This is a genomic window from Sphingomonas sp. Leaf10, from assembly GCF_001421245.1.
Classification (GTDB): domain Bacteria; phylum Pseudomonadota; class Alphaproteobacteria; order Sphingomonadales; family Sphingomonadaceae; genus Sphingomonas.
Genome location: NZ_LMKE01000006.1, coordinates 87,748 through 142,253, shown reverse-complemented (window position 1 = coordinate 142,253; position 54,506 = coordinate 87,748). Strand labels below are relative to the sequence as shown.

General features: G+C 66.2%; 63 protein-coding genes (1 of these 63 running past the window's edge). 35 read left to right on the top strand and 28 right to left on the bottom strand.

The features are described 5' to 3' along the window. From sufC to ASE59_RS07150, 6 genes are all read left to right on the top strand, one after another. On the top strand, positions 1-352 hold the 3' portion of the coding sequence (gene sufC / locus ASE59_RS07175; protein WP_056454335.1) for a Fe-S cluster assembly ATPase SufC. The gene continues 392 nt to the left of window position 1, outside the view; the window shows 352 of its 744 coding nt (coding positions 393-744); its start codon lies off the left edge, out of view; the stop codon is at positions 350-352. 142 nt (positions 353-494) lie between these two features. Beyond that, complete coding sequence (locus ASE59_RS07170; protein WP_056454332.1) at positions 495-1,571, top strand: SufB/SufD family protein; 1,077 nt, start codon at positions 495-497, stop codon at positions 1,569-1,571. Continuing rightward, complete coding sequence (locus ASE59_RS07165; RefSeq protein ID WP_056454329.1) at positions 1,550-2,773, top strand: cysteine desulfurase; 1,224 nt, start codon at positions 1,550-1,552, stop codon at positions 2,771-2,773. Before ASE59_RS07170 ends, ASE59_RS07165 begins: the two co-directional genes overlap by 22 nt. Further along, positions 2,770-3,234, top strand: coding sequence for an SUF system Fe-S cluster assembly protein (locus tag ASE59_RS07160; RefSeq protein ID WP_056454327.1), 465 nt, complete (start codon positions 2,770-2,772; stop codon positions 3,232-3,234). Before ASE59_RS07165 ends, ASE59_RS07160 begins: the two co-directional genes overlap by 4 nt. After that, positions 3,234-3,581, top strand: coding sequence for a HesB/IscA family protein (locus ASE59_RS07155; RefSeq protein WP_056454324.1), 348 nt, complete (start codon positions 3,234-3,236; stop codon positions 3,579-3,581). The genes ASE59_RS07160 and ASE59_RS07155 overlap by 1 nt, the downstream gene beginning before the upstream one ends. A gap of 21 nt (positions 3,582-3,602) precedes the next feature. Then, entirely contained in the window at positions 3,603-5,633 is a 2,031-nt protein-coding gene (locus ASE59_RS07150; protein WP_056454321.1) for a TonB-dependent receptor plug domain-containing protein, read from the top strand. A 3-nt stretch (positions 5,634-5,636) separates the two neighbouring features. Here the strand turns inward: ASE59_RS07150 and ASE59_RS07145 are convergent, their stop codons facing one another. The 9 genes from ASE59_RS07145 to ASE59_RS07105 form a co-directional block, all read right to left on the bottom strand. Next, a complete protein-coding gene (locus ASE59_RS07145) occupies positions 5,637-5,966 on the bottom strand; it encodes a hypothetical protein (RefSeq protein WP_056454318.1) in 330 nt (109 codons plus the stop codon). Positions 5,967-6,018: 52 nt separating this feature from the next. Continuing rightward, positions 6,019-6,228: a hypothetical protein gene (locus ASE59_RS07140; protein ID WP_056454315.1), complete on the bottom strand. Its 210-nt coding sequence runs from the start codon at positions 6,226-6,228 to the stop codon at positions 6,019-6,021. Between the two features lie 65 nt (positions 6,229-6,293). Continuing rightward, complete coding sequence (locus ASE59_RS07135) at positions 6,294-6,506, bottom strand: cold-shock protein (protein ID WP_056454312.1); 213 nt, start codon at positions 6,504-6,506, stop codon at positions 6,294-6,296. Positions 6,507-6,690: 184 nt separating this feature from the next. After that, the gene (locus ASE59_RS07130) at positions 6,691-7,107 is read right to left on the bottom strand and encodes a hypothetical protein (protein WP_056454308.1); all 417 of its coding nucleotides are present in this window, start codon (positions 7,105-7,107) and stop codon (positions 6,691-6,693) included. 86 nt (positions 7,108-7,193) lie between these two features. Then, positions 7,194-7,340 carry a hypothetical protein gene (locus tag ASE59_RS20200; protein ID WP_200913178.1) on the bottom strand — a complete coding sequence of 49 codons (147 nt, stop codon included), beginning with the start codon at positions 7,338-7,340 and terminating at the stop codon, positions 7,194-7,196. 31 nt (positions 7,341-7,371) lie between these two features. Then, entirely contained in the window at positions 7,372-7,878 is a 507-nt protein-coding gene (locus ASE59_RS07120; protein WP_235515687.1) for a hypothetical protein, read from the bottom strand. 35 nt (positions 7,879-7,913) lie between these two features. Further along, complete coding sequence (uvrA, locus tag ASE59_RS07115; protein ID WP_056454299.1) at positions 7,914-10,877, bottom strand: excinuclease ABC subunit UvrA; 2,964 nt, start codon at positions 10,875-10,877, stop codon at positions 7,914-7,916. Between the two features lie 22 nt (positions 10,878-10,899). Continuing rightward, the gene (locus tag ASE59_RS07110) at positions 10,900-11,226 is read right to left on the bottom strand and encodes a GCN5-related N-acetyltransferase (RefSeq protein WP_235515674.1); all 327 of its coding nucleotides are present in this window, start codon (positions 11,224-11,226) and stop codon (positions 10,900-10,902) included. A gap of 11 nt (positions 11,227-11,237) precedes the next feature. Next, complete coding sequence (locus ASE59_RS07105; protein WP_056454293.1) at positions 11,238-12,044, bottom strand: DUF1206 domain-containing protein; 807 nt, start codon at positions 12,042-12,044, stop codon at positions 11,238-11,240. A 127-nt stretch (positions 12,045-12,171) separates the two neighbouring features. Between ASE59_RS07105 and ASE59_RS07100 the strand changes: the two genes are divergently transcribed. After that, positions 12,172-12,984, top strand: coding sequence for an energy transducer TonB (locus tag ASE59_RS07100; protein ID WP_156359940.1), 813 nt, complete (start codon positions 12,172-12,174; stop codon positions 12,982-12,984). A 3-nt stretch (positions 12,985-12,987) separates the two neighbouring features. Here ASE59_RS07100 and ASE59_RS07095 read toward each other — a convergent pair whose 3' ends face one another. The 3 genes from ASE59_RS07095 to ASE59_RS07085 all read right to left on the bottom strand — a co-directional run bounded on the left by ASE59_RS07095 (position 12,988) and on the right by ASE59_RS07085 (position 14,757). Next, positions 12,988-13,446, bottom strand: coding sequence for a hypothetical protein (locus ASE59_RS07095; RefSeq protein WP_056454288.1), 459 nt, complete (start codon positions 13,444-13,446; stop codon positions 12,988-12,990). A 57-nt stretch (positions 13,447-13,503) separates the two neighbouring features. Next, positions 13,504-14,217, bottom strand: coding sequence for a hypothetical protein (locus tag ASE59_RS07090; RefSeq protein ID WP_056454285.1), 714 nt, complete (start codon positions 14,215-14,217; stop codon positions 13,504-13,506). Positions 14,218-14,322: 105 nt separating this feature from the next. Next, on the bottom strand, positions 14,323-14,757 hold the full coding sequence (locus ASE59_RS07085) for a copper chaperone PCu(A)C (RefSeq protein ID WP_156359939.1): 435 nt from the start codon (positions 14,755-14,757) through the stop codon (positions 14,323-14,325). A gap of 155 nt (positions 14,758-14,912) precedes the next feature. On the opposite strand from ASE59_RS07085, the gene dnaK reads away from it, so the two are divergent. From dnaK to ASE59_RS07070, 3 genes are all read left to right on the top strand, one after another. After that, the gene (dnaK, locus tag ASE59_RS07080) at positions 14,913-16,823 is read left to right on the top strand and encodes a molecular chaperone DnaK (RefSeq protein ID WP_056454283.1); all 1,911 of its coding nucleotides are present in this window, start codon (positions 14,913-14,915) and stop codon (positions 16,821-16,823) included. A 113-nt stretch (positions 16,824-16,936) separates the two neighbouring features. Next, positions 16,937-18,061, top strand: a complete 1,125-nt coding sequence (gene dnaJ, locus ASE59_RS07075) for a molecular chaperone DnaJ (RefSeq protein ID WP_056454280.1) — start codon at positions 16,937-16,939, stop codon at positions 18,059-18,061. A gap of 142 nt (positions 18,062-18,203) precedes the next feature. Beyond that, positions 18,204-18,689: a GNAT family N-acetyltransferase gene (locus tag ASE59_RS07070; RefSeq protein WP_056454277.1), complete on the top strand. Its 486-nt coding sequence runs from the start codon at positions 18,204-18,206 to the stop codon at positions 18,687-18,689. A gap of 18 nt (positions 18,690-18,707) precedes the next feature. On the opposite strand, the gene ASE59_RS07065 is transcribed toward ASE59_RS07070, so the two are convergent. Then, the gene (locus ASE59_RS07065; protein ID WP_235515673.1) at positions 18,708-20,075 is read right to left on the bottom strand and encodes a methyl-accepting chemotaxis protein; all 1,368 of its coding nucleotides are present in this window, start codon (positions 20,073-20,075) and stop codon (positions 18,708-18,710) included. A gap of 45 nt (positions 20,076-20,120) precedes the next feature. Beyond that, a complete protein-coding gene (gene purB, locus ASE59_RS07060; RefSeq protein ID WP_056454274.1) occupies positions 20,121-21,431 on the bottom strand; it encodes an adenylosuccinate lyase in 1,311 nt (436 codons plus the stop codon). 211 nt (positions 21,432-21,642) lie between these two features. On the opposite strand from purB, the gene ASE59_RS07055 reads away from it, so the two are divergent. Next, a complete protein-coding gene (locus ASE59_RS07055; protein WP_235515672.1) occupies positions 21,643-22,119 on the top strand; it encodes an EF-hand domain-containing protein in 477 nt (158 codons plus the stop codon). A gap of 332 nt (positions 22,120-22,451) precedes the next feature. Here ASE59_RS07055 and ASE59_RS07050 read toward each other — a convergent pair whose 3' ends face one another. From ASE59_RS07050 to ASE59_RS07035, 4 genes are all read right to left on the bottom strand, one after another. Continuing rightward, positions 22,452-23,000 (bottom strand): sugar O-acetyltransferase, encoded by a 549-nt coding sequence (locus ASE59_RS07050; protein ID WP_056454269.1) that lies wholly within the window; start codon positions 22,998-23,000, stop codon positions 22,452-22,454. Next, entirely contained in the window at positions 22,997-23,683 is a 687-nt protein-coding gene (radC, locus tag ASE59_RS07045) for a RadC family protein (RefSeq protein ID WP_056454267.1), read from the bottom strand. The genes ASE59_RS07050 and radC overlap by 4 nt, the downstream gene beginning before the upstream one ends. A gap of 89 nt (positions 23,684-23,772) precedes the next feature. Beyond that, positions 23,773-24,534, bottom strand: coding sequence for a type I methionyl aminopeptidase (gene map, locus ASE59_RS07040; protein WP_056454265.1), 762 nt, complete (start codon positions 24,532-24,534; stop codon positions 23,773-23,775). A gap of 1 nt (position 24,535) precedes the next feature. Continuing rightward, positions 24,536-24,742, bottom strand: coding sequence for a ParD-like family protein (locus ASE59_RS07035; RefSeq protein WP_056454260.1), 207 nt, complete (start codon positions 24,740-24,742; stop codon positions 24,536-24,538). Between the two features lie 180 nt (positions 24,743-24,922). Between ASE59_RS07035 and ASE59_RS07030 the strand changes: the two genes are divergently transcribed. From ASE59_RS07030 to ASE59_RS07020, 3 genes are read left to right on the top strand one after another with little or no spacing between them, the layout of a single operon-like run. Beyond that, the gene (locus tag ASE59_RS07030) at positions 24,923-28,093 is read left to right on the top strand and encodes a YdbH domain-containing protein (RefSeq protein WP_235515671.1); all 3,171 of its coding nucleotides are present in this window, start codon (positions 24,923-24,925) and stop codon (positions 28,091-28,093) included. Between the two features lie 14 nt (positions 28,094-28,107). Further along, positions 28,108-28,284 carry a YnbE family lipoprotein gene (locus ASE59_RS07025; protein ID WP_414899162.1) on the top strand — a complete coding sequence of 59 codons (177 nt, stop codon included), beginning with the start codon at positions 28,108-28,110 and terminating at the stop codon, positions 28,282-28,284. 2 nt (positions 28,285-28,286) lie between these two features. Beyond that, a complete protein-coding gene (locus tag ASE59_RS07020) occupies positions 28,287-28,670 on the top strand; it encodes a YdbL family protein (protein WP_056454254.1) in 384 nt (127 codons plus the stop codon). 134 nt (positions 28,671-28,804) lie between these two features. On the opposite strand, the gene ASE59_RS20880 is transcribed toward ASE59_RS07020, so the two are convergent. After that, entirely contained in the window at positions 28,805-28,933 is a 129-nt protein-coding gene (locus tag ASE59_RS20880; RefSeq protein WP_268795262.1) for a hypothetical protein, read from the bottom strand. A gap of 200 nt (positions 28,934-29,133) precedes the next feature. On the opposite strand from ASE59_RS20880, the gene ASE59_RS07015 reads away from it, so the two are divergent. The 13 genes from ASE59_RS07015 to ASE59_RS06955 all read left to right on the top strand — a co-directional run bounded on the left by ASE59_RS07015 (position 29,134) and on the right by ASE59_RS06955 (position 40,084). After that, the gene (locus ASE59_RS07015) at positions 29,134-29,454 is read left to right on the top strand and encodes an AtpZ/AtpI family protein (RefSeq protein ID WP_056454251.1); all 321 of its coding nucleotides are present in this window, start codon (positions 29,134-29,136) and stop codon (positions 29,452-29,454) included. Positions 29,455-29,491: 37 nt separating this feature from the next. Next, entirely contained in the window at positions 29,492-30,277 is a 786-nt protein-coding gene (locus ASE59_RS07010; protein ID WP_056454248.1) for a F0F1 ATP synthase subunit A, read from the top strand. 40 nt (positions 30,278-30,317) lie between these two features. After that, positions 30,318-30,545 carry a F0F1 ATP synthase subunit C gene (locus tag ASE59_RS07005; RefSeq protein WP_055998526.1) on the top strand — a complete coding sequence of 76 codons (228 nt, stop codon included), beginning with the start codon at positions 30,318-30,320 and terminating at the stop codon, positions 30,543-30,545. A 109-nt stretch (positions 30,546-30,654) separates the two neighbouring features. After that, the gene (locus ASE59_RS07000; RefSeq protein ID WP_056454245.1) at positions 30,655-31,146 is read left to right on the top strand and encodes an ATPase; all 492 of its coding nucleotides are present in this window, start codon (positions 30,655-30,657) and stop codon (positions 31,144-31,146) included. Continuing rightward, the gene (locus ASE59_RS06995; protein ID WP_056454242.1) at positions 31,139-31,771 is read left to right on the top strand and encodes a hypothetical protein; all 633 of its coding nucleotides are present in this window, start codon (positions 31,139-31,141) and stop codon (positions 31,769-31,771) included. The genes ASE59_RS07000 and ASE59_RS06995 overlap by 8 nt, the downstream gene beginning before the upstream one ends. Positions 31,772-31,898: 127 nt before the next feature. Next, positions 31,899-32,219, top strand: a complete 321-nt coding sequence (locus ASE59_RS06990) for a DMT family transporter (protein ID WP_056454238.1) — start codon at positions 31,899-31,901, stop codon at positions 32,217-32,219. 304 nt (positions 32,220-32,523) lie between these two features. Next, positions 32,524-33,396: a DUF4349 domain-containing protein gene (locus tag ASE59_RS06985; RefSeq protein ID WP_056454236.1), complete on the top strand. Its 873-nt coding sequence runs from the start codon at positions 32,524-32,526 to the stop codon at positions 33,394-33,396. A gap of 693 nt (positions 33,397-34,089) precedes the next feature. Beyond that, positions 34,090-35,031 (top strand): alpha/beta hydrolase, encoded by a 942-nt coding sequence (locus tag ASE59_RS06980; protein ID WP_235515670.1) that lies wholly within the window; start codon positions 34,090-34,092, stop codon positions 35,029-35,031. Positions 35,032-35,510: 479 nt separating this feature from the next. After that, positions 35,511-35,807 carry a hypothetical protein gene (locus ASE59_RS06975; RefSeq protein ID WP_056454825.1) on the top strand — a complete coding sequence of 99 codons (297 nt, stop codon included), beginning with the start codon at positions 35,511-35,513 and terminating at the stop codon, positions 35,805-35,807. Between the two features lies 1 nt (position 35,808). Next, entirely contained in the window at positions 35,809-36,798 is a 990-nt protein-coding gene (locus ASE59_RS06970) for an oxidoreductase (protein WP_056454230.1), read from the top strand. A gap of 51 nt (positions 36,799-36,849) precedes the next feature. Then, complete coding sequence (locus tag ASE59_RS06965; RefSeq protein ID WP_056454226.1) at positions 36,850-37,929, top strand: GGDEF domain-containing protein; 1,080 nt, start codon at positions 36,850-36,852, stop codon at positions 37,927-37,929. Between the two features lie 39 nt (positions 37,930-37,968). Continuing rightward, on the top strand, positions 37,969-39,900 hold the full coding sequence (gene uvrC, locus ASE59_RS06960) for an excinuclease ABC subunit UvrC (protein ID WP_056454223.1): 1,932 nt from the start codon (positions 37,969-37,971) through the stop codon (positions 39,898-39,900). Then, a complete protein-coding gene (locus tag ASE59_RS06955) occupies positions 39,878-40,084 on the top strand; it encodes a type II toxin-antitoxin system CcdA family antitoxin (RefSeq protein WP_056454221.1) in 207 nt (68 codons plus the stop codon). Before uvrC ends, ASE59_RS06955 begins: the two co-directional genes overlap by 23 nt. Positions 40,085-40,087: 3 nt before the next feature. Here ASE59_RS06955 and ASE59_RS19600 read toward each other — a convergent pair whose 3' ends face one another. Beyond that, positions 40,088-40,261 (bottom strand): hypothetical protein, encoded by a 174-nt coding sequence (locus tag ASE59_RS19600; protein ID WP_156359938.1) that lies wholly within the window; start codon positions 40,259-40,261, stop codon positions 40,088-40,090. Positions 40,262-40,495: 234 nt separating this feature from the next. Here ASE59_RS19600 and ASE59_RS06950 point away from each other — a divergent pair, with 234 nt between their 5' ends. From ASE59_RS06950 to ASE59_RS06925, 6 genes are all read left to right on the top strand, one after another. Continuing rightward, positions 40,496-41,449: a polysaccharide deacetylase family protein gene (locus ASE59_RS06950; RefSeq protein ID WP_056454822.1), complete on the top strand. Its 954-nt coding sequence runs from the start codon at positions 40,496-40,498 to the stop codon at positions 41,447-41,449. Next, entirely contained in the window at positions 41,446-42,357 is a 912-nt protein-coding gene (locus ASE59_RS06945) for a GNAT family N-acetyltransferase (protein ID WP_082458154.1), read from the top strand. The genes ASE59_RS06950 and ASE59_RS06945 overlap by 4 nt, the downstream gene beginning before the upstream one ends. A gap of 161 nt (positions 42,358-42,518) precedes the next feature. Next, complete coding sequence (locus tag ASE59_RS06940; protein ID WP_056454215.1) at positions 42,519-43,052, top strand: hypothetical protein; 534 nt, start codon at positions 42,519-42,521, stop codon at positions 43,050-43,052. Between the two features lie 43 nt (positions 43,053-43,095). Further along, positions 43,096-43,827, top strand: coding sequence for a DNA repair protein RecO (recO, locus tag ASE59_RS06935; RefSeq protein ID WP_056454212.1), 732 nt, complete (start codon positions 43,096-43,098; stop codon positions 43,825-43,827). A 72-nt stretch (positions 43,828-43,899) separates the two neighbouring features. After that, positions 43,900-44,940 carry a 3-isopropylmalate dehydrogenase gene (gene leuB / locus ASE59_RS06930; RefSeq protein WP_056454210.1) on the top strand — a complete coding sequence of 347 codons (1,041 nt, stop codon included), beginning with the start codon at positions 43,900-43,902 and terminating at the stop codon, positions 44,938-44,940. A 127-nt stretch (positions 44,941-45,067) separates the two neighbouring features. Further along, entirely contained in the window at positions 45,068-46,174 is a 1,107-nt protein-coding gene (locus ASE59_RS06925; RefSeq protein ID WP_056454207.1) for a glycosyltransferase family 2 protein, read from the top strand. A 188-nt stretch (positions 46,175-46,362) separates the two neighbouring features. On the opposite strand, the gene ASE59_RS06920 is transcribed toward ASE59_RS06925, so the two are convergent. Then, positions 46,363-47,622 (bottom strand): phospholipid carrier-dependent glycosyltransferase, encoded by a 1,260-nt coding sequence (locus ASE59_RS06920; protein WP_056454204.1) that lies wholly within the window; start codon positions 47,620-47,622, stop codon positions 46,363-46,365. Between the two features lie 216 nt (positions 47,623-47,838). Between ASE59_RS06920 and ASE59_RS06915 the strand changes: the two genes are divergently transcribed. Together ASE59_RS06915 and ASE59_RS06910 are read left to right on the top strand one after the other, a co-directional pair. Further along, complete coding sequence (locus ASE59_RS06915) at positions 47,839-49,065, top strand: SAM-dependent methyltransferase (RefSeq protein ID WP_056454201.1); 1,227 nt, start codon at positions 47,839-47,841, stop codon at positions 49,063-49,065. Beyond that, on the top strand, positions 49,062-49,484 hold the full coding sequence (locus ASE59_RS06910; RefSeq protein WP_056454197.1) for a hypothetical protein: 423 nt from the start codon (positions 49,062-49,064) through the stop codon (positions 49,482-49,484). Before ASE59_RS06915 ends, ASE59_RS06910 begins: the two co-directional genes overlap by 4 nt. A gap of 37 nt (positions 49,485-49,521) precedes the next feature. Here the strand turns inward: ASE59_RS06910 and ASE59_RS06905 are convergent, their stop codons facing one another. The 7 genes from ASE59_RS06905 to ASE59_RS06875 form a co-directional block, all read right to left on the bottom strand. Next, positions 49,522-50,271: a helix-turn-helix domain-containing protein gene (locus ASE59_RS06905; protein WP_056454195.1), complete on the bottom strand. Its 750-nt coding sequence runs from the start codon at positions 50,269-50,271 to the stop codon at positions 49,522-49,524. Between the two features lie 86 nt (positions 50,272-50,357). Then, the gene (locus tag ASE59_RS19075; protein ID WP_235515669.1) at positions 50,358-50,819 is read right to left on the bottom strand and encodes a hypothetical protein; all 462 of its coding nucleotides are present in this window, start codon (positions 50,817-50,819) and stop codon (positions 50,358-50,360) included. A 103-nt stretch (positions 50,820-50,922) separates the two neighbouring features. Then, positions 50,923-51,192, bottom strand: a complete 270-nt coding sequence (locus ASE59_RS06895; RefSeq protein WP_056454189.1) for an HPr family phosphocarrier protein — start codon at positions 51,190-51,192, stop codon at positions 50,923-50,925. Beyond that, positions 51,189-51,596 (bottom strand): PTS sugar transporter subunit IIA, encoded by a 408-nt coding sequence (locus ASE59_RS06890; protein WP_056454184.1) that lies wholly within the window; start codon positions 51,594-51,596, stop codon positions 51,189-51,191. Before ASE59_RS06890 ends, ASE59_RS06895 begins: the two co-directional genes overlap by 4 nt. Before the next feature lie 23 nt (positions 51,597-51,619). Beyond that, on the bottom strand, positions 51,620-52,513 hold the full coding sequence (gene rapZ / locus ASE59_RS06885; RefSeq protein ID WP_056454181.1) for an RNase adapter RapZ: 894 nt from the start codon (positions 52,511-52,513) through the stop codon (positions 51,620-51,622). Further along, positions 52,510-52,923 (bottom strand): HPr kinase/phosphorylase, encoded by a 414-nt coding sequence (locus tag ASE59_RS06880; protein ID WP_056454177.1) that lies wholly within the window; start codon positions 52,921-52,923, stop codon positions 52,510-52,512. The genes rapZ and ASE59_RS06880 overlap by 4 nt, the downstream gene beginning before the upstream one ends. Next, on the bottom strand, positions 52,920-54,494 hold the full coding sequence (locus ASE59_RS06875) for a stimulus-sensing domain-containing protein (RefSeq protein ID WP_056454172.1): 1,575 nt from the start codon (positions 54,492-54,494) through the stop codon (positions 52,920-52,922). Before ASE59_RS06875 ends, ASE59_RS06880 begins: the two co-directional genes overlap by 4 nt. Positions 54,495-54,506: the final 12 nt, after the last annotated feature.

Sequence of the window (54,506 nt, the reverse complement as noted above, 5' to 3'; positions counted from 1 at the left end):
CGGCATGGACATGGACATGATGAAGCGGCCGGTGAATGTCGGCTTTTCGGGCGGCGAGAAGAAGCGCAACGAGATGGTGCAGATGGGCATCCTTGACCCCAAGCTCGCGGTTCTCGACGAAACCGACAGCGGCCTCGACATCGACGCGTTGCGCGTCGTCGGCGACGGCATCAACCGTATCATGCGCGCTCCGGACAAGGCGGTGATCCTGATTACGCACTATCAGCGCCTGCTCGATTATGTGCAGCCCGATTTCGTGCACGTGTTGGCCGATGGCCGCATCGTTCGGTCGGGGGGCAAGGAACTGGCGCACGAGCTGGAACGCGAAGGCTATGGAGCGGTGGCGGCATGATGATCGTGCAGATACTCCCCGCTCGCGGGGAGGGGGACCAGCCGCAGGCTGGTGGAGGGGGATTGCCCCAGACACTGCTTTCGTGGGGCACCCCCTCCACCATGCTGCGCATGGTCCCCCTCCCCGTGCCGGGGAGGATTTGATGGCGACCCTTCCTACGAATTCGCAGGAGGCGTTCCGCTGGACCGACCTCACCGCGTTGACCGCAGCGGCCGGATCGACCCGAGGTGAAGCGGCGAGCGCCGACGGCTATTGGCTCGACCTCGCCGGCCCGCGCATCGTGTTCGTTGATGGCGTCTATGTTCCCGACCACAGCACCCCCGGTCATGTCGCGCTGTCACCGCTGACGCTCGACACCGCGCACCCGCTGGGCGTGCAGGCATCGGGCGCGGCCGGCTGGTCGATCGACCTGTCGGCAGCCGAGATCGTCGATCCGGTGCAGATCGTCCATATCGCGACCGGCGCGGAGAACCATCTCCCCGCGCGGCTGACGCTGGATGAAGACGCGGTTGCGTCGGTCGTCGAAACCTATGTCGGGACCGGCTGGACCAATCGCCTGACCCAAATCGACCTCGAACGCGGTGCGCGGCTGATGCGCAGCGTCCGCCTGCTCCAGACGGACGGCTTCGTGTCGATCCGCGACGAAGCGGTGGTGGGGGAGGCGGCGAGCCTCGTTACCCAGTTCCTCGGCGCGGGCGGCATGGGTAGTCGCATCGACGCGCAACTGACGCTGGATGGCGACGCGGCGTTCGTCGACTATGGCGGCGCGCTGCTGACCCGCGCACAGCAGCGGCAGGAATGCGCCGTCGCCGTCCGCCATGCTGCACTCAACGGTTCGAGCCGCCAGACATGGCGCGCGGTCGCCGCCGATCGCAGCCAGGCAAGTCTCGCCGCCCGCGTCGAAGTCGCACGCGGTGCGCAGAAGACCGACGGCGAACAGTCGCTGCGCGGGCTGCTGTTGCAGCGGACAGCCACGGTGAACCTCAAGCCCGAGCTCGAAATTTTTGCCGACGACGTGAAGTGCGCGCATGGCGCGACGGTCGGCGAACTCGATGCCAAGGCGCTGTTCTACCTCCGTAGTCGCGGTGTCAGCGAGGCGCGGGCCAAGGCGCTGTTGACGCACGCCTTTGTCGCAGATGCACTCGACCGGATCGGCGACGAGGTCGTGCGCGAGGCTTTTGCAGCCGATGCCGATGCATGGCTGGAAGCCGCGCTTTGATCGGCACCACCCCCCTCGACCGCGTCAGCGACTTCCCCGCGATTCCCGCCGGCTGGTCGTATCTCGACACCGCGGCGACGTCGCAAAAGCCGCAAGCCGTGATCGACGCGATCACCCGTGCGTACGACACGACCTATGCCACGGTGCATCGTGGGGTGTATCAGCGCTCGGCCGATATGACGCTCGCTTACGAGGCCGCACGTCGCCGGATCGCGTCGTTCATCGGTGCCGGCGCTCCGGAAGAATGCGTGTTCGTGCGCGGTGCGACCGAGGGGATCAACCTGGTCGCGCAGGGCTGGGCCGAGCGTCACCTGAAGGCCGGCGACCGCATCCTGTTGTCGATGCTCGAACATCATTCGAACATCGTGCCCTGGCAGTTGGTCGCCGAACGGATCGGCGTCGCGATCGACGTCGTGCCGCTGACGCAGGACGGGCGGATCGATCTCGACGCGATGGCGGCGATGATCCGGCCCGAACACCGGCTCGTGTCGCTGGCGCATGTGTCGAACGTGCTCGGATCGGTCCTCGACGCGCGCCGCGCCGCCGACATCGCGCATTCGGTCGGGGCCAGGCTGCTGCTGGACGGGTGTCAGGCGGTACCGCGCGTGTCGGTCGATGTCGCCGCGCTCGATTGCGACTTCTACGTCTTTTCGGGCCACAAGCTCTACGGTCCGACCGGCATCGGCGTGCTGTGGGGTCGTCCCGAACTGCTCGAAGCGATGCATCCGGTGCAAGGCGGAGGCGCGATGATCGATCGCGTCACGTTCGAACGCACCACCTACGCCCCGCCGCCCGCGCGGTTCGAGGCGGGGACGCCGCATATCGTCGGCGCGCTGGGCCTCCACGCCGCGATCGATTATGTCGAGAGCATCGGGCTGGACGCGATCCACGCGCATGAAACCGCGTTGGTCGCCGCGACCCGCGAAGCGCTCGGCCGGATCAACTCGGTGCGGCTGCTGGGGCCGGACGATGCCGCCGGGATCGTCAGTTTCGTGGTGGAGGGGGTGCATCCGCACGATGTCGGCACCATCTTGGACGAGGAGCGGGTCGCGATCCGTGCCGGCCATCACTGCGCACAGCCGCTGATGGACGTGCTGGGCGTCCCCGCCACCGCGCGGGCGAGCTTCGGCGTATATAACGGACCGGCCGATGTGGACGCGCTGGTGCGCGGACTGGAACGGGTAAGCAGGATTTTCGGATGAACGACGAACGCCATTTCGAGGTCGAGGAGGTGAGCGCGGTGCCGGCGCCGCCGCGTGCCCGCGTGACCGATGCCGAGGAAGCGCCGCCGCGCCGCCGCGACTATCTCGAAGGATTTCTGGCGCAGAAGCCCGAACCGCAACCGGTGGGGGAGCCGGGTGGCGACCTGTACGAAGCGGTCATCACCTCGCTGAAAGAGATTTTCGACCCCGAAATCCCGGTCAATATCTATGACCTCGGCCTGATCTATGGCGTCGACGTGGCGGACAACGGCCATGTCGCGGTGACGATGACGCTGACCACGCCGCATTGCCCGGTCGCGGAATCGATGCCGGCGGAGGTCGAACTGCGCGTTTCGGCAGTGCCGGGCGTCTCGACCGCCGACGTCAACCTCGTCTGGGATCCGCCATGGGATCCCCAGAAGATGTCCGACGACGCCAAGCTCGAATTGGGAATGCTGTAATGGCCACGCGCGTCCGCCCCGCCGCAATCAACCTGACCGCCAACGCCGAACGACGCGTCGCCGACCTGATGGCGAAGGCGCCGGCGGATGCGATCGGCGTCAAGCTGTCGACGCCCCGACGCGGCTGTTCGGGCCTCGCCTATTCGGTGGATTACGTCACCGCCGCCAATGCGATGGACGAACGGATCGAAACGCCCGGCGGTACCTTCTTCGTCGACGGCGGATCGATCCTCTACCTGATCGGTTCGACGATGGACTGGGTCGAGGACGATTTCACCGCGGGCTTCGTCTTCGCCAATCCAAATGCCAGGGGTGCGTGCGGTTGCGGGGAAAGCTTCACGGTCTGATCGTCCCATTGGGGGACAGGTGTGAAGCGTCTTGTGTGGTTGCTGGCCGCGTGGCCGGGCGTAGCGTTGGCGCAGGACGTTCCGGAGATCGTCGTCACCGGACGCGGCCTTGCCGACGCACCGGGCGACCGGGTCTATGACATCGTCACCATCGACCGCGACCGCATCCTGTCGTCGGCCAGCGGCCGGGTCGAGGATGTGCTGCGCGACGTAGCTGGCCTGCAACAGTTCCGCCGATCGGATTCACGCACCGCCAACCCGACGTCGCAAGGCATCACCCTGCGCGGCCTTGGCGGCAATGCGTCGAGCCGGGCGCTGTTGCTGCTCGATGGCGTGCCGCAGGCCGATCCGTTCGGCGGATGGGTCGCCTTTCCCGCCTATGCCACCGACCGGCTGGGCCGGGTCCGCGTCACGCGCGGTGGCGGCAGCGGGGTCGCCGGACCGGGTGCATTGGCTGGCACGATCGAACTCGACAGTGCGACCCCCGACGATCTGTCACCGCTCGCCGGTTCACTGAGCTTTGGCAGCCGGGAGTCGATCGACACGCGCGGCACTGCCAGCCTGAGCCGCAGCGGTGGGTTCGCGACCCTGTCGGGCGCCTACGCACGCGGCGACGGCTTCATTCCGATCGTCGCGGGCAGTCGTGGTCCCGCCGACCGGGCGGCTCCATTCGAACAGGCCAGCGCCGCCGCCCGTGCCGTCGTACAGGTCGGTGCGGCGACCGAACTGCAGGCAAATGTCTCCGCCTTCACCGACCGCCGCGACCGCGGGCTCGACTTCACCGACAATCGCAGCGAAGGCGCCGATGCCAGCGTGCGGCTGGTCGGGCGCGGGACCACCGGCTGGTCGCTGCTCGGCTATCTTCAGACCCGCGCCTTCGCCAGCCGCTTCGCCAGCGTCGGGGCGGGGCGCGCGACGACCGCATTGACGCTCGACCAGTATAACGTCCCCGCGACCGGCATCGGCGGCCGGGCGGAGATCGCGCCGGACTTTGGCAGCGTATCGCTCCGTCTCGGCGGCGATGTCCGCGTCGTCAGCGGAGAGACGCAGGAACTCTATACCTTTGTCGCCGGTAACCCGACCCGGCGGCGGGTCGCGGGTGGGCGCAACACGACCGGCGGCCTGTTCGCCGACGCCAGTTTGGTGGCTGGCGATGTCGTCGTCAGCGCCGGTGGCCGGATTGACCGCTGGACGATCGCCGAGGGGCGGTTGCGGGAAGCATTGCTGACCGGCGCAGCGCTGGCCGACCAGCGGTTCGCAACCCGCAGCGGGTGGCAACCGACCGGTCGGGCGGGGGTGGCGTGGACGCTGGACCCTGCGGTGACGGTCCGCGTGGCAGGGTATCGCGGCTGGCGACTGCCGACGCTCAACGAACTCTACCGTCCGTTCCGGGTCGGGGCCGATGCTACCGCCGCCAATGCCGCACTGTCGCCGGAAACGCTAGGGGGCGGGGAGGTCGGCGTCGAACTCCGCCCTGTCGCGCGCACCCGCATCGCCGCCACGGGTTTCGCCAACGACCTACGCAACGCCATCGCCAACGTCACCGTGGCCAACGGTCCGGGTACCTTTCCCGGCGTCGGCTTCGTGTCGGCCGCCGGCGTGTTCCGGCGGCGCGCCAATCTCGACCATGTCCGGGTGCGGGGGGGCGAACTCGACGCCTCGACCGGTTGGGGCGCGTGGGAGGCACGGCTGTCCTACGCCTATACCGATGCGCGGGTGGTCGATGGTGGCGTGCTCGACGGTCTTCGTCCCGCGCAGACCCCGGCGCATAGCGGATCGGCAACGCTTGGCTGGCGACAGAATGGCTGGCAGGCGGCAGCGACGCTGCGTTACCTGTCCGATCAGTTCGAGGACGATGCGAACCTGCGTCGCCTTGCCGACGCTACCACGTTCGATGCGGTGGTGACGGTACCGCTGTTTCGGCGGCTGTCGCTGGAGGGCAGAGCGGAGAATGTGACCGACACGCGGATGGAGGCGGCGGTCGGCGGCGACGGCATCGTGGAACGCGCGTCGCCGCGAACATTATGGATCGGTATCCGCGTCGGCGGGTGACATTTACGCGCCGGTCTGCGACGCCATGCTGCCACGCGGTTCGACCATCGACGGCACCGGCCCGGTCGCGGGACGAAGCGCCTCGCGCTCGGCAGCGGGGACCGGGGCGGTTGGATCGGGGCGGAACGCGTCGGGCGCGCGGTCGGTAGACGTCGGATGCGGCTTGTCGAGTGCCAGATCGGGGGCGGCATGGCCTTCGCTCGGTGCCCTGCGCCTCGCAAGCAGCACGCCGAACAGGCCGACCGCGAGCCCCGCGGCACCCAGTGCCACGGTCCGCAACGTCGACACCCCGGCTTTTCGCGATTTCGGCTTTTGTTTCTTGTGCTTGGCCATCGATCTTACCTTTTGCTTCTCATCCGGTCCAACGACCGGACGCGGCGCAGGTTCAATCGTGCGCCAGCGTTTCGGCCCGGCGCACGGTGGCGGCTTCGCGGATCAGGCGTTGTTCGGTGGTACGCTCGGCGCGCTCGGCCATTTCGGTCCAGGCGTGTTCGGCCCGGCGGCAACGGTCGCGGACATTGTCCAGTGTCGCGGCATCGGCATTGGCGCGTTCGACGGCGGCGCGGGCGCGGTAGGCTTCTGCGGTATCGGCCAAGGGTACGGACCTTTTACGTGTTGGAGGAAAGCGCGGACGGACGATCCGCCCGCGCCCAAGGCCGGTCAGTCGGCGGCGGTAAGGTTCACCGCGCTCACGCGACCACGACGATCCTCTTCCAGCTCAAATCCGACGCGCTGGTTCTGGTTCAACGTCACCATCCCGGCGCGTTCGACTGCCGAGATGTGCACAAAGGCATCTTCGCCGCCATTGTCCGGAGCGATGAAGCCATAACCCTTGTCGATGTTGAAGAATTTTACGGTGCCAAGCGTGGCCATGCAGGTTCCTTTCATTGACCGGGCGGCGGAACGCCCGTCACCCGTGCCGTAGGCAGCAGGGAAAGAAGGAACTTGCCGCAAAGCAGGACACCATCGATTTGCGACTGTAGCATGGGTTAAATGGGTATCGACCCGCCCCCGTGCAAGGGAACGGGCCGATCAGCCGGTCTCGAAGCGAAAAGGATCAGCGGCAACGCACGTTGTTGCGGTCGATCGCCTGTCCGCCCGCGGCACCCGCCGCACCGCCGAGCAGTGCACCCAGCAGGCCCGAACCGCCCGGACGCAGCGCCGTGCCGAGCACGCCGCCGGCGATCCCGCCGACGATCAGGCCGGTGGTGCCGTCGTTGCGGCGGCAGTAATAGCGACCGTCCTGCCCGACATAGACCCGGTCGTTGCGCGACAGACGGCGTTCGCGATACCGCTGGTCGTCGCGATAATAGCGTGCGGCATCATAGCCGTTGTACGCTGGATCGGGCCGGTCATAGTCGTAACGGCCGTAGCCGGCATCGGCATAGCGCGGACCACCGCCGCCCAGACCATAGTCGGAACAGCCGGAAACCAGGGTAGCAGCGGCAACGAGGCCGAGGGTAAGCGCACGCATGTCGACAGGTCCTTCGCTTGATATCGATCAAGCCCGAATGCCGCGCGCGGAGCGTTGTTCCGTAAATCTTGTCCCGAGCGGCGGCTTTACCAGCGCCCGCCCGCCGCCTCGATCGCCGCCAGCAGTGTAAGCTTGCTCTCGGTCCGGTTGTTCCCCGCATTGCGCGGCAGTTCGGGATTGCCGAGCGTGGCGCGGCGCTCGATCAGGCGCGCGGCAAATTCGGCATGATCCATACGCGGACCCGACCAATCGTCGGTGCCGGGTTCACAAATCGTCGACGCCATACTCGCCCGCGCTTTCCTCACGTATCCGCCGATCGAGATAGTCGCGATCGATGTCGGGATGAAGGTAAAACAGCAACTGCGCCTGTTCGATTCGGTCGCGCGCCGTGCCGGACGCATATTGCCCCATGCGGTCGGCGATCAGATCCTCGACGCCGAGAATGGCGAACGTCGCACCCGGCAAAATATTCTCGATCAGTTGAATGCGGTCGCGGTGAACCAACCCGTCCAATGGCGTTCTGCCGACGATCTCGAAGCCGAGAGCCAAATCCGGATGCATCCAGCCGCGGGTTGAAACCCCTGCAGCGGAAGGGCGCACGAAGCCATGGTTCTGCAAGATCGCTTCCAGTTCGTCCTGAACCGGCGAACACAGGTCGAAGTCACCCGTGGAAACGGCGCTACCCGACCAATATTCGACCGCCGCGCCCCCGACCAGAATGGGTCGAGGCTGTCCGGTGGCGCGCAACGTTTCGCTGACAGCGGCGAACATCCGCAACGCCGCTTCGAACGGTGCGCGCCACAGCGTCACTCCGCCGCCTGCGCTCGTGCCGGATCGAGCAACGGTTTGAGATATTTCCCCGTAAAGCTGCCTTCGACCGCCGCGACCTTCTCGGGCGTACCTTCCGCGACCACGCGACCGCCCTTGACGCCGCCTTCTGGTCCCATGTCCAAAATCCAGTCGGCGGTCTTGATGACGTCGAGATTATGCTCGATCACAACCACCGTATTGCCCTGTTCGACCAGTTGGTGGAGCACCTCCAGCAGCTTGCGAACATCCTCGAAGTGCAGGCCGGTCGTCGGTTCGTCGAGGATGTACAGCGTGTTGCCGGTCGCGCGCCGGGCCAGTTCCTTGGCGAGCTTCACCCGCTGTGCTTCACCGCCCGACAGCGTCGTCGCCTGCTGCCCGACCTTGACGTACCCGAGGCCGACCTCGGCCAGCATCGCCATCTTGTCGCGGATCGGCGGCACTGCCTTGAAGAACTCGACCGCGTCCTCGACCGTCATGTCGAGCACGTCGGCGATGCTCATCCCCTTGAACTTCACCTCCAGCGTCTCGCGATTGTAGCGCGCGCCGTGGCACACATCGCACGTCACATAGACGTCGGGCAGGAAGTGCATCTCGATCTTGAGCACGCCGTCGCCTTGACACGCTTCGCACCGGCCGCCCTTCACATTGAAGCTGAACCGGCCCGGCTTGTAGCCGCGCGCCTGCGCCTCGGGCAGCCCGGCGAACCAGTCGCGGATCTGGGTGAACGCCCCGGTATAGGTCGCCGGGTTCGACCGCGGGGTGCGGCCGATCGGCGACTGGTCGATGTCGATCACCTTGTCGAGATGTTGCAGCCCGGTGATCTTGTCATGCTTGCCCTGCACGATCCGCGCGCCGTTCAGCGTGCGTGCGGCGGCGGCATAGAGGGTGTCGATGGTGAAGCTCGACTTGCCCGACCCCGACACGCCGGTGATGCAGGTGAAGGTGCCGAGCGGCAGCGATGCGGTGACCCCGGTCAGGTTGTTGGCGGTGGCATTGTGTACCGTCAGCTTCTTGCCGTTACCCTTGCGGCGCTTCTCGGGCAGCGGCACCATGCGCGTGCCGTTCAGATAGTCGGCGGTGATCGACCCCTTCGACTTCAAAATCTGCTTCAACGTCCCCTTGGCGACGACCTCGCCGCCATGGACGCCCGCACCCGGACCCATGTCGATGACGTAATCGGCGGTGCGGATCGCGTCCTCGTCATGCTCGACCACCAGCACGGTATTACCGAGGTCGCGCAGGCGGCGCAGCGTCGCGAGCAGCATGTCGTTGTCGCGCTGATGCAGCCCGATCGACGGTTCGTCGAGCACGTACAGCACGCCCGACAGCCCGCTGCCGATCTGCGAGGCGAGACGGATGCGCTGGCTCTCGCCACCCGACAACGTGCCGCTGGTCCGGTCGAGGTTGAGATAATCGAGGCCGACATTGTTGAGGAAGCCCAGCCGCTCGACGATCTCTTTCAGGATCGACTGCGCAATGGCGCGCTGCTGGTCATTGAAATGCTCGGGCAGCCCTTCGAAGAACCGCAATGCATCGACCACCGACAGGTGGGTGGCATAGGCGATGTCCTGCATCGCGACCTTCACCGCCAGCGCCTCGGGCTTCAACCGCGCCCCGTGACAGGTTTCGCACGGCTGGGACGCCTGATATTTCGACAGTTCCTCGCGCATCCACGCGCTCTCGGTCGACAGCATCCGCCGGTTGAGATTGCCGAGCACGCCTTCGAACGGCTTCTTGACGTCGTACGACTTCTTGCCGTCGATGAAGGTCAGCGTCACCGGCTTGCCGGCGGTGCCGTGCAGGATCACCCGCTGCGCTTCCTCGGGCAGATCCTTCCACGCCGCGTCGAGCGAAAAGTTATAAGCCTTCGACAGCGATCCCAGCACATGCATGTAATAGGGTGAGGGCGGGTTGGACTTCGCCCACGGCACCACCGCGCCCTTCTTGATCGACAGTTCGTGGTTGGGGACGATCAGATCCTCGTCGAACTCCAGCCGCTCGCCAAGCCCGTCGCACGCCGGACATGCCCCCTGCGGCGCATTGAAGCTGAACAGGCGCGGCTCGATCTCGCTGATCGTGAAGCCGCTGACCGGACAGGCGAATTTTTCCGAGAACACGATGCGGTTGTCGGGAATGCCCGCACCCTTCAGCTTGCCGGTCTGGGGTGCGGCCTCGGTCGCGCGGTCGCCTTGTTCGCTGTCGAGCGGCGGATTGCCCGACTGCGCCTGCGCCACCGTCGTATCGACCAGATCGACATAGGCGAGGCCATCGGCCAGCTTCAACGCGGTCTCGAAACTCTCGGCCAGTCGCGTCGCGGCATCGGCATTCACCACCAGCCGGTCGACGACGATCTCGATGTCGTGCTTGAACTTCTTGTCGAGTGCCGGTGCATCCTCGATCAGATGCACCTCGCCGTTCACCCGCACCCGCTGGAACCCGGCCTTCTGCCATTCGGCCAGTTCCTTGCGATACTCGCCCTTGCGCCCGCGCACGACCGGCGCGAGCAGCAGCAGCCGCGTGCCGTCGGGCAGCGCAAGTACGCGATCGACCATCTGGCTGACCGTCTGCGCGCTGATCGGCAGGCCGGTGGCGGGGGAATAGGGCACGCCGACCCGCGCCCATAGCAGCCGCATATAATCGTAGATTTCGGTGACCGTCGCGACCGTCGATCGCGGGTTGCGGCTGGTCGTCTTCTGCTCGATCGAGATTGCCGGCGACAGCCCCTCGATATGCTCGACGTTCGGCTTCTGCATCAGCTCGAGGAACTGGCGCGCATAGGCCGACAGCGATTCGACATAGCGCCGCTGCCCCTCGGCATAGATGGTGTCGAAGGCGAGCGAGGACTTGCCCGAACCCGACAAGCCGGTGATGACCGTCAGCGTATCGCGCGGGATGTCGATATCGACGCCCTTGAGGTTATGCTCCCGCGCACCGCGGACGGAGATATGGGTCAGGCTCATGCGGTCCGTTCTATCTTCGTTCTTATGGATTTACCAGCGGGTGACATGGGGGTGCCTGCCCGTGGTTTCGAGGGGTCTTGCCGCGCCAGTCGAGCGAGCGGCGGTTCAGCTCGCCTAGATCGGCCGTGCCGGCGATTGCGGCCTCGCCCAGCGCGACGGCGCGCGCCAGCGCCGCCGGATCGGCATGGACATAGGCCGGACGCCTGGCGACATGATCGTACCACACCCCGCCGAACGCGTTGTCGAGCAGGATGCGCTGGAAACAATGATCGGCCCGCACCGGCCAGCCGCGTGTCGCCGCCAGCCCCGGCAGCTCGCGCCGCGTCAGGTCGAGCCAGCGCGCTTGCATCGCATCGCGGGTCATGTCGGCAGGTCAACCAAGATCCGCCGCCACCGCGACTCGACGAAGCTGTAGATTCCGAACGCGACGAAGCCCAATCCCGTCGCGGTCAACAGCCACCGCCCGCCGGTCTGGCTTTGCAGCGTCGCCAGCGCATGCGCCATGCCGCCGGCTTCATCGGCGTCCGCCGCCCATGCCGCACTGACGAAGAACAGGGCGATCAACGCGAACACCAGCGCACGCGCACCATATCCGACCCGGCCGATGGTGCAAACATGATCGGGCACCGGCGTGTCGCGCCCCAATTCGCAGGCGAAGCTGCCGTCCCACGCCTTTTTCGCCTGTTGCAGCGCCGCGCCGATCAACCCGGCGGCGACCAGTGCCACCAGCATCCGCCCCATCGGCTGGTCGAGCAGCCATGCGGTCCAGTCGCGCGTGCTCTCCTCGCCACCGACCCGCCCGCCGGCCTCGCGGGCATGGACCGCCAGTTTCGCGGCGGTCCAGGCGAGGATGACATGGGCGATACCGCTGATGGCGTGCCCGGCGCGCTTGAACGCGCCCTTGGCGGTCGTGCCCTGCGCTTCGGGATCGGTGATCGCCTCGGCCAGTCGCCATAGCGCATAGCCGGCAAGCCCCGCCGCCATCGCCGCCAAAATCCATTCGCCGAACGGTTCGTCGGCAAGGCTGGCGATCGCACCCTGATTGTCGCCGACCTTGCCCCCGCGCAGCGCCGCATCGACCGCGAACCATCCGACCAGACAATAGACGACGCCCCGCGCCGCAAAGCCCAGCCGGGCAAGGAGCGTGGCGCCATAGCGGGTGGTCATCGCACGCAAGCCTTTCAAATCGTTTCGCGCGGCCAACCATCTGCGGCGTGCTGTGGTTCCGAACGGACCGACGCTTGCAGTTTCGCTGTGCCGCTGTCAGCTTTGCGATGGGGAATGGGGGGATGCGATGCGACTGTTGCTGTCGGCTGCGCTGTTGATCGGTCAGGGGAGTGCTGCGCCACCGCCATTGGCGCCGACGAGTCGCTGGACGATTGAATATGCTGAAAAGATGTGCGTCGTCAGCCGCGGTTATGGCGATCCTGCCCGGCCGATCATCGTCGCATTCAAACCCACGCCGTTCGGCGACTTCATGCAGTCTGTGGTCTTCGGCAGTCGCGCGCAACTCGGTAAGGAAGGGGCGTTCAATCTAAGGCTGGAGGCACCCGGACGGACATTTGACAAGAAGCAGACCGGAACCCTCGTGTATTTTCCGGAAGGCGATAGGGCGGTACTGACCTTCTACATCAGTCGCGCCGATTTCGAAGGGCTGATCGATGCCCCGACCTTCTCCGTGCGTCCGCGGAACGGGCCAGTTATCTCCGTCGCGTTGTCGATGAACAAGGCGCTTCTGCCCGCACTTCGGAAATGCGAAGTCAATCTGATGGAGCAGTTCGGCTACGATCCGAAAAAGGTCGCAGCGGTCGCGACCCGCGCTGAAGGCGAACGGCCAGCCGAATGGATCAGCAACGACGATTATCCGGTCTCTTCACTGGCGAAGCATGAGCAGGGCATCGTCGTGATCGCGTGGACGATTGCCACCAACGCCCGCGTCAGCGACTGTAAAATAATAGAATCGTCTGGATCAAATGACCTCGACAAGGCTGCCTGCGACGCCATTCTCCGTCGCGGACGCTATCGTCGCCCTGCACTCGATGCCGCGGGTAAGCCGGTCGAGTCCTATTCGACCCGTCGCGTGATGTGGCTGTCACCGCGCGGATAACCGTTATCGCCCGAACGGCAACAACGCCTCGTACACCGCCAGCGGCGGCTTGTCCTTCACCGCCGCCCCTTGCCGTAACAGAAAGGCATGGCGGACGATCTCCGCCTGCTGCTCGATCCCGTACGCCGCGAACGGCTTTCCCGGCACGATGGCGTAGCGATAGGTGCACAGCGGATGCCGCATCAGCGGCAGCCAGTATCGCCCGCGATGCTGCGTCTGATGGATATGCATCATCTCGTGCAGGAACAGCGCGGCCAGATCGCGCCCGGCGCTCGCGAAATCGTCGCGGTACAGATTGCCGCCCGGATGGAAATGGATGCAGCCGGTCGGCGCCATAGCCACCTGTTTCGGCTGAAAGAACGCCCATTTGGCATTCGCCACCCGTGCCCGGTCATAATCGATCTCGTCGCCGAACATCGTCCGGGCAAGCTCGACTTCGGCGGGGGTGAGGGGCCGGCGCATACGGCCGAAGATGGGACCGCCCCCCGCGCCCGTAAAGGACGCGAGGAGCGGCGACCTTCAGAAGCGGTAACCGATCGCCAGCTGGAGAATCGGATAGACCTTCACCTTGTCGACATCCCTCTGAAGCGACTGCCGCTCGGCTTCCAGATCGGCGCGGAAGGGCGCATCGTTGCGCGCAGTGCCGGTCGCGGTCAGCGGATCGATCTTGAACGATCCCTGGAACAGCACGCCGCTTTCCATGCCGAACATGAAGCCGCGGCGGTTCTTGCCCGACCAGCCAAGCGTCAGCGCGGGCGAGAATTTCTTGGGCGCCGCGCGGGTGCTCAGCGTGCCGATCTCCTGCGGGTCATATTCGTTGCCGTTGATCTCGACCGCCACGTTGGGCGTCGCGGCAAGGCTGATTTCGTTGTTGTTGATGCGCGCGCCGCCCGACAGGCGGAAATTGCCGCCGAACGGATAGACGTCGACCATGCCGCCGAACGAATTGAGCTTGATCTCGCCATCAAAGCTGACGTCCTCCGGCTCGAACGACGCACTGGCGTTCAGGAAGCTGGCCCCGCCGCGAATGCCGATATGGTCGGACAGCCGCCAGCCGATTTCCGGCCCGATGCCGAGCGAACCGGCCGCCACCGCCACTGAAAAGGTCGACCCGCGTTCGCCGTCGTCGACCGAGGTCGTCGGCTCGACGGGGCCGGCAGGCGCGGTCTGCGCCGCTGCGGGCAGGACGAACAGGCAGGTGGCGGCAATCGCGCCGCAAAAGATCGATTTCATATTCCCCCCGGAATAGCTGTGATGCTTTTCGCGCCGGTCGACCCGGCGGAGGCTCCTCTATCAGCGCGTCCCTGCGGGGCTATCCCTCAAATAGGGTAGGGAGGATCAGGGCGCCGGATCGCCCGCGCCGACCAGCTTCGCGTCGACCGTCACCGCTTCCTTGTCGGCAAAGCGAAACGTCAGCGGCACCGTCCCGCCCGGGCGCAGGTCACCCGATACGCCGAACAACATGACATGCCTGCCGCCGGGTGCGAAGGTCACCACGCCGCGACCGATCGCCACCCGGTCGATTGGTTGCATCGACATCATCCCGCCATGCCCGGCCATGCTTTCGTGCAGTTCGGCCCGCGCGATCGCCGGGCTGGTCACCGCCACCAGCACATGATCGGCCGAACCACCGCTGTGAATGGTCGCATAGGCCGCCGCCGGACGCCCCGGCACGGCGGGCAGGCGCACCCAGGCGTCCGAAACAACTGGGCCCTTCTGACACCCGGCCAGCATCAACGCCGCCCCCACCAACGCCGCCCACCGTGTCTTCACGCCCACGCTCCTGTCCCGATACGGTTCCCTATGCCGCGCATAATCTTGCGGCAAGCCGAACCCTGCCTATATCCGCCCTCGGAACGACCCGCTTGGCACCTCCCCGTGCCGGTCGGGCCAAGACATTATTTCAACCCGGGGGCCAATGAGGGACCATGGCTAAAGTTATCGGTATCGATCTGGGCACGACGAACAGCTGCGTTGCGGTGATGGAGGGCGGCAGCCCCAAGGTCATCGAGAACGCCGAAGGCGCGCGGACCACGCCGTCGATCGTCGCTTTCGCCAAGGATGGCGAGCGTCTGATCGGCCAGCCGGCGAAGCGTCAGGCAGTGACCAACGGCGACAACACGATCTTCGCGGTGAAGCGCCTGATCGGCCGCCGCTTCGACGATCCGGTCACGAAGAAGGATACCGAACTGGTTCCCTACACCATCGCGCGCGGGCCGAACGGCGATGCGTGGGTGAAGGCGGGCGGTGAGGAATATTCGCCGTCGCAGATCAGCGCGTTCATCCTGCAGAAGATGAAGGAAACGGCGGAGTCGTATCTCGGTGAAACCGTGACGCAGGCGGTCATCACCGTACCGGCGTACTTCAACGATGCCCAGCGTCAGGCGACCAAGGACGCCGGCAAGATCGCTGGCCTCGAAGTCCTGCGCATCATCAACGAACCGACGGCGGCGGCGCTCGCCTACGGGCTCGACAAGGACAACAACAAGACCATCGCGGTCTATGACCTTGGCGGCGGTACCTTCGACATCTCGGTCCTCGAAATCGGCGACGGCGTGTTCGAAGTGAAGTCGACCAACGGCGACACCTTCCTCGGCGGCGAAGACTTCGACGCGAAGATCGTGCAGTTCCTGGCCGACGAGTTCAAGAAGGTCGAAGGCATCGACCTGACCAAGGACAAGCTGGCGCTTCAGCGGCTGAAGGAAGCCGCCGAAAAGGCGAAGATCGAACTGTCCTCGACCCAGACGACCGACGTCAACCTGCCGTTCATCACCGCCGATGCGACCGGTCCGAAGCACCTCGTCAAGTCGATCACCCGTGCCGATCTCGAGCGTCTGGTCGAGGATCTGGTCAAGCGCACGCTCGACCCGTGCAAGAAGGCGCTGGCCGATGCCGGGCTTCAGGCGAGCGCGATCGACGAAGTGGTGCTGGTCGGCGGCATGACCCGAATGCCGCGCGTCCGTGAAGTCGTGAAGCAGTTCTTCGGCAAGGAACCGCACACCGGCGTGAACCCCGACGAAGTTGTGGCGATCGGTGCCGCGATCCAGGCCGGCGTGTTGCAGGGTGACGTGAAGGACGTGCTGCTGCTCGACGTGACCCCGCTGTCGCTGGGGATCGAGACGCTGGGCGGCATCATGACCCGCATGATCGATCGCAACACCACCATCCCGACCAAGAAGTCGCAGGTCTATTCGACCGCCGACGACAATCAGGGTGCGGTGACGATCCGCGTGTTCCAGGGCGAGCGCGAAATGGCCGCCGACAACAAGATGCTGGGCCAGTTCGACCTGGTCGGCATCCCGCCCGCGCCGCGTGGCGTGCCGCAGATCGAGGTCACCTTCGACATCGACGCCAACGGCATCGTCAATGTGTCGGCGAAGGACAAGGGCACCGGCAAGGAACAGCAGATCCGCATCCAGGCTTCGGGCGGCCTGTCGGACAACGACATCGACCAGATGGTCCGTGACGCCGAACAGTTCGCGGAAGAGGACAAGAAGCGTCGCGCTTCGGCCGAAGCCAAGAACAATGCGGAATCGCTGATCCACACCACCGAACGCCAGCTTGTCGATAATGGCGACAAGGTCGACGCCTCGCTGAAGGCCGAGATCGAAGCCGCCGTCGCCGAGACCAAGGCAGCGGTCGAAAGCGGCGACAGCGATCGCATGACCGAAAAGAGCCAGGCGCTGGCGCAGGTCGCGATGAAGCTGGGTCAGGCGATCTACGAACAGCAGCAGCAGGCCGAAGCCTCGCCCGCTGCCGACACCGCACAGGAGAAGAAGGCCGACGACGACGTCGTCGACGCCGAATTCTCGGAAGTCGACGACAGCCGCAAGGCGTAAACCACTACTCCCTCTCCCCTTCAGGGGAGAGGGCCGGGGAGAGGGGGCTTCGTCGTGACGGCCCCTCTCCCAACCCTCTTCCCTGAAGGGGAGAGGGCTTTTGGGGTTCCCGAATGACCACCGAAGTCGATTTCTACGAACTGCTCCAATGCGAGCGTACCGCGGATGCGGGGACGATCAAGTCCGCCTATCGCAAGCTCGCGATCAAGTTTCACCCCGACAAGAATGCCGGTTGCAAGGATTCCGAGGCCAAGTTCAAGGCGATCAACGAAGCCTATGACTGCCTGAAGGATCCGCAGAAGCGCGCGGCCTACGACCGCTACGGCCATGCCGCCTTCCGTCAGGGCGCGGGTGGCGCCGGTGGCGGTGCGCAGGATTTCAACGGCTTTTCCGACATCTTCGAAAGCGTCTTCGGCGAATTCATGGGCGGCGGTCGCCAGGGTGGCCGCGCCGGCCCCCGGCGCGGTGCTGACCTGCGCTACGACATGGAAGTCACGCTCGAAGAAGCGTTCCACGGCAAGAATACGCAGATCACCGTCGACGTCTCGACCAGCTGCGCCCCGTGCGGCGGCAGCGGCGCGTCGCCGGGGACGAAGGCGCGGACGTGTCAGACCTGTGCCGGCCATGGCAAGGTGCGTGCGCAACAGGGCTTCTTCGTCGTCGAACGCGCCTGCCCGACCTGCCACGGTGCCGGACAGGTGATCGCCGATCCATGCCCGGTCTGCAACGGCGAGGGCCGAGTCGAGCAGACCAAGACGCTGGAGGTCAACGTGCCCCCCGGCGTCGACGAAGGGACGCGCATCCGCCTGGGCGGCGAGGGCGAGGCGGGGGCACGCGGTGCGCCGGCGGGCGACCTCTACATCTTCCTCCATGTCAAACGCCATCCGCTGTTCGAACGCGAAGGGACCGCGCTGCACGCCCGCGCGCCGATCAGCTTCACGACCGCCGCGTTGGGCGGGACGATCGAAATCCCCGGCCTCGACGGACAGAAGCACAGCATCCGCATCCCGGCGGGCATCCAGTCGGGCAAGGAACTGCGCCAGCGTGGTGCCGGCATGCCGGTGCTGCAGGGGCGCGGCCATGGTGACATGGTCATCCATATCGAGGTCGAAACCCCGACCCGGCTTTCTACCCGGCAGAAGGAACTGCTCGAAGCGTTCCGCGAGACCGAGACCGGCGACGAATGCCCTGAATCCAGCGGATTCTTCAGCCGCCTGAAGACCGCGCTCGGCGGATAGCAGCCTTGTCCGTCATCCCGGCGAAGGCCGGGATCCATTGTGTCGGGAGTTCATGGTTGGGCCGCGACGTTCCGCCGTCCATGGATCCCGGCCTGCGCCGGGATGACGGGAAGGGCATGAGTTTAAACGGAATTCATCAACCATGACCGCCCAGTGGCGCCCCGCCATCGCCGACGATGCCCCGCGAATCGCCACGCTCGCCCGCGCCGAACTCGGCGACTATGGCGAGGCGGCGGAACTCTACGCCGAACGTATCGCGCTCGCCCGCGATGGCTGTTGGGTGCTTGTCGACGATGCCGGCACGATCACCGGCCATTGCATCAGCCATCCATGGGTCCGCCGCACGCCGCCGGCGATGCATATCCTGCTCGGCACGCTGCCGCCGAATCCCGGTTGCTGGTATCTCCACGACGTCGTCGTCACCCCGGAGGGCAGGGGGCAGAAGGCGGTCGAACGCCTGCTTCCGATCCTCGCCGCGGTCGCCGCCAATCACGGCATCGACACGCTCGCGCTCATCGCGGTCGGGGGCGCCGACGCCTATTGGTCGAAACAGGGCTTTGTCGCGACGCCGGGCGACGCCGACGGGTTCGGCGCGGGCGCGCTGTATATGGAGCGTCCGGCCCGGTAGCGGACCGGCGCTGCTACCTCACCACCGTCCGCCGGCGACCATCCGCAATGCCGGTGCCGCCGCCGGGGCCTGTCCCACCTGAAACACGCCCACCGCTTCGTGCAGCCGTGCCGCTTCGTCGGCCAACCCGCGCGCGGCGGCGGTCGTTTCCTCGACCATCGCCGCATTGTGCTGGGTGATGCTGTCCATTTCGCCGACCGCGATGTTGATCTGGCCCAGCGACTCCGCCTGTTGCCGGGCCGATGTCGCGATGCTGCCGATCAGGTTGCTGATACGGTCCATCTGGTCGGTGATCCGCTTTAGCGCCACGCCGGTGGTCGATACCAGCTGCACGCCCCGGTCGACCTGTTCGGTCGAGGCGGTCACCCGCGCCTTCACATCCTTTGCCGCATCCGCCGATCGCTGCGCCAGCGCCCGCACTTCGGAAGCGACCACTGCAAAGCCCTTGTCCGCGTCGCCGGCACGCGCGGCCTCGACCCCGGCGTTCAGCGCGAGCAGATTGGTTTGGAAGGCGATGCCGTCGATGACCGAGATGATCTCGCCGATTTCCTGCGACGCGCGTTCGATTCCCGCCATTGCCTCGGTCGTATCGCTGACGATCCCGCTCGAATTCTGCGCATCGCGGTGGGCGTCGGCGACGATCGCCTCGGTCGTACCGACCAGCGTCGCCACCTCGCGGACATTCTGCGTCACTTCCTGGATCGCCGCCGCCGATTCCTCCAGGCTCGCCGCCTGCTGTTCGGTCCGGCGTGACAGGTCGTCGGACGCCTGCCGGATGTCGCTGCACCCGTTATGCAGCGCGGCGGCGACCGAGGCTACCGACGTCATCGACTCCGCCATCCGCGATGCCGCGGTGTTGAAGCTTGCCCGCAGCGGTTCGAATTCGCTGCTGAACGGGGTATTCAGCCGCACGTTCAGGTCGCCGTCCGCCAGCGACGACAGCCCCCGCGTCAGCGCATCGACCACCCGCCCGGTATTGGTCAGGTCCTGGATCTGCACCAGCACCGCATCGGCGGCCTCGTGCGGGATCGGGATCAGCGTGACCAGCATCCGCACTTCGTCGGACCCGCGCAGGTTGAACCATTCGAACCGCGCAAAGCCTTCGCTGATCGCCTGCTGTACGCGTTCGCCGACATGCTCCATGCTCGGCCGGCCATCGCCTTGGGTGGCGCGTGAGAAGACGACCGGGTTCTGGCCGAGGATCGCGCCGCGCGGCTGGCCGTAAACCTCCTCTGCCGCAGGGTTGCATTCGACGAACGTGCCGCCCTTCAGCAGCAGCACGGCGTCGGGCGAATGTCGAAACATCGCCAATGCCGTGCGGGTTTCCATATCGGGTTTCGAGCGACCAAACATCATGACGCCGGCATAGCGCTTCGGCAGTAACATTATACTATCGCCCCGCCGGACCCTGCGGCCCGGCGGGGCACCCGGTCATGCCTGCCCGAACACCCGGGCAAAGATCGTGTCGACATGCTTGTAGTGATAGCCAAGGTCGAACCGGCTCTCGATCTCGTCCGCCGACAGCGCGGCGGCGACGTCCGCATCGGCCTTGAGCAGTTCGAGCAGCGACAACTCGCCGTCCGATTCCCACACCTTCATCGCGTTCCGCTGGACGTAGCGGTACGAATCCTCGCGGCTCACCCCGGCTTGCGTCAACGCCAGCAGCACGCGCTGCGAATGGACGAGGCCGCCCATCTTGTTCAGGTTCTTCTCCATCCGCGCCGGATACACGACCAGCTTGTCGATCACGCCCGTAAGGCGGGTGAGCGCGAAGTCGAGCGTGATCGTCGCGTCGGGGCCGATGTACCGCTCGACCGACGAGTGCGAGATGTCGCGCTCATGCCACAGCGCGACATTCTCCAGCGCCGGCGTCACATAGCCACGTACCATGCGGGCAAGGCCGGTCAGGTTCTCGGTCAGCACCGGGTTGCGCTTGTGCGGCATCGCCGACGAACCCTTCTGCCCCGGCGAGAAATATTCTTCCGCCTCCAGCACTTCGGTGCGCTGCAAATGGCGGATTTCGGTGGCCAGCCGCTCGATCGACCCGGCGATCACGCCCAGCGTCGCGAAATACATCGCGTGGCGGTCACGCGGGATGACCTGCGTCGACACCGGCTCGACGGTGAGGCCCATCTTCTCGGCGACATGCTCCTCGACGCGCGGATCGATGTTCGCAAACGTGCCGACCGCACCCGAAATCGCACAGGTCGCCACTTCCGCCCGCGCATTCTTCAGCCGTGTCCGGCAGCGATCGAACTCGGCATAGGCTTGTGCGAGCTTCAACCCGAACGTCACCGGCTCGGCATGGATGCCATGGCTGCGGCCGATCGTCGGGGTCAGCTTATGTTCGCGCGCACGGCGCTCGATCACCGCCAGCAGCTTGTCGAGATCGGCGAGCAAAATGTCCGACGCCCGCGCCAGCTGCACCGCCAGACAGGTGTCGAGCACGTCCGAACTGGTCATGCCCTGATGCAGGAAGCGCGCTTCCGGCCCGGTCCGCTCCGACACATGCGTCAGGAAGGCGATGACGTCATGCTTCGTCTCCGCCTCGATCGCGTCGATCCGCGCGACGTCGAAATCGGCGTCGTTCATCGCCCAGATCTTTTCGGCCGCTTCCTTCGGCACCACGCCCAGCTCGGCCAGCGCGTCGGTGGCATGTGCCTCGATCTCGAACCAGATGCGGAATCGCGACTGCGGCTCCCACAGTGCGGACATTTCGGGACGGGAATAGCGCGGAATCATGTGCGAGCCTTTCAAAACGGGCGAACGGTTTGCCGCGCCCTAGCAACAAGTGAGGGATGAATCGAGCCTGTCCTGCGATAGAAGATCAGTGAAAGGGGGTTCAATCGAACGTGAAACGACCTAGATGGTTTTCGTCATCGCACAGTCGTTCGAACTATGTTTGGACCGGCTGGATGAAAGACCGAAGCAATCCGTAAGGAGAAATTCGATGATGAAGCGTATTCTTCTCGCCAGTGCCGTTCTGATGTCGACCCCGGCATTTGCACAGGACGCAGCACCAGCGCAAACCACTGCCCCGACCGCACAAACGGTACCCGCCGAACCGGCGACGACTGCGGCTGATCCGGCGGTAGCTGCAACGCAGGCCGCACCGGCAGCCCCGGCCGATCCGTCGACACAGACCGCGCAGACCACCGCCGAAGCGGGTCAGCCCGCCAGCAGCACGCAGATCGCGCAGATCGTCGAGACCGAATTCCCGAAATATGACAAGGACGGGAAGGGCCAGTTGAGCGAGCGGCAGTTCGGCGAATGGATGGTCGCGCTGCGCTCGGCCAGCGAACCCGGCGTGACCGCCGAGAAGCCCGAGGTCAAGAAGTGGGTGAAGCAGGCGTTTGCGCAGGCCGACAAGGACAGGTCCAAGGCGGTGTCGAAGGCGGAACTGACCAGCTTCCTCAGCCAGAGCGCCTGATCGTCACTGAACGCTGATATCGAAACGACCGCCGGGAGCGATCCCGGCGGTCGTTTTCCTGTGCCGCCGTTCGATATCGTCACCACCGCGCAACTCCCCTCCCTGACAAGGGGCTGGGGGTGGGTAGCTCCGCGAGGGAAGGGAACGCCCGCCAACCGACCGACCCACCCCAATCCCTCCCTTGTCAGGGAGGGGAGCAGGTTCGCGCACCGGGCTGATCGACCGCGAACGAGAACCATATCGCTCGTATCAGCAATCAATAGAGGCCGTCAGACGGGAATGGCGTCCGGGCAGACGCAACCCCTCCGCGCCTTCGCGTGAACCAATTTCCTCTACCGAACCCGAGCGGGATTCCCCACCACGGTCGCCCCCGCCGGCACATCGCGCGTCACTACCGACCCCGCCCCGATGATTGCATCATCGCCGACCGTGATCCCCGGCAGCAGCAACGCTGCGCCACCGATCCACACATTCGCCCCGATCACGATCGGCCGCCCGAATTCCAGCATCTGCGCCCGCACCGCCGGATCGCGCGGATGGTCGGCGGTCAGGATCTGCACGCCCGGCCCGATCTGGGTCTTTGCCCCGATCGTCACCGCACATACGTCGAGAATGACGCATCCATAGTTCAGGAACACCCCCTCGCCGACGGTGATGTTGTAGCCGTAATCGATATGGAAGGGCGGGCGGATGATGACGCCGTCGCCAACCGCGCCCAGCCCTTCGCGCAGCAACCCGAGCAGCTCGTCCCGCTCCGCACCGATCCGCGCATTATACCGGTCCATCCACTTCGCCGCCGCCATGACGTCGGCGACCAGTTCGGGATCGCCCGCGTCGTACAGCTCGCCGGCGATCATCTTCTGCTTGTTCGTCAATGTCATAACATTCCCTGTGCGCGGAGACTCGTATGCCCCTTTGCGCCGATGATGAGGTGGTCGTGGACGGTGATGCCGAGCGGCTTGCCGGCGGCGGCGATCTGTCGGGTCAGGTCGATATCGGCCCGGCTGGGACTATGGTCGCCGCTCGGATGGTTGTGGACCAGGATCAGCGCCGCCGACCCGAGATCCAGCGCACGATGGATCACCTCGCGCGTATAGAGCGGCGCTTCGTCCAGCGTCCCCTCCGCCACCAGTTCGTCGCGGATCAGCAGATTGCGGGTGTTGAGGTGCAACACCCGGATCCGCTCGACCGCCTGATGCGCCATATCGGCATGCAGGTAATCGAGCAGTGCCTGCCAGTTCGACAGCACCGGCCGCGCCAGCACCTGCGCCTGCAACATCCGCGTCGCCGCGCACTGCGCGATCCGGATCGCGGCAACGGCAGTATCGCCCATGCCGGCCACCTTGCCCAGCGCCGCCGGATCGGCCGACAACAACCCGCCGATCCCGCCGAATTCGTGCAGCAAGGTCTTCGCCAGCGGCTTGGTATCGCGCCGCGGAATGGCGAGCGTCAGCAGATATTCGACCAGCTCATGATCGAGCAGCGCCTCCCCGCCATGCTCCAACAACCGTCCCCGCAGCCGCGCGCGGTGGCCGGTGCCATCGGTTTCGAGAGGCGTGTTCATCGGTTCGGGTTAGCCGATCGGGCAGGGACGTGCGAGACCGAAACTCCCCTCGCTGTCAGGGAGGGGCCAAAGGTTGCCAAACGCCATCTCTAAACCCTCTCGTCCCGCCGCAATGTCAGCACCTCGACCCCGGTCGCGGTCACAGCGACGGTATGCTCGAACTGTGCCGACAGCTTCCCGTCACCGGTCACGACGGTCCAGCCATCGTCCTCGGTCTCGACCCGCCGCGTCCCCTGATTGACCATCGGCTCGATCGTGAACGTCATGCCCTCGCGCAACCGCACGCCCTTGCCCGGCTTGCCGAAGTTCATCACCTCGGGCGCCTCGTGCATTTCGCGGCCGATGCCGTGGCCGCAATATTCGCGGACCACCGAATATCCGTGCTTCTTGGCATGGCGTTCGATCGCGAAGCCGATATCGCCCAGATGCGCGCCGGGCTTCACTTGGCCGATGCCCTGCCACATCGCCTCCTGCGCTACCTTCACCAGCCGGCGTGCGGCCGGCGCGACTTCGCCGACCAGATAGGTCTTGCTCGAATCGGCGATGAACCCGTTCTTTTCGAGCGTGATGTCGAGGTTGATGATGTCGCCGTCGCGGACGATCGCCTCGGCATCGGGCACGCCGTGGCACACCACCTGGTTGATCGAGCAATTGAGCACGAACTTGAAGCCGTATTGCCCTTTGCTCGCCGGTCGCGCGGCAAGGTCGTGGGTGATGAAGCGTTCGACCAAGTCATTTATCGCCAGCGTCGACATGCCAGCCAGATTGGTTTCGTCGAGCATTTCGAACACGCGCGCCAGCAGCCTGCCCGAAATCCGCATCGGCGCCAGTTCGTCGGGGGTCTTGACCATCTCAGGCGGCGATCGCGTCGGCAGGCGGGGTCTGGACCGCGGCCAGCTCTGCGCGGACGATTTCGGTGAAAGGCAGCGTCGGGTTCGCTTCGGCCAACATCCCGATCTTCATCCAGAACTCGGCCTGCGCATTGATCGACCGGCACATCACCGCGCTCGCCCTGCGAACTTCGGCGTGCAAATCGTCGTCGATCTTCACGATCCCCATTCTCGTCGCTCCTCCTGATACTCGATACGAACCATATATGGTTCGTATGTTGTTGGGTCAATTCGTGGTATCCGCTACGTGCAACCTTCGCCAACTTCCGTTGCGCTGCCGGAACCGTTTCGCGCCTGTCGCGCTTGACCCCGGCGGGCCGAACCGCGACCAACGGGACGAAACAACGGAGTGGGTGGGCTGGGCGACGACGACGATCGGGCGGAACAGGCCGAAGCGTCGCCGCGTCGTGCCGGTCGCAGGCGGCGTCGCTTCGCGCGGGTGCTGCTGGTCGTCTGCCTGATCGTCCTGGCGATCGCGGCCCTATTGTGGACGCAGCGCCGCTCGATCGCCGACGATATCGTCCGCCGCGAACTCGAACGCCACGGCGTCACCGCGCGCTACCGCGTTGCCGAAATCGGCCTTGGTAGGCAGCGTCTGGTCGACGTCGTGCTCGGCAATCCGAAAGCGCCCGACCTGATCGCCGACTGGGTGGAAATCGATACCAGGGTCGACCTGAACGGCGCTAAGGTCACCGGCGCACGGGTGGGGCAGGCCCGGCTGCGCGCCACGCTGCGCCCCGACGGCACCGTCTCGTTCGGGCAAATCGACCGCCTGCTCCCGCCGCCCTCGGGCAAGCCGTTCGCGCTCCCCGATTTCAACGTCGCGGTCGATGACGGCCGCATCCGCCTCGCCACCCCCTATGGCCTGATCGGCGCCAAGCTCGCCGGGCGCGGCAACCTCGCCAACGGCTTCGTCGGGCAATTGGCGGCGGTATCGGAACGGCTGTCGCTGAACGGCTGCGGCATCGACCGGCTGGCGCTCAACGTCTCGCTCCGCACCGCCATCGCCGGCCCCTCGCTGACCGGTCCGGTCCGCGCGCGACAGGCGGCTTGCGGGGACGTCCGACTGGTCTCGCCGGTCGTCCGCCTCGACGCGAAACTCTCGCCTGCCTTCGACCACTGGCAGGGGCAGGCCGACGTCAAGGCGGAAGCAATCGCCGCCCCGCAGGCCCGGGTTGCCGACCTGTCGGGTGCGATCGGCTTCACCGGCGTTGCCACCGGCACGCGCGGGACGCTCGACCTTGCCTCGGGTATGTTCGACCTACCGCAACTGGACGGCGCAGGGCTATCGATCGCGGGCCGTTACGAGGTTGGTGGCGTCCCCGCCTTCGAAGGGCGCCTCGGCGCACGCGGCGCGCGGCTCGACGACGTCCTGATCCGCCGCATCGAAGCAACCGGCAGCGCTGCCGACGGCCTGCCGGTCGCGCCCCTGTTGCAGGCCGCCACCCGTGCCGCCGGACAGGCGGCCTGCCGCTTCGACCTGTCGGCGGAGGTCGCCGCACGGCCGCTGGCGGCGCGAATCGATCGGCTGGCCTTCGTCGCCGCGAACGGTGCTCGCGCGACGCTGCGCGACGGGCCAGTGCGCTGGGTATCGGGTCAGGGTGCGACGCTGAACGGAACGCTGGCGATGGGCGGCGGCGGACTGCCGGCGGCGAGCATCCGCCTGCGTCATGCCGGCCCCGGCGCGCCGGTCACCGGGACCGCCGTGGTCGAACCCTATATGGCGGGCGATGCGCGCCTTGCGCTCGCCCCGATCCATTTCCGCACCGCAGGCAGTGGCGCGACCCAAATCGACACACGTGCCGAACTGACCGGCCCGCTCGGCGACGGTCGCGTCGAACGGCTCGCGCTCCCGATCGACGCGCGTTGGGACGGCGGCGGGCGGCTGACGGTGAACGCGAATTGCGTACCGGTCGCCTTCGATCGCCTGCGGGTGTCGGCGCTGAACCTCGATGCTGCCCGCTTTCGGCTATGCCAGCAGGACGGCGCGATACTGCGGGTGGCAAATGGCCGTATCGGTGGCGGCGTCGGTATCGGCGCAACGCGGTTGCAGGGGCGGCTCGGCGGCACGCCGGTCACGCTGGCGGCGGCGGGCGGGCGCTTCGCGCTGGCCGGCATGGCCTTTGTCCTCGACGGGGTAAAAAGCCGGCTCGGAAGCCCGGAACGGGTCAGTGTCCTCGACATCGGTACGCTGACCGGCCGCGTTGCAAACGGCACCGTTGCGGGCCGGTTCGACCGTGGCGAGGGGCAGATCGGCAACGTACCGCTGCTGATTCGCGACGCATCGGGCGACTGGAAGCTGGCGGGCGGCGTGCTGTCGCTGGACGGCGATGTCGGCGTCCGCGACGCCGCCCCCGACCCTCGCTTCGAACCGCTGCGCAGCGACGATTTCCGCCTGACGCTGAATGGCAACGACATTCGTGCCGGTGGTACGCTGAAGCATCCTGCCAAGGGCGTGAAGGTCAGCGACGTGACCATCACCCACGACCTCGCCACCGGGCGTGGCAATGCCGTGCTCGACGTCCCCGGCATCACGTTCGGCGATTCGTTCCAGCCCAACGAACTGACCCGGCTGACCTTCGGCGTGATCGCTGATGTGAAGGGCAGCGTGTCGGGCCGCGGCGACATCGCGTGGACCCCGGATGGCGTCACCAGCACCGGCACCTTCCGCACCGCCGGGACCGACCTTGCCGCCGCCTTCGGCCCGGTCACCGGCCTGTCGGGCGAAATCCGCTTCACCGACCTGCTGGGGCTGATCAGCGCACCGGGGCAGGTTGCGACCATTGCCGAGGTGAATCCTGGCATCGCCGTCACCGATGGCGTCGTCCGCTACCGCCTGATCGAAGGGCAGCGGGTGCAGATCGAGGGCGGGCGCTGGCCGCTGGGAGGGGGCGAGATGATCCTCGAACCCACCATCCTCGATTTCGCCGAGGATCGCGAACGGCGCATGACCTTCCGGGTGAAGGGGGTCGATGGCGGGCTGTTCTTGCAACAATTCGCCTTCGACAATCTCAACGCTTCGGGCACGTTCGATGGCGTGCTGCCGATGATCTTTGATTCCAACGGGGGCCGCATCGAAGGGGGCAAGCTGCAATCGCGCGGCAGCGGCAACCTGTCCTATGTCGGCGAAGTGTCGAAGGAAGATGTCGGTTTCTGGGGCAACCTTGCCTTCCAGGCGCTGAAATCGATGAACTATCGTGGCCTGACGATCGAGATGGACGGACCGATCGCCGGCGAGATGGTGACCGCGATCCGTTTTTCCGGGGTCAGTCAGGGGCAGGGGACGTACAGCAATTTCCTGATCCGCCGGCTGGCGCGGTTGCCCTTCGTCTTCAACGTGCGGATCAGGGCGCCCTTCCGCCAGCTGATCGATTCGGTGCAGAATTACTACGACCCGAAACGGCTGATCGAACGCAACCTGCCGGCGTTGCAGGCCGAACAGCGCCGCCGCGAACAGGGTTTGCCGCCCGCGCCGCTCGATACCACCATTCAGCCTTCCGAAAGCGAGACCGTGCCATGACGCGAACCGTGACGATGCTGCAATCCCTGACGATCGGTGCCGCTTCCTGTGCGGCCGCCGGATGCGTGAACGTCTCCGCGCCCGACAAGCCGATCGTCATCAACTTGAACATCAACATCACGCAGGAAGTGGTGTACCGTCTCGACGGAGAAGCGAAGACGCTGATCCAGGACAATCCGGGGATATTCTGACCATGCATGCTTTCGTGAAATACGGCCTTGCCGCAGCCGCCCTCGTCGCGGTCGCCGGGATTGCCGGCACCGCATGGGCGCAGCGCGATCCCGCCTATCAGGCGGCGCGCGCCGCAGGGCAGGTCGGCGAGCAACCCGACGGCTATCTGGGGGTCGTGGGTGCGGGCACGCCGGAGCTGCGCGCGCTGGTCGCGAACATCAATATCCAGCGCAAGGCGGCGTACACGCGCGGCGCACAGGCGGGCGCGACGGTCGAGCAATTCGCGTTCGTTTCGGGCTGCAACCTGATCGCGCAGACCAAGCCGGGTGAAAAGTACAAGGCGCCGGGCGGGGCGTGGGAAACGCGCGGCAGCGGTGCGCCGGAGCGCGACCCGCGTTGCGTGTGAGGGATTGAAAAAATCGGCAAGTCACCATATACGCTAACTGCGACTTCAACAGAGTATCGCCTCCTTGAACCCCGGTCATGCCAGTGGCCGGGGTTCTTTGCATTCGGGGACCGGGCGAACCCGGCCCCCTCCCGTTATTTCGAACGGGCTACCTCGATGATCTTCAGCACCAGGGTAGTGAATGCCACCATCAGCGTGCCAGCGCCGATGATGATCGTTGCGACTTCAGGGGTCAGAGTAATCACCCCCTTTCTGACCGACATGTCGGTCGTCGGTTGGTTAGCATCAGTTCAAGCTCCTCACACACGGCTCGCGTCCGTCATCTTCCGTTCATCGTCCCGAAAGGTTTCGACGCGAACGCTATGGTTGACTCGAAACCGTCACCTTCCTAAAGCGCGCCTGCCTTGGCGGGCTCGCCATCCGGCGGATTCCGGCCCGGCCTATGCAGGTCCTGGGAGGAAACATGGCGGAGAACGAGCCCGGACTAGACCCCTTGCCCGAAGACGCCCGGATCACGTCGCTCGACGAGCGGTTGAACCGGGCGAAGAAGGACGAGGCGATCCGGACCGGTCAGGCGCGTGACGAAGCGGGGGAAAAGAACTACCGCCTCGGCAATCGCGTGCTGGCCGAACTGATCGGCGGAATGGTCGGGGGGGCGGTGATCGGCGGTACGCTCGATTATCTGCTCGGCACCTCGCCTTGGCTCCTGCTCGTGTTGCTGACCCTCGGGATCGTCAGCGCGTTCAGGAACATCATCAGGATTTCGAACCGGCGTCCGGACTGAAAGTTTCGGGCGCCTTGGCATATCGGGGCGAAGCGACGTGGCGCAGGCAGGCAAGATCGATCCGATGCACCAGTTCGAGGTGCAGACGATCTTCAACATTCCGCTCGGCGATACCGTCCTGCCGTTCACCAATTCGGCATTGTGGATGATCGTCGCGGCTGTCGCGTTGTTCGTGTTCATGATCGGCGGCATGAAGCAGCAGCAGGTGCCCGGTCGCTGGCAGATGGCGGTCGAGGGCTTCACCGGCTTCATCGACAAGCTGCTCGCCGCGAATATCGGGCATGAGGGGCGCAAGTACCTTCCCTACGTCTTCTCGCTGTTCATGTTCATCCTGTTCGCGAACGTCGTCGGGTTGCTGCCCTTCGGTCTGGTTGGGCTGCACCCGTTCACCGTTACCAGCCACTTCACCGTGACCGGCGTCCTCGCCATCGCCAGCTTCTCGATCGTGCTGATCGTCGGCCTGTTCAAGCACGGCCTGCGCTTCTTCAGCCTGTTCGCGCCGAAGGGTACGCCGGTTCCGGTGCTGCTGCTGGTCGCGCCGATCGAGTTCGTGTCGTTCATGGTCCGCCCGTTCAGCCTCGCGCTGCGACTGTTCGTCGCGATGACCGCTGGCCACATCCTTTTGAAGGTGCTGGCGGGCTTCATCATCAATTCGACTGCCGCCGGTGCAGGCATCGGTGTGCTGGTCAGCGTGCCGAGCTTCGCGCTGATGGTCGGCGTGTCGGCCCTCGAAATGCTGGTCGCCGGCGTGCAGGCTTATGTCTTCGCGCTGCTGACCTCGCTCTACATCAACGATGCCGTGCACCTGCACGACCATCACTGATCCCAACCCAAACACAGATTTTTCCAAGGGAGTTTTCGACATGGAAGCAGACGCCATCAAGTTCCTCGGCGCCGGTCTGGCCGCCATCGGTGCCGGCCTCGCGGCACTCGGCGTGGGCAACGTCTTCGCCGCTTTCCTGCAGGGCGCACTGCGCAACCCGTCGGCCGCTGCCAGCCAGCAGGGCAACATGTTCATCGGCTTCGCCGCCGCCGAACTTTTGGGCCTGCTGGCGTTCGTCGTCGCGGTGCTGCTGATCTTCGTCGCGTAACTGCGTGACGCCCGGCGCGGGGTTTGCCCGCGCCGGATCTCCGGCCCTTCACGGGCCGGTTTCGGCCGGACGATGGCGTCCGGTCGACCAGACCTATACGGGACGTTTCATGCCGCAAATCGAGCAGCTCGCCGCGACCTGGGGGTCGCAGGTCTTCTGGCTGGTGCTGACCTTCGGCATCGTGTTCCTGGTCGTCGGCCTCGGCATGGTGCCCAAGGTGCAGGGCACCGTTGACAAGCGCGACCAGGGCATTGCCGCCGATCTGGCCGCCGCCGATCAGGCGCGCAGTGCCGCCGACGCCACCGAAGTGGCATGGCGTACCCGCGAAAATGCCAGCCGTGAAGCGGCGCAGAAGCTGCTGGCCGATGCCCGAGCAAAGGGCGCTGCCGCCGCCGCCGAACGTCTGGCCGCCGCCAATGCCGAGGTGCAGGCGCGCGTCGCGCAGGCCGAAGCCGACATCGCCGCCCAGCGTGGTGCCGCTATGGCGCAGGTCGAGCAGGTCGCTGCCGAAGCGGCGCAGGCGATCGTTGCCCGCGTGTCGGGCGTGCAGGTCAGCGAACAGGACGCGCATGGCGCGGTGAAGGCGGTGCTCCATGGCTAATCCCAACGCGGCTGAGCATGTCAGCCCGACGCTGAACGAAGCGATCCACGAGGAAGGTCTGCCCAAGACCGGCGTGGATGCGGTCGAGAGCGAGCATGGCAGCACCACCGCCGCCAATCATCCCGATCCGACCGCGCTGGGCCTCGACGGCACGGCATGGGTCAGCGCGGCGATGCTGCTGTTCCTGATCGTGCTGATCTTCAAGGGCGTGCCGGCGGTGATCGGCCGGCTGCTCGACGGACAGATCGCGGTGATCCGCACCCGGCTGGAGGAGGCGCGCAAGCTGCGGGCCGAGGCCGAGGCGCTGCGCGACGAATATACCGCGAAGATCGCCGGGATCGAGGCACAGGCAGCCGAGATGGTCGCCCATGCCGAAGCCGAAGCGCAGGGGCTGCTGGCCAAGGCTGAAGCCGATGCCGCCGACCTGACCCAGCGTCGTGCCAAGATGGCAACCGACAAGATCGCCGCCGCCGAGCGGGCCGCCATCGCCGAGGTCCGCGCGACCGCTGCCGATGCCGCCGCCAAGGCCGCGACCGCGCTGATCTCGACGCATCTGTCGGGCGATGCCGATCGCGCGCTGATCGACCGGACGATTGCCGGTCTGGGCGGCAACCGGCTGAACTGATACACTTTACCGACGCAGGAACGCCGCCTCGCCGATCCGGCCGGGCGGCGTTTCGCGTTTCGGGCGGCGTCTCTTTCGGGTTTCCGGCGCGCCCTCCCATCACCGAGCCCGCAATAGGAGAAACGCCATGGCATGGGCCATACTGGCGGTTGCGGTCGTGTGTGAGATCATCTGGGCGCTGAGCCTGAAATGGGCGGCGGGGCAGGGGACGCTGCTGGCGTCGGCGGTGCCGATCACCCTGTCGTTCGTGAATATGGGGCTGCTGGCGCTGGCGATGCGGGGCATCCCGGCGGGGACGGCCTATGCGGTGTGGACCGGGTTGGGTGCGGTCGGCGTCATCATCGGTGGGGCGGTGCTGTTCGGGGAGCGGATCGCGCCGGTGCAGGCCGGATTCATGGTGCTGATCGTGGTGGGTGTCGTCGGGACCAAGTTGTTCGCGCAGGGGTGAACGAAGGTTGCGAAGGTTACACGGTTGTGACCTTCCGCAAGGGTATCTGGCCGGCGATTTCAAAGACGGTGCGAAGCGTAGGATGCTGTCCGGTTGTAGGACAGTCCTTAATTTAATGACTAAATCGCAGATAGTTAGCGGAGTGTCGCTGGTCATCCGTCCGGCCTTGTGGAGCGGGCGGGGCCGGCGATCCCCACTCGGTGGGTGACGGGTAGCCGGCGAAGGTAACACGAGCGCCGTCCACACCCGCATTGACGGTCGCCGGGTCGGTCGGTCATGCTCCCGATATAGGGGGGCAGGATCGATGCGGTGGTGGACGGGGACGCTGGGAATCGCGCTGTTGCTGGCAGGTTGCGGAAGCGCGAGTAACTTCGCCAGCAAGCCCGGGGACGACGTGACGTTGTACGACGTCGAGGAACCGGCCGCCCCCGCGTCGGGACCGCAGATCGCCTATAGCTACACGATCGGCTATGCGTTCGACCGGCCGACCGTCGCGACGGTGCAAGGGCAGCAACTGGCGCTATGTCGCCGGCTGGGGACCGGGCGGTGCCTGATCGTCAGCTCGACGCTGAACACGCCGGGTCCAGACGATCACGTCGTCCACGACGAAGCCGTGCTGTTGATCGATGCGCGGCAGGCAGAGGCGACGACGCGGCAATTCGATGCGATCGCAGAGGCTGGCGGGGCGAGGCGGTTGCGACGGGAGGTCACGGCCGAGGACGTGACCCGACAGGTCATCGATGCCGAAGCGGCGGTGCGCGCCAAACAGGCGCTGTCCGAACGGCTGCTGACGATCATCCGGTCGGGCAAGGGCAATGTCGGCGAACTGGTCGCAGCCGAACGCGCCTATGCCGCCACCAACGAGGAACTGGAGGCGGCAAAGGCGAACCGGGCCGCGCTGGCGCAACGCGTCGCGATGTCGCGGCTGACGATCAATTACGCGTTCAACGCCACGCCGGGCGGCTCGTCGCCGGTCGCGGCGAGCATCGCGACGGCAGGGGATACGCTGTCGCGCAGTCTGGCCGCGCTGGTGACGTTCGTCGTGGCTGCGCTGCCATGGGTCGTGGTCGGGTTGCCGATGCTGTGGGGCCTGCGGCGGGTGGCCCGGCGGCGCGGTTGGCGCTTGCCGTGGCGGCGGCGGGGTGTCGATCCGACCATAGCCGAACGCGGCGCGTAGGGCGGGGCGATATCTTCGGATTCGGGTTCGCGGTGACGGCCTATCGTCCCACCGGGCTGGATCGAGACTTTTGCACATGCCGCGTGGTCGAGCGAGCATCCGCCCTGCCGCGGCTGGGTAGGTTTGGGGCTGGTGTAACGCTTCCTCGCGGGCCGACCCACCCCCGACCCCTCCCTTGTCAGGGAGGGGAGAGACAGAACCGCCCTTGAGTGTCGATCCGGCCGATCAACGTTCGGCGAAGATCACGAATTTTCGTCATTTCATGGCAGGCAGGAATGCATAACGGCTGACGTTTCGGCTGGTTTCGCGACGCTGGTGCACAGGGGCTCCCGCCTCCGCAGGCGTGACGACAGCAGCGTCCGAGGAACTGGATGTCGATCGGCCCTAGTCCAGTCGGCACGTCGTTTTCGCGATGGACGAACGTTCGCGGACCCAGCTGCAGCCGTGCGACGAAACTCGAGAATGGGCGGCGCGGGATACCGAACCGATCCATCCCGGGGTGGGCGATTGTCGGGGAACGCGCGGATGCGAGCGGCGAGCCCGAGAGGGACGCCGACACGGGTTTGCCGCATCGCGCACGGCGCCGCGAGGGTTGGGCACCGATCGGGCGGCGTCCGTTACCGCTAACAGAATCGTTGGACAAGCGGCACGACCGCGCGGATACTCGCCTAATAACAAAGGGAGAGGATGGTCATGCTGGATAGGAAACAGGTGCGTCTGCGGCGGTTGGCGTGGATCGTGGGCGGGGCGATGATCGCGGTGGCGACGCCGGCGCTGGCGCAGAGCGACAAGATGGAGCCGATCGCGATCCCCGCGCAGCCGGATGCGATTCCGCTGAAGACCGGTACGCTGCCCGATGCCAAGGCACGCGAGGCATGGCACCAGCAATATGGCAGCGTGTTTGCGCGCAACGTCACCGACGCGACGCTGACCCCGTTCCTGCCCGAGCCGGCCAAGGCCAATGGCACGGCGGTGATCGTCGCGCCGGGGGGCGGGTTCCGCACGCTGTCGATGCAGAATGAGGGCTGGGACGTCGCCAAGGCACTGGCCGCGCGCGGTGTCGCGGCGTTCGTGCTGAAATACCGGTTGAACCAGACGCCCGCCGACATGGCCGGGTTCGAAAAGTCGATGACCGCGATGTTCTCCGCCACCGCACAGCGTCCGCCGCGGCCGAATCCGGCGGCGGCCGCGACCGCGCTGGCGCCGCAGATCGCCGACGCCAATGCCGCCTTCGCGCTGGTCCGGTCGCGGGCGGGCGAATGGAAGATCGATCCCAACCGGATCGGCATGATCGGTTTCTCGGCAGGCGCTATGCTGACCATGGCGACCACGCTGTCGTCGAACGAGGCGAAGCCGGCGTTCATCGGCGACATCTATGGCCCGTTGGCGGCATCGACCGTGCCGGCCGATGCGCCGCCGCTGTTCGTGGCGCTGGCGGCTGACGACCCGTTCTTCGCCAATGGCGGGTTCGGGCTGATCGAATCGTGGAAGGCGGCCAAGCGACCGGTCGAGTTCCACCTGTACGAACAGGGCGGGCACGGCTTCGGCATGTATCAGAAGACGACGACCAGCACCGGGTGGTTCGATGCCTTTGCCAAGTGGATGGAGATGCATGGCTGGATGAAGCGGGGGTGATCGGCGGGGGGCGTTAGCGTCTGACGATCCCGAGCCTGTTCGTTTGCCGTGCCCCGGTGGAAGCCGGGGTCCAGTTGGTGCGGCTGATCCGTTAGATGCCGGCGGCCCCCAACTGGGCCCCGGCCTTCGCCGGGGTACGACCGCTGACGGTTGTCGAACGTCGCGCCTTTGCGGAGCGGTGTTGGTTCGTTTTGGGACAGTCCGGCCCTCGGCCGGATCGACGTTCGTTTGAAGGCGCGTTGTCCGTCAAGGAAAGCGCCGACTCTGTCCGTCACCCCGGGGAAAAGTCCGAGGTGACAATACGGGATGCATGTCGGTCCGGTTCAGCGGTTGCGGTGCTGCCGGCGCACCGTCATGCCATCACGCGGCTGACGGCGGGGGGCGCCCCCTGCCGCCGCTGTTTCTCACCCCCGCTTGGCGATCGTCAAGCGGGACGCTAAGTCCTTGCACGGGCGACCAAGCCCATGGAGGGATTGTCGATGAAGCTCCTGTTGACCGCCGCGTTGCTGGCGATGCCGATTGCCGCCACTGCCCAGACCGCACCGGCCGCCGCACCCGCCGCCGCGAAGCTGACCATCGACAGCAGCATCGAGACGATCGCGGCGAACCCCAAGGGCAAGGCGATCCTCGACGCGAACTTCCCCGGCATGATGGCGCACGAAGCCTATCCGATGTTCAAGTCGATGAGCCTGAAGCAGGTCCAGCCCTATGCGCGGGGCGCGATTACCGACGAACAGGTGGCGAAGGTCGCCGCCGAACTGGCGAAGCTCGGCTGAGATGGTGCGCGTCGGCCTGATCGGGTTCGGCCTTGCCGGCGCGTCGTTCCATGCGCCCCTGATCGCGTGCGTCGAGGGGATGGAACTGGCGGCGATCGCCACGTCGCGGTCGACCGAGCGGTTTCCGACGGCGAGGCGGTATGACGATCCGCAGGCGCTGATCGACGACGACAGCCTCGATCTGGTCGTGATCGCGACGCCCAACGACAGCCATGCGCCGCTGGCACAGGCGGCGCTGGCGGCGGGGCGGCATGTGGTGGTCGACAAGCCGCTGGCGATCGACGACGAGGATGCCGTGGCGCTGGTGCAGCTGGCGCGCGGGGCGGGGCGGTTGCTGAGCGTGTTTCACAATCGCCGCTGGGACAGCGATTTCCTGACCGTCGAGCGGCTGTTGCGCGAAGAAGTGCTGGGCGAGGTGATGCTGGCCGAGTTCCGTTGGGATCGGTTCCGCCCGGCGATCAAGCCGGGCTGGCGCGAGGCGGGCGGTCCGGGTAGCGGGCTGCTGAGCGATCTGGGGCCGCATATGATCGATCAGGCGATCCGCCTGTTCGGGATGCCCGATGCGGTGGCCGGCGACGTGACGCAGCAGCGTCCCGCGGCCGGGGTCGACGATTATTTCGAAGTGGTGCTGCGCTACGGCGCGCGGCGGGTAACGATCGGGTCGGCGTCACTGGTCGCGGCACCGCGACCACGTTTCGCACTGCACGGGACGAAGGGCAGCTTCGTCAAATATGGCATCGATCCGCAGGAGGCGGTGCTGCGCGCCGCCGGGATGCCGACCGACACCGGCTATGGCATCGAGCCAGAGGCGCAATGGGGCGTGCTGACCGATGGCGAAGGCGCGTCGCGGCCGGTGCGGTCGGAGGCGGGCGACTGGCGCGGCTTCTACCGGGCGATGCGCGATGCGATCCGCGGGGAGGGCGCGGTGCCGGTCGATCCGGTCGATGCGGTGCGCGGGCTGCGGGTGATCGCGGCGGCGCGCGCCGGGTGAAAATGACAGCGTTATAGGCTGTTAACGCTCGATCGGTATGAGTCGCCGGGAATGTTCGACCTTCCCGACCTGATGACGCTGCGCCAATGCAGCACCCTGTGTAGCGGCGCCTATGCAACGGTCTTCTTCGTGATGGCGGAGGGGCGGGCATGGCATCGTTGCTGGGGGTTGGCGTCGCTGGGCTATTGTGCGTCGCTGATCGTGGCGGGGCTGGTCGGTGAACCGGTCCCGGCCATCGCACAGCCGGCGCTGAACGGCCTGTTGGCGCTGTCGATGGCGCTGATCCTTGCCGGGGTGCGATGCTTCGATGGGCGGCGCGGGATTGCGCCATGGATGTGGGGGGTGATCGCGGCGACCGTGGCGGTGCCGACCGTCGCCCGGTCGATCGTCGGCCCCGGCGCGGTCGAAACGGCGGTCTGGTCGCTGGTCATCGCCGCTTGTGCTGCCGCCTTTGCCGTGCCGCTGCTCCTTAACGATGTTACCGATGGAACGGCGCGCGCCCGGCGGATCGCCGGGTGGATGCTGTTGCTGTATGTCCCGATCTACCTCACCGGGGTGGTCGGCATGTTCCTGTCGCCGGAGATCGTCGCCCGGCTGGCGGTGGTGCCGTATCTGGCCGATCAGTTGCTGTTCGGGGCGGCCAATCTGACGCTGCTATGGATATCGTCGTCGCGGTCGCAGCGCCAGTTGCGCGACATGGCGTTGCGCGATCCGTTGACCGGGGTGTGGAACCGGGCGGCGCTGGCGGCGTCGGCGGCGGAGTTGCTGGTGCCGGGGCGGATGGTGCTGCTGATCGATGTCGACCGGTTCAAGGCGATCAACGACGGTCACGGCCATGCGATCGGCGACCGGGTGCTGTGTGAGATCGCGACGGCGCTACAGCGCAGTACCGGTGGCGATTTCGTCGCGCGGCTGGGCGGCGACGAGTTTCTGGTGGTGACCGATGCGGCCGACGTCGCCGCGATCGCGATGCGCGCCAGCCGGGGTGTGGCGGGGCTGCCGGCGTGGACGCTGAGCGTCGGCGCGGCACTGATCGAAGAGGACGACCGATCGATCGATGCGGTGATCCAGCGCGCCGACCTGCGCATGTACGGCGCCAAGCGACAGGGACAGACGTCGGCCGCCGCATGACGCTGGCGTTCGCTGGTCGTACTTCCTAAATCGGCGGCGATGTCGGAAACACCCAACGCGCCCAATCGCTTCAACGAGGACAAGGCCAGCTTCACCGTGCGCGGGTCGGACGCGCCGGATATCGATGCCGGGATCGCCGCGATCCGCAACGTGCTGGCGACATTGCCGGTGCGGCCGGGCGTGTACCGGATGCAGGATGCGCGCGGCGAGGTGCTGTATGTGGGGAAGGCGCGGGCGCTGAAGAACCGCGTGGCGAACTATACGCAGGTGTCGCGCCTGACCAAGCGATTGCAGCGGATGGTCGCGCAGACGCGGTCGATGACGATCGTCACGACCAATAACGAGGCGGAGGCGCTGCTGCTCGAAGCGCAGCTGATCAAGCGCTATCGCCCGCCGTACAACGTCCTGCTGCGCGACGATAAGTCGTTTCCGTTCATCCTGTTGCGGGCGGATCATGACTTTCCGCGCATCCAGAAGCATCGCGGCGCGCGGCGGGCGAAGGGCAATTATTACGGTCCGTTCGCGTCCGCCGGATCGGTCACGCAGACGCTGAACGCGTTGCAGAAGCTGTTCCTGCTGCGGTCGTGCACCGACGGTTTCTTCAAGACGCGCGACCGGCCGTGCCTGCTGTATCAGATCAAGCGCTGTTCGGCGCCGTGCGTTGGGCGGATCGACGCGCCCGCCTATGCCGAGCTGATTTCCGACGCGAAGGATTTTCTGGCCGGCAAGTCGACCAAGGTTCAGGCGAAGCTGGGCGTGCAGATGCAGGCGGCGGCGGAGGCGATGGACTTCGAACTGGCCGCCGTGTTGCGCGACCGGTTGAAGGCGCTGACCTTCATTCAGGGTTCGCAGGCGATCAATGCGGACGGGGTCGGCGATGCCGATGTGTTCGCGATGGCGTGTCTGGAGGGGGTGATCGGCATCCAGGCCTTCTTCATCCGCGGCGGCCAGAATTGGGGGCATCGCAGCTTTTTCCCGGCGCATACCAACGAGGTGCCCGAGGATGAGGTGCTCTCCGCCTTCCTGATGCAATTCTATGAAGAGGTGCCACCGCCGCGCAACGTCTTCGTCGACCGCGAACTGGCGGAAGGCGAGGTGCTGGCTGAGGCGATGGCCGAGCGGGCCGGGTTCAAGGTCGCGCTGTCGGTGCCGCAGCGGGGCGTGCGGCGGCGGCTGCTCGATCAGGCGAAGCGCAATGCCGAGGAGGCGCTGCAACGGCGCAACGCGGAATCGACGACGCAGGCCCGGCTGCTGCGCGAGGTCGCCGAACTGTTCGAACTGGAGGGGCCGCCCGACCGGATCGAGGTCTATGACAACAGCCATATCCAGGGGACCAATGCGCTTGGCGCGATGGTCGTCGCCGGGCCGGAGGGGTTCCGCAAGGGCCAGTATCGCAAATTCAACATCAAGCAGGCGCAGACCAACGACGACTTCGCGATGATGAAGGAGGTGCTGACCCGCCGCTTCGCCCGCGCGCAGGAGGAGAACCCCGATCGCGAAACCGATCGCGACGGCAATGGCTGGCCCGACCTGGTGCTGATCGACGGTGGCAAGGGGCAGTTGAGCGCGGCGAAGGCGGTGCTGGAGGATCTGGGCATTGAAGATGTGTACATGGTCGGCGTGGCGAAGGGGCCGCACCATGGCCGCGACGGGCGCGAGGTGTTCCACCTGATGGACGGGCGCGAGCTGACGCTGCCGGTCAATTCGCCGGTGCTGTTCTATCTGCAAAGGCTACGCGACGAGGTTCACCGCTTCGTCATCGGCGCGCATCGCGACAAGCGGTCGAAGGCGATCGGCGCGAGTCCGCTAGATGAGGTGCCGGGCATCGGGCCGGCGCGGAAGAAGGCGCTGCTGATGCATTTCGGCACGGCGCGGGCGGTGCGTAACGCCAGCCTCGCCGATCTGCAAAAGGCGCCGGGGGTCAGCAAGGCGATGGCGCAGGGGGTCTATGACTATTTCCACGCCCGCTGAACCGGTCGCGGTCGACGCGGACTTGCTGGCCCGTGCGCGGGCGGCGGGGGTGGATGTCGCCGCGACGTGCCGTGCGGCGCTGGTGCGGGCGATCGAGGAGGCCGCGCTGGCGGTGCAGCGGGCGGAAAATGCGGCGGCGATTGCGGAGTGGAACGACTGGGCCGGGTCACCGCCGGGCGGGTAATCGTTACGCCATCGCCCGTTGCAGGAAGCTGCGCATCGCGAGCCAGCGTTGCGCTTCGCCATGATCGCCGCGACCGATCGCGCCGGCGGTTTGCGCGGCGGCGACTTGCAGCGCGTTTCGACCATGTTGCGCGATCAGGAAGATCGCGTCGGTTCGATCGATGTCGTCGATCATCATGCCTCCGATATGGTTTAAATTCGGTCGCGTAACGGATCGTCGGGCGATCCTGTTCCAACGATCGCCGGTCGTAAAACGGTGCAATTGCGCGATATGTTCGCGCCGTCTACGTAACGATCCAGCCGATGCGCGGGGGGTGATGGTTAACGTTCGATCGGTCCGCGGCGTACTGAGCCATCCGAAGAATACCCGCGATTTCACCGGATGTTTACGCGCGGCGGGCAGGACAGCGGTATGACGACCCCCGTCTTTCTGACGATCGATACCGAATTGATGTGGCGGCACCATGCCGCCGATCTGCCGGCCGATACCGTGGTGCAGCGGTCGCTCGAACCCGCCGGGGTCGGGGTGGCGTGGCAGCTTGAACGGTTGCGTGCGTACGGATTAAAGGCGTGCTTCTTCGTCGATCCGCTGCCCGCGCGGCTCTATGGCATGGCGGCGATCGCGCCGACCGTCGAGGCGATCCTGGCGGCGGGGCAGGAGGTGCAGTTGCACCTGCATCCCAATTGGGCGCGGGCATCGCTGGACGACCGGCGCCGGGCGCATGTGTTCGAACTGGTCGACCTGTCGCGGCAGGAACAGCAGGCGTTATTGGGGGAGGCGCGCGACCTGCTGCGGGCGGTCGGTGCCCCCGATCCGGTTGCGTTCCGCGCGGGCAGCTATGGTGCGAACGACGTGACGCTCGATGCGCTGACCGCACTCGGCTTTGCGTATGACAGTAGCCATAACGGCGCGCACCATCCATGGCCGAGCATGATCGCCCTGTCGCCGGACGTGATCGCGCCGGTCGCGCATCGCGGGCTGGTCGAGGTGCCGGTGACGACCATCGCCATGCCGGGCGGCGGGCGGCGGCATTTCCAGATCTGCGCGCTGTCGGCTGCCGAGATGCGCGCGGCACTGGCCCATGCCGCGGCGCAGAACCATGCGGCGGTGACGATCGTCAGCCATGGCTTCGAACTTGCCAACCGGAGCGGTACGCGCGCGAACCGGGTGCATGTCCGGCGGTTCGAGGCGCTGTGCCGCACGCTTGCGGCGCAGGCCGATCGCCTGCCGACTACCTATTTCCGCGACCGTCCGACGCTGCGGCTGGGGCAGGACGACCGGCCGCTTCCGGCCAGCGCGATCAGGACGCGGTGGCGGCAGGTCGAGCAACTCTGGTCGAACCTGATCGAGGAACGCGCGGCATGACGCAGGTTCAGCCCTGGCCGATCAAGTTCCAGATCGGGGCACGGACGTTGTGGTCGGTGCGACGGCGGCTGGTGCGCGTGCCGATGGAGTTACGCGACGTGCTGGGGGGGGAGGTGCCGGTGCTGCCGCCGCTGCCCAAGGGGGCGGATGGCTGGTCGGTGACCTCGCTGCCCGAACCGCTGATGCCGGCGGTCGTGGCGGAGGCGGGGATCGTGTTCGTCCGGCAACGCTATACCCGCTATCATACCGACCTGACGATCGGGTTCGATACGTGGTTCGCGGGGCTGTCGGGCAATGCGCGCTCCAGCCTGAAGCGCAAGCGCAAGAAGCTGGCTGAGGTGGGCGAGGGCGCGTTGGAGGTGCGTTGCTATCGTACCGCGCAGGAATTGGCGGAGTTTCATGGGCTGGCGCGCCGGGTGGCCGAGCGGACCTATCAGGAGAAACTGCTCGGCGCCGGTTTGCCCAGCGACGTGCCGTTCCGGGCGGTAATGCAGGGCAAGGGCGCGCGGGGCGAGGCGTTCGGCTGGCTGTTGTTCGTCGGCGGGTCGCCGATCGCGTATCTATATTGCCCGATGAGCGGGGGCGATGTTCGCTACGACTATGTCGGGCACGATCCAGCTTGGGGCGAATGGTCGCCGGGCAGCATCCTGCATCTGGAGGCGTTCCGCACGCTGTTCGCCGAGCCGGCGGCGCTACGCTTCGATTTTACCGAGGGCGAGGGGCAGCACAAGCGGCAGTTCGCGACCGGGGGGACGGCGTGTGTCGACCTGCTGTTGTTGCGCGACAGTCGGGCCAATCGGGCGACGGTGCGAGCGTTGCAGGCGTTCGATGGGGTGGTGGAGCGGGTGAAGCGTGCTAGGGACTGGCCGGTGGTGGGGGGGCTGGTGGCCCGGGTGCGGCGGGGGTAGCGTCGGCGCACCCTCACCCTTCCCACCCGGCTGCGCCGGGCGGGCCCCTTCCCTCTCCCAGCGGGAGAGGGAGGGAGCGGCAGCGCCGCGGAAGGGTGAGAGTGTCTCGTCCGGAGGCAAATGCGGTGTTGAATGCGTTGCCAGTTTCCGAAAGCGAAACCATGTCGCTGACCTTGCCACCAAATTTTGCCGCAATACGGTTCCGTCGGGAGCGGACCATCGGATGTTCCGTACTGCTGCCATTTCTTCTGACCGGTTGTTCCTATTCCTACGATCTGAAGGCTATCGTGCGAGACGGGCGACTGGCATTCATCGTCGACCCTTCGTCGCGTCGTGACGCGAACTGCGTGCGTAATATTACCGTTTCGGCTGAGAATGGCGAGGCAGCCGCCGGTTCGGATGACGACCGGCAAGTCGTCGAAAACGGTGCGTTCTGGGAGGAAGAAACGCGGGTTACCGATTGTCGGAACCAGTTTCCTATCCTGTACGGACAGCCCCTGCAGGGGGAGCCGTTCCAGCGACCCATCGTAGCGCCCAAGCCGCTTCGCATCGGCGTTATTTATTCCGTCGGGACCAGCAGTAGTGGTTCGGGCTATGGCGCCGGTCGATTTCGGATTCGTCGGGATCGTACTGTCGAAAACCTGCCGCTGGTCGACATGACGGCCGGTCTCGAAGAGCCAGCGAACGGCATCTGATCGCCGTCTACGTCCGTCTGGCAAACCCTGTTAGACCAGCCCGATGCACCTCAACACCACCGCCATCCTGCTCTCCGCCCGCCCGCATGGCGAGCATGGCGCGGTCGTTCGCGCCCTGACGGCCGAGGCTGGCGTCCAACCCGGATACGTCCGCGGCGGGCGGAGTCGGGGGATCCGGCCGGTGTTGCAACCCGGCAATATCGTGCGCGGCGACTGGCGGGCGCGGAGCGATACGCAGTTGGCGGCGCTTACGGTAGAACTGGTCGAGAGCCGCGCGCCGTTGTTCGCCGAGCCGGTGCCGGCGGCGGCGATCGACTGGATGTGTGCGCTGACCGCCTATGCGCTGCCCGAAGCGCAGCCCTATCCGCGCATTTATGCAGCGCTCGACGGGCTGTTCGCGGCAATTGCGGCGGCACCGGCGGCGCGGGCGTGGATCGGGGCGCTGGTGCGGACCGAGTTGTTGATCCTGTCCGAACTGGGCTTCGGGTTGGCGCTCGACGAATGTGTCGCGACCGGCGCGCGCGATGACCTGACCCATGTCAGCCCCAAGAGCGGCGGCGCGGTGTCGCGCAGGGCGGCGGTCGGGCTGGAGCATCGCCTGTTGGCCCTGCCGGCGTTTCTGGCGGAGGGCGGGCCGGCGAGCTGGGACGCGGCGTTCGACGGCCTTGCGCTGTCGGGTCATTTCCTGGCCCGCGACCTGCTGGGGGGCAGGGGGCAGGACGTGCTGGCGGCGCGCGCGCGGCTGGTCGAGCGATTGAAAAGGACGGTTGCGTGACCCGCCCGGCTTGGGGCAGGGGCTTTTGCCGATGAAACGCGCAATCTTCGTGCGCGAAACAGGAATGACGTAATGGCCTTGATCGCGATACTGCCCGGCGACGGGATCGGACCGGAAGTGGTGGCGGCGGCGCGCCGGGTGCTGGATGCGCTGGGTCTGGACCTGACGTTCGAGGAAGCACCGGTCGGCGGCGCGGCGTACCGCGCGCACGGCCATCCGCTGCCGCCGGCGACGCTCAATCTGGCGAAGCGCGCCGATGCGGTGCTGTTCGGCGCGGTCGGCGATCCCGAATTCGACAATGTCGCGCGCGAGCATCGCCCGGAACAGGCGATCCTGGGCTTACGCAAGGCATTGGGCCTGTTCGCCAATCTGCGCCCGGCCAAACTGTTCGCCGGGTTGGAGGATGCGTCGGCGCTGCGGCCCGAAGTTGCCGCCGCGATCGACATGGTAATCGTGCGCGAGCTGACCGGCGACGTCTATTTCGGGGAGAAGGGCCGGCGAATGAACGGCGATGCGCGTCAAGGATATGACGTGATGAGCTATGACGACAACGAGGTCGAACGGATTGCTCGCGTCGCTTTCGAAACGGCCCGTACCCGCAAACGCCGGCTATGTTCGGTTGACAAAGCCAACGTGCTTGAAACATCGCAGCTGTGGCGCGATGTCGTGAATGATATTCACGCCGACTATTACGACGTCACGCTGACGCACATGTATGTCGACAATGCCGCGATGCAGTTGGTGCGCAATCCGGGGCAGTTCGACGTGATCGTCACCGGCAATTTGTTCGGCGATATCCTGTCGGATCAGGCGAGCATGTGCGCAGGGTCGATCGGCATGCTGCCCTCCGCCGCGATCAATCAGGACAAAAAGGGGCTGTACGAACCGATCCACGGTTCGGCACCCGATATCGCCGGGCAGGGCAAGGCGAACCCGCTGGCGACGATCCTGTCGGCGGCGATGATGCTGCGCCACTCGCTGGGGGAAGCGCAGGCTGCGGACCGGATCGAGGCGGCGGTGACGGCGGCGCTGGTCGCCGGGCATCGGACGCCCGATCTGGGCGGGACCGCGACGACGGGGGATATGACGAACGCGGTGTTGGCGGCGTTGTGATTTGCGTTAACCGGCTCCCCCCCCAGAAAAGGGAGGGGTTGGGGGTGGGTAGGCCGGTTGTGGAACGCTTACCTTCCCTCGCAGGCCGACCCACCCCCGACCCCTCCCTGCCAGGGAGGGGAGAAGGGTGACCCTCAACCTTGCCATCGTCGTCCCCGTGTTCAACGAGCGCGGCAATGTGCCGCTGCTGATCGCGGCGCTCGATACGGCGTTGGCGGGACTGACGTGGGAGGCGATCTTCGTCGACGACGACAGCCCCGACGGCACCGCCGACGTGGTGCGGGACATCGCCCGCCGCGACCCGCGCATCCGCGTGATACAGCGCATCGGCCGGCGCGGGCTGTCGACCGCCTGTATCGAGGGGATGTGCGCCACCGCCGCGCCGCTGGTCGCGGTGATCGACGGCGACCTGCAGCATGACGAGGCGCTGTTGCCGCGCATGGCGGCGGCGCTTCGCGACGATCCGACGCTCGATCTGGTGATCGGGTCGCGCTTTGTCGCGGGCGGCGGGACCGGGGCATGGGATGCCGATCGCGTCGCCAAGTCCGCGCTGGCCACCCGCCTGTCGCGCCGCGTGCTGAAGGCCGACCTGTCCGATCCGATGAGCGGGTTCTTCATGATCCGCAGCGATGTGGTGCGCGGCGTGGCGCCGCGGCTGTCGGGGATCGGGTTCAAGATATTGCTCGATATCCTGACCGCCGCGCCGGAGCCGCTGCGCTTCGTCGAACTGCCCTATGTGTTCCGGACGCGCGCGGTGGGGGAGAGCAAGCTCGACCATGTCGTGGCGCTCGAATATCTGATCGCGCTGTACGACCGGATGTTCGGGCGGGTGGTGCCGGTGCGCTTCGTCATGTTCTCCGCGATCGGTGCGGCGGGGGCGATCGTGCATCTGGTGGCGCTGGGGTTGCTGCTGGAACTGGGCGGCGGGTTCGTGGCCGCCACGGTTTTCGCAACGATCGTCGCGATGACGTTCAATTTTTTCCTGAACAACCACCTGACCTATCGCGACCGGCGGCTGCGGGGGATGCGGGCATTGCTCGACGGCTGGGTCTCGTTCTGCGCGGTGTGTTCGGTGGGGGCGGTGGCCAATGTCGGGCTGGCGGCGTTCCTGTACGATGTGCGCGGAGGAGCATGGGCGCTGCCGGCGCTGGCGGGAATCGCGGTCGGGGCGGTATGGAATTTCGCGCTGTCGTCGCGCTTTACGTGGGGGCGGTATGGCCGGCGCGTGGCTTAGGTTTTACGCGAAGGCGGCGAGTAGATTTGCGCGCAAAGGCGCAGAGGACGCAAAGAGGCTGCGCCCGCCGCGACAGCGGCGTTCAACCGATATGGGTAGAGAAATGACGATCTTCCGATCGCAACCCCTTGGCGTCCTTTGCGCCTTTGCGCGCAATCAACCCTTTGCACGCTTGCGCATGAACCCAATCAACGCCAGCTGTCGAACCACATCCAGCGATTGAACGCCTGCGGTCCCGAAAGCGATGCGGCGGAGAGCACCGGGTAGAAATAGACGAACAACATGATCGCGGGCAGCGCGAACCATTCGTCGGCGCGGGCGAGGCGGCCTTTCGCATGGGCGTGGAACGCGGCGGCGAGCGCGAGGCACAGCCAGATGCTCGAGAGATGGTAGTAATAATAGAAGCCGAGCGATTTGGGGATCACTGCCCATACCGCCAGCGACCCGACCCATAGCAGCCCGACCCCCAGCAGCGCCGGCGCGCGCCGTTTCCATCCGGTCCACAGGCACACCGCGACCGCCAGCAATCCGCCCCACATGATCGCCGGATTGCCGAGCAGCAGCACCCCGCGCTGCACCCCGTCATCGGGTTCGTAGAAATACCAGATCGGCCGGGCCAGCAGCGGCCAGCTCCACCAGCTCGATTGATAGGGGTGTGCCGCCAGCACCTGCGTCTGACGTTCGTACATGTCCCACTGGAACGGGAGCAGGCGCGCGAGGGTGAGCGGTTCGGAGGCGTAGAAGAAGGCGGGGGCGAAGGTCGCGAAATAGGTGGCTATGCTAACCAGCCCGAGGATCGCCAGTGCCGGAATCAGCCGCAGCCCCCGCCAGTAATCGCGCCCGCCGCTCTTGCCCCAGATCAGCAGCAGACCCGCGCCCGCGACATAGGGCACGGCCGCCCATTTCACCCCGACCGCCAGCCCGAACAGCATGGCGGCCAGTGCCAGTCGCGGTGCCGGCCGCCCGCGCATCGACCAGAGCAGCGCCGCGATGGCGAGCGTGACGAAGGCGCCGAGATACACCTCCAGCATTGCCGTGCGCGCCTCGACCAGCAAGGTCTGGTTGAGGATCGCCATTGCCGCGCCGAATGCCGACACATGCGCCCGCCGGAACAGCAATTGCAGGATGGCAAAGACGCCGAGCACGCTCGCCGTCCCCGCCAGTGTTCCCATGATCCGCCAGCCCCACGGATTGTCGCCGAGCAGCAGGATGCCGCCGGCGATCAGTTCCTTGGCGACCAGCGGATGTTCGGGATTGGCCGGATAGGCGAGCGTCAGCAGGATGCGCGCGGCGGGGACGTAATGGATTTCGTCGAACGACAGCTTGCCCGGCCGCCCGAGACCCCATGCGAACAGCAATTGCGCCGCCACGCCGATCAGCAGCGCGGTGGTCCAGGGGCGATCGCGCAGGCGGGAGAGCATAGGGGGCGTGTAGCGGAACGTCCGCATCAAGCAAATCCTCCCCGCCCGCGGGGAGGGGGACCGCCGCGAAGCGGTGGTGGAGGGGGATCGCGGCGCAACGCAACGGTTCCGAATGCGGCCAACCCCCCTCCACCATGCTGCGCATGGTCCACCTCCCCGTGCCGCGGCGGATTCAGATATGCCGATCATTGTTTCGAATACGTCGCCCATGACTTGCCACATTCGGTCCCTAACGGACTGTTCATGGCACTGATCGATACGTTTCTGTCCCGCACCGTCCGTCGCGGTACGCTTTCCCTGACCCACGCCGATGGCCGTACCGTCAGTTTCGGCAGCCTCGATCCGGCCTTTCCCGACGTCGCGATCCGCTTCACCCGGCCCGGCGTCGCCGGCCGTATCGTCCGCCACCCGGCGTTGGGCGCGGCGGAGGCGTATATGGACGGCGAACTGGTCATCGATCGCGGCGACATTCGCGATCTGGTCGAACTGCTGACCGGCAATACGCCATGGGGCCGGGGCGGCGGATTGCGGCCGTCGCTGCCGATCCGCCTGTTCGATGCGGTCCGCCACCGCATCGACCGGGTCAACATGGCGCGCCGGTCGAAACGCAACGTCGCGCATCATTACGACCTGTCGGACCGGCTCTACGCGCTCTTCCTCGACAGCGACCTGCAATATAGCTGCGCCTATTTCACCGATGCCGACAACGGGCTGGAACGGGCGCAGGCCGACAAGAAGGCGCATATCGCCGCGAAACTCGCGATCCGGCCGGGGATGCGCGTGCTCGACATCGGCTGCGGCTGGGGCGGGATGGCACTGTATCTGCACGAGAAGACCGGCGCCGAGGTGCTGGGCGTCACCCTGTCCGAAGAGCAGATCAAGGTTGCGCGCCGTCGTGCCGAAGCGGCCGGCGTCGCCGACAAGGTCAAGTTCGAGCTGATCGACTACCGCCACGTCACCGGCCGGTTCGACCGGATCGTGTCGGTCGGCATGTTCGAACATGTCGGCCCGCCGCAATATGGCGCGTTCTTCCGCAAATGCCGCGAGTTGCTGACCGATGACGGCGTGATGCTGCTCCACACCATCGGTCGGATGGGCGTGCCGGGCGTCACCGACACCTTCACCACCAAATATGTCTTCCCCGGCGGCTACAATCCGGCGCTGTCGGAAATCGTGCGCGGCTATGAAGGGACCAAGCTGATCGCAAGCGATATCGAGGTGCTGCGCGTCCATTATGCGCTGACCATCGATCACTGGTATGCGCGCACCGTGGCGGCGAAGGACCAAATCGTCGCGCTGTACGACGAGAAATTTTACCGCATGTGGACCTTCTACCTCGCCGGCGCCGCGGCGGCGTTCCGCCATGGCGGCATGGTCAATTACCAGGTGCAGCTGACCCGCGACCGCTGGGCGCTGCCGCTGACGCGCGATTATATGGTTGAGGAAGAACGGCGGCTGCGGGGCATATGACCGAAAAGTTGACCAGTGGTGCGATGGAGGTCGTCAATCGCAACGCGCTCGTGACGGTGGCTTTGGGACGAGGCTACAACGTCTTCTTTCCTGTCCACGACAACGGTATCGATCTTCTTCTGTTGAGCGAGGCGACGGGGGAGGTTCGGCTGGTACAGCTGAAGAGCCGCTGGACGATCGACGTCAAATATGGTGGACGGAATATCTGGATTGCATTTCCCGACAGTGGCGAGTGGTATGTCGTGCCGCACGATGAGTTGGTCTTGATCGGCGAAAAGCACACCAAGACCAAAAGCTGGGCCAAGGGCAGCTACAGCAAAGCGCCGATCAGCGTGGCCGATCGCCTGGCGCTCGAACCCTATCGGTTTGGCGACCCGCAGCAAATTCAGGAGCGTGCGATCGAACAGGCGACGGACTGATCGGCTCGCCGCCGGCATCACCGTCGCCCGATGACGATCAGCCGACGGTGATGCCGACGACCTTCCACTCCGCCGCTTCCTGATCGAGCATCACCGTTTCGACCTGCTCGCCACCCTCGGCGAAGCGGGTGCGGAACTTGACCGATTGGTAGCCATAGGGCGGGGCGGGGACATATTCCTGCCCGATCAGCGTCCGCGACACGACCGGGCCGAGCGGGGTGCGGACCTTTTCCGATACATCGGCCCAGACCTGCTCGGTATTCAGCTTGCGGAAGGCGACGCCGAACCGGCGATAGCTGTCGGTCCATCGCCCCTGATCGACCAGTTCGAGGAACGCGCGCGCCGCGTCGGGAGCCGGCGTGGCGGGTGCGGTAGCGGGCGGCGGGGCCGGCGTCTGCACCGTTGCGGGCGTCAGGGTGAAGGCCAGCAGGCCGAGGGTGAGGGTCATGGCACAAGCTCCGATCCAGAACCGGGGCGAGCCGACGGACCGCCCCGCGCCGTCGTGCGGCGTGGTTCCGACATCGGTGGCGCGGTCGCCGACGTCGTCCCCGTTTCTGTTGTCCGCAAGATTTTCGGGGGTCGCGCCCTCCGCCTCGAACAGCATCCGCGCCGCCTCGCGACTGCTCGACACCGCCAGCTTGCGCCGCGCGTCGCGCAGGCGTTCGTTGATGGTGTGGACCGACAGGCCAAGCGTCACCGCGACCGACTTCGCATCATGCCCGCGCACGATCAGGCGCAGCGTCTGCTTTTCCTTGTCGGTCAGGGTGGTGAGGGCGGGGTGGGTCATGGGGTCCGGCCTATGGCCGGGGCGCGGGTGCGGCCACCCCTAAAAATTTGTATAATGCAATTCGAATAGTTCTGTAGGGCGAACTGCTAATCGACCGCGCCCGTCGTCCACTGGGGTCTTTTAAGTTCTTTGCCAGCCAGCATATCGCGAACGAAATTCAGACGATCGCCAAGGAATTCCGTCAGGTCATTCCGCTCGTCCAGCGTCGCTTCCCGACCCTCAATTTCGTTCGCCAGATTTTCAAGTACTAGTTTGGATGCGGCGAGGTTGCCACTGAGCGCTATCAAGTATCTTGGAATAGAGCGGCTCCCTTGATCGTCGAGTTCATATATCGGGAAGCGGCCTATTTCATCGATCACACCCGAAAATGACAGTGCCGCTCCTCTAAGGGTAAGAGAAACCGGTAAAAAATTGGGGGTTGTGCGATGATAGCTTTCCAATACCCCAAAGCCGTTCAAAAGCAGACGTTTTGCAGCTTTGCGCAACTGGCGCTTGCGATGCCATATCGGCACAAAGGCGGTGAAATAGGTTACGAGCAACGCGAGCATTGCGCCGAAGAACTGCGCCCACCCAGCGAGCTTGTCGTGCGCTTCCAGCCAACTGAAAAACCGCTCATTGACGACATTTTATCCACGTTTCGCAGTAGGCTCGTCAATCCTCGCCAAAGCGGTCCTCGACCAGTTGCGCGAGTTGCCCGACCACCGCCTCGGCGCCATCGCCCGACGCGCTGATCGTGATATGGTCGCCCTTGGCGGCGCCCAGCATCATCAGGCCCATGATCGACGTGCCGGTGACGCACGATCCGTCCTTTTCGACGCTCACCTCGATCGGTTGCGCGGCGGCCATCGTCACGAACTTGGCGGAGGCGCGGGCGTGCAGGCCGCGGCGGTTGGTGATCTGTACGGTGCGCGAGGTGGTCATGCCGCTGCTTCCCCCAGAACCTCGCTGGCGACCGAGATATATTTGCGACCCGCCTCGCGCGCGGCGGCGACCGCTTCGGCGACCTTCATCGCCTTGCGCGCGCCGCCCAGCCGGATCAGCATCGGCAGGTTGATGCCGGCGATCACCTCGATCCGGCCGGTTTCCATCAGCGATATGGCAAGGTTGCTGGGCGTGCCGCCGAACAGGTCGGTCAGCACGATCACGCCCTGACCCGCATCGACCGCGGCGATGGCGGTGGCGATGTCGGCGCGGCGTTCCTCCATGTCGTCCTCGGGACCGATACACACCGTCTCGATCCGCTCCTGCGGGCCGACGACATGCTCCATCGCAACGACGAACTCCTGGGCAAGACGACCATGCGTCACCAAAACCAACCCGATCATGTTCGTCGTCGTTCCTACATCCGTCATCGTGCGCGCCGTGCGCCTTCCAGCGAGTCCTGCGGCGCGGTGCCGAGATCGCGATGTTCTATCGTGGGCGAAAATCCTTGTTCGCGCAACCATGCCCCCATGCGTTCGGCGACATGGACCGACCGGTGTCTCCCACCGGTACAGCCGAACGCGATGGTAACATAGGATTTGCCCTCCGCCTTGTAGCGCGGCAGCAGCGTCGCCAGCATCGTCTCGAACGAGGCGATGGCGGCGTCATAGGCCGGATCGGCCCGGACATAGGCGGCGACATCGGCGTCCAGCCCGGTGCCGGGCCGCAGGACCGGGTCCCAGTGCGGATTGCGCAGGAAGCGCATGTCGAGCACGATATCGGCGTTGCGCGGCACGCCGCGAGCAAAGCCGAACGACAGCACCGACAGCACCGGATCGGCGCTGCCCGGCGCGGCAAAGGTCTCCCGCACCCATTCGGCCAGCGCGTTGCGGGAGAAATGGGTGGTGTCGAGCAGTCGATTGGCAAAGGCACGCAGCGGTTCGAGTACCTCGCGTTCGGATTCGATCCCGTCGGCGGCGGTGCGATCGGTCGCCAGCGGATGGCGGCGGCGCGTTTCGTTATAGCGGCGCTCCAGCTCGGCCTGGCTGCTGTCGAGAAACAACACGCTGACACCCAGATCGGGGCGGTCGCGGATCGCGCTGACGATCGCTTCCGCATCGAAGCCGCGCGTCCGGGTGCCGATGCCGATCGCCAGTCGCCGTTCGGCATCGGCCGGGCTGGCGGCGATCAGATTGCCGAGCAGCCGCAACGGAAGGTTATCGACGATATCCCAGCCGCTATCCTCCAGCGTCTTGAGCACCGTCGATTTGCCCGCCCCAGACATGCCGGTGACGAGCAGGATATCGGCATGGCGCATCATCGGAGAATCCTGTCGAGCATGAGGGCGATCTTGGCGGGTGCCGAGGCTTCGAGCAACGCCAGTCTGTAGGCGGGAATGGCGATCCCGGCGATAACCCGCGTTGCCGGTTCGGGCATGCGGTCGGGCGTGCCGGCCTCGATGAACAGCGCGACGCGGACGCGCGGCACGGTCGGTCGGTCGATGATACCGATCCCGCGCACCTCGATCCGGCCGGCGATGGTGGCGGGGGCGGTCGCGTGGAGTTCGCCACCATTGGCATGAAGCAGCGTGTAATCGTCGCTGACCAGCACCGCACCCCGATCGATCAGGCGCAGCGCAAGGTCCGATTTGCCCGATCCAGACGGGCCGGCGATCAGCACGCCCATGCCGCGCATCGCGACACAGCCGGCATGGATCGGCGGTTCGTTCATGCGCCGGCGATCGGCAGCTGCACGACGAAGCGCGCGCCTTCGTGGGCATCGCGACGTGATTCGGCGGCGATCATACCACCATGCCCTTCGACGATGGTCCGGGCGATGGCAAGGCCGAGGCCGGAATGCTGGCCGAACGCTTCCCCACCGGGGCGGACCGAATGGAAGCGGCGGAACACCGCCTCGCGCTGTTCGGGGGGTACGCCAGGGCCATCGTCGGTGACCTCGATCTCGACCAGATCGCCGTCATTGCCGCCGCCGATCCGCACTTTGCCACCCGGCGGCGAGAAGGAGATGGCGTTGTCTATCAGGTTGGCGAACACCCGCTCCAGCCGCGCGCCCTCGCCATGCACCACCAGCGGATCGTCGCCGTCGCGCTCAAAATGCAGGGTGACGCCGCGCTCGATGCCGCGATCGACGCGGTAGGTGACCAGCGCCGCGATCAGCGCCGCCAGATCGACATCCTCGAACTTCGCCCGTGCCAATTGCGCGTCGAGCCGCGAGGCGTCGGAGATATCGGTGATCAGCCGGTCGAGCCGATGGACGTCGTCCTGCACGATCGCCAGCAGCTGGTCGCGCAGATCGGGGTCCCTGACCGTCGCCAACCCATCGACCGCCGATCGCAGCGAGGCGAGCGGGTTCTTCAATTCATGCGTCACGTCGGCGGCAAAGGCTTCGGTCGCGTCGATCCGGCTGCGCAGCGCCCCGGTCATGTCCGACAGCGCGCGGGCGAGCATCCCGATCTCGTCGCGGCGGCTGGGCAGGCGCGGCACGACGACCTCGCGGTCGCGGCCCAGCCGCACCCGGATCGCGGCGCGCGCCAGCATCCGCATCGGCCGGACGATGGTGCGGGCGAGGAACAGCGACAACAGCACCGACAGCAGGAACGCGACCGCGAGCACCAAGCTCAACCGCGCGCGTTCGGTTCGCACCGTCTGGGTAATGTCGCGGGCGTTGACCGTCGCCATCAGCACCCGGTCCTCGGGCAGCGGCGCGGCGGCGGTGACCACCGGCGTCCGGTCGGGCGCGCGCCATACCGTCGCCGCCGTGCCGCCGGTGGTGCGGACCGTCACCACGTCGGGCCAGCGCAGGCCGCGACCCGGCGCACGCTCGCGGTACAGCGGGTCGCGATCGTTGCGCACGACGGTATCGATCACCGCGTCCAGCGCGCGGGCGGCATCCTGTTGCCAGCCATCCTTGTCGGGATCGAGCAGCTGGAAATTGCGCACCCCCAGTTGTCGGCTGTCGGCGACCAGCCGCCCGCGCCGGTCGTAGATGCGCAGCCGCAGACCCGATTTGCGCGCAAAATTGACCATTTCGTCGGTGCGTTCGTCGGGCGACAACAGCGTCAACGCCTCGGCGATCAGCCGCACCTCGCGCTCGGCCTGCGCGACGCGCCCGTCGACTATCCGCGCGCGATAGCTGTCGAGATAGAAGAAGCCGCCCGCCAGCAGCGCGAGGGCGAAGATGTTGACGAACAGGATGCGGGGCGTGAGCGACACGCGGCCCGACCAGCGCAGCGACAGAGCGCCTTCGTCGACGGGGCGATCGAGGGGTTCAGCGGTGGGCATGTTTCTCCCCTC

Coding starts and splice junctions, on each gene's coding strand:
- ASE59_RS06990 (WP_056454238.1), top strand. CDS start 31,899: ATGGCATGGGCCATACTGGCGGTTGCGGTCGTGTGTGAGATCATCTGG.
- recO (WP_056454212.1), top strand. CDS start 43,096: ATGCACCTCAACACCACCGCCATCCTGCTCTCCGCCCGCCCGCATGGC.
- ASE59_RS07065 (WP_235515673.1), bottom strand. CDS start 20,075: ATGTTACTGCCGAAGCGCTATGCCGGCGTCATGATGTTTGGTCGCTCG.
- ASE59_RS07135 (WP_056454312.1), bottom strand. CDS start 6,506: ATGGCCACGCTTGGCACCGTAAAATTCTTCAACATCGACAAGGGTTAT.
- ASE59_RS06965 (WP_056454226.1), top strand. CDS start 36,850: ATGTTCGACCTTCCCGACCTGATGACGCTGCGCCAATGCAGCACCCTG.
- ASE59_RS06945 (WP_082458154.1), top strand. CDS start 41,446: ATGACGCAGGTTCAGCCCTGGCCGATCAAGTTCCAGATCGGGGCACGG.
- ASE59_RS06950 (WP_056454822.1), top strand. CDS start 40,496: ATGACGACCCCCGTCTTTCTGACGATCGATACCGAATTGATGTGGCGG.
- ASE59_RS06915 (WP_056454201.1), top strand. CDS start 47,839: ATGGCACTGATCGATACGTTTCTGTCCCGCACCGTCCGTCGCGGTACG.
- ASE59_RS07170 (WP_056454332.1), top strand. CDS start 495: ATGGCGACCCTTCCTACGAATTCGCAGGAGGCGTTCCGCTGGACCGAC.
- ASE59_RS07005 (WP_055998526.1), top strand. CDS start 30,318: ATGGAAGCAGACGCCATCAAGTTCCTCGGCGCCGGTCTGGCCGCCATC.
- ASE59_RS06970 (WP_056454230.1), top strand. CDS start 35,809: ATGGTGCGCGTCGGCCTGATCGGGTTCGGCCTTGCCGGCGCGTCGTTC.
- ASE59_RS07155 (WP_056454324.1), top strand. CDS start 3,234: ATGGCCACGCGCGTCCGCCCCGCCGCAATCAACCTGACCGCCAACGCC.
- dnaK (WP_056454283.1), top strand. CDS start 14,913: ATGGCTAAAGTTATCGGTATCGATCTGGGCACGACGAACAGCTGCGTT.
- ASE59_RS20880 (WP_268795262.1), bottom strand. CDS start 28,933: ATGTCGGTCAGAAAGGGGGTGATTACTCTGACCCCTGAAGTCGCAACG.
- ASE59_RS06975 (WP_056454825.1), top strand. CDS start 35,511: ATGAAGCTCCTGTTGACCGCCGCGTTGCTGGCGATGCCGATTGCCGCC.
- ASE59_RS06940 (WP_056454215.1), top strand. CDS start 42,519: ATGTCGCTGACCTTGCCACCAAATTTTGCCGCAATACGGTTCCGTCGG.
- map (WP_056454265.1), bottom strand. CDS start 24,534: ATGGTCAAGACCCCCGACGAACTGGCGCCGATGCGGATTTCGGGCAGG.
- ASE59_RS06875 (WP_056454172.1), bottom strand. CDS start 54,494: ATGCCCACCGCTGAACCCCTCGATCGCCCCGTCGACGAAGGCGCTCTG.
- rapZ (WP_056454181.1), bottom strand. CDS start 52,513: ATGATGCGCCATGCCGATATCCTGCTCGTCACCGGCATGTCTGGGGCG.
- ASE59_RS07110 (WP_235515674.1), bottom strand. CDS start 11,226: ATGCAAGCGCGCTGGCTCGACCTGACGCGGCGCGAGCTGCCGGGGCTG.
- ASE59_RS19075 (WP_235515669.1), bottom strand. CDS start 50,819: ATGCTCGCGTTGCTCGTAACCTATTTCACCGCCTTTGTGCCGATATGG.
- ASE59_RS20200 (WP_200913178.1), bottom strand. CDS start 7,340: ATGGATCATGCCGAATTTGCCGCGCGCCTGATCGAGCGCCGCGCCACG.
- ASE59_RS06995 (WP_056454242.1), top strand. CDS start 31,139: ATGGCTAATCCCAACGCGGCTGAGCATGTCAGCCCGACGCTGAACGAA.
- ASE59_RS07025 (WP_414899162.1), top strand. CDS start 28,108: ATGCTGCAATCCCTGACGATCGGTGCCGCTTCCTGTGCGGCCGCCGGA.
- ASE59_RS07100 (WP_156359940.1), top strand. CDS start 12,172: ATGCGACTGTTGCTGTCGGCTGCGCTGTTGATCGGTCAGGGGAGTGCT.
- ASE59_RS06955 (WP_056454221.1), top strand. CDS start 39,878: ATGACTATTTCCACGCCCGCTGAACCGGTCGCGGTCGACGCGGACTTG.
- ASE59_RS07160 (WP_056454327.1), top strand. CDS start 2,770: ATGAACGACGAACGCCATTTCGAGGTCGAGGAGGTGAGCGCGGTGCCG.
- ASE59_RS06895 (WP_056454189.1), bottom strand. CDS start 51,192: ATGACCACCTCGCGCACCGTACAGATCACCAACCGCCGCGGCCTGCAC.
- ASE59_RS06905 (WP_056454195.1), bottom strand. CDS start 50,271: ATGACCCACCCCGCCCTCACCACCCTGACCGACAAGGAAAAGCAGACG.
- ASE59_RS07165 (WP_056454329.1), top strand. CDS start 1,550: ATGGCTGGAAGCCGCGCTTTGATCGGCACCACCCCCCTCGACCGCGTC.
- ASE59_RS06980 (WP_235515670.1), top strand. CDS start 34,090: ATGCTGGATAGGAAACAGGTGCGTCTGCGGCGGTTGGCGTGGATCGTG.
- ASE59_RS06920 (WP_056454204.1), bottom strand. CDS start 47,622: ATGCGGACGTTCCGCTACACGCCCCCTATGCTCTCCCGCCTGCGCGAT.
- uvrC (WP_056454223.1), top strand. CDS start 37,969: ATGTCGGAAACACCCAACGCGCCCAATCGCTTCAACGAGGACAAGGCC.
- ASE59_RS07020 (WP_056454254.1), top strand. CDS start 28,287: ATGCATGCTTTCGTGAAATACGGCCTTGCCGCAGCCGCCCTCGTCGCG.
- ASE59_RS07130 (WP_056454308.1), bottom strand. CDS start 7,107: ATGCGTGCGCTTACCCTCGGCCTCGTTGCCGCTGCTACCCTGGTTTCC.
- ASE59_RS07095 (WP_056454288.1), bottom strand. CDS start 13,446: ATGCGCCGGCCCCTCACCCCCGCCGAAGTCGAGCTTGCCCGGACGATG.
- radC (WP_056454267.1), bottom strand. CDS start 23,683: ATGAACACGCCTCTCGAAACCGATGGCACCGGCCACCGCGCGCGGCTG.
- ASE59_RS07050 (WP_056454269.1), bottom strand. CDS start 23,000: ATGACATTGACGAACAAGCAGAAGATGATCGCCGGCGAGCTGTACGAC.
- purB (WP_056454274.1), bottom strand. CDS start 21,431: ATGATTCCGCGCTATTCCCGTCCCGAAATGTCCGCACTGTGGGAGCCG.
- ASE59_RS06910 (WP_056454197.1), top strand. CDS start 49,062: ATGACCGAAAAGTTGACCAGTGGTGCGATGGAGGTCGTCAATCGCAAC.
- ASE59_RS07070 (WP_056454277.1), top strand. CDS start 18,204: ATGACCGCCCAGTGGCGCCCCGCCATCGCCGACGATGCCCCGCGAATC.
- ASE59_RS07000 (WP_056454245.1), top strand. CDS start 30,655: ATGCCGCAAATCGAGCAGCTCGCCGCGACCTGGGGGTCGCAGGTCTTC.
- ASE59_RS07105 (WP_056454293.1), bottom strand. CDS start 12,044: ATGACCACCCGCTATGGCGCCACGCTCCTTGCCCGGCTGGGCTTTGCG.
- ASE59_RS06985 (WP_056454236.1), top strand. CDS start 32,524: ATGCGGTGGTGGACGGGGACGCTGGGAATCGCGCTGTTGCTGGCAGGT.
- dnaJ (WP_056454280.1), top strand. CDS start 16,937: ATGACCACCGAAGTCGATTTCTACGAACTGCTCCAATGCGAGCGTACC.
- ASE59_RS07035 (WP_056454260.1), bottom strand. CDS start 24,742: ATGGGGATCGTGAAGATCGACGACGATTTGCACGCCGAAGTTCGCAGG.
- ASE59_RS07055 (WP_235515672.1), top strand. CDS start 21,643: ATGAAGCGTATTCTTCTCGCCAGTGCCGTTCTGATGTCGACCCCGGCA.
- uvrA (WP_056454299.1), bottom strand. CDS start 10,877: ATGAGCCTGACCCATATCTCCGTCCGCGGTGCGCGGGAGCATAACCTC.
- ASE59_RS07145 (WP_056454318.1), bottom strand. CDS start 5,966: ATGGCCAAGCACAAGAAACAAAAGCCGAAATCGCGAAAAGCCGGGGTG.
- ASE59_RS06880 (WP_056454177.1), bottom strand. CDS start 52,923: ATGAACGAACCGCCGATCCATGCCGGCTGTGTCGCGATGCGCGGCATG.
- ASE59_RS07120 (WP_235515687.1), bottom strand. CDS start 7,878: ATGTTCGCCGCTGTCAGCGAAACGTTGCGCGCCACCGGACAGCCTCGA.
- ASE59_RS19600 (WP_156359938.1), bottom strand. CDS start 40,261: ATGATGATCGACGACATCGATCGAACCGACGCGATCTTCCTGATCGCG.
- leuB (WP_056454210.1), top strand. CDS start 43,900: ATGGCCTTGATCGCGATACTGCCCGGCGACGGGATCGGACCGGAAGTG.
- ASE59_RS07090 (WP_056454285.1), bottom strand. CDS start 14,217: ATGAAATCGATCTTTTGCGGCGCGATTGCCGCCACCTGCCTGTTCGTC.
- ASE59_RS07015 (WP_056454251.1), top strand. CDS start 29,134: ATGGCGGAGAACGAGCCCGGACTAGACCCCTTGCCCGAAGACGCCCGG.
- ASE59_RS06890 (WP_056454184.1), bottom strand. CDS start 51,596: ATGATCGGGTTGGTTTTGGTGACGCATGGTCGTCTTGCCCAGGAGTTC.